General features: G+C 72.6%; 51 protein-coding genes (2 of these 51 only partly in view). 16 read left to right on the top strand and 35 right to left on the bottom strand.

Going from position 1 to position 57073, the window contains the following annotated elements:
* From NOCJ54_RS0109590 to NOCJ54_RS0109580, 3 genes are all read right to left on the bottom strand, one after another.
* Positions 1-163: the 5' portion of a hypothetical protein gene (locus tag NOCJ54_RS0109590; protein WP_028655335.1), read on the bottom strand. It extends 89 nt beyond the left edge of the window; the window shows 163 of its 252 coding nt (coding positions 1-163); it begins with the start codon at positions 161-163; the stop codon falls past the left edge of the window.
* A complete protein-coding gene (locus NOCJ54_RS0109585) occupies positions 163-1719 on the bottom strand; it encodes a long-chain-fatty-acid--CoA ligase (RefSeq protein ID WP_028655334.1) in 1557 nt (518 codons plus the stop codon). Before NOCJ54_RS0109585 ends, NOCJ54_RS0109590 begins: the two co-directional genes overlap by 1 nt.
* 101 nt (positions 1720-1820) lie before the next feature.
* Entirely contained in the window at positions 1821-2726 is a 906-nt protein-coding gene (locus NOCJ54_RS0109580; RefSeq protein ID WP_028655333.1) for a phosphoribosylaminoimidazolesuccinocarboxamide synthase, read from the bottom strand.
* A gap of 125 nt (positions 2727-2851) precedes the next feature.
* Here NOCJ54_RS0109580 and NOCJ54_RS0109575 point away from each other — a divergent pair, with 125 nt between their 5' ends.
* A complete protein-coding gene (locus NOCJ54_RS0109575; protein WP_028655332.1) occupies positions 2852-3286 on the top strand; it encodes a hypothetical protein in 435 nt (144 codons plus the stop codon).
* Between the two features lie 40 nt (positions 3287-3326).
* Positions 3327-3644, top strand: a complete 318-nt coding sequence (locus NOCJ54_RS0109570) for an antibiotic biosynthesis monooxygenase family protein (RefSeq protein WP_028655331.1) — start codon at positions 3327-3329, stop codon at positions 3642-3644.
* 150 nt (positions 3645-3794) lie between these two features.
* Here the strand turns inward: NOCJ54_RS0109570 and NOCJ54_RS29855 are convergent, their stop codons facing one another.
* From NOCJ54_RS29855 to NOCJ54_RS0109505, 13 genes are all read right to left on the bottom strand, one after another.
* The gene (locus tag NOCJ54_RS29855) at positions 3795-5063 is read right to left on the bottom strand and encodes an ABC transporter substrate-binding protein (RefSeq protein ID WP_051485662.1); all 1269 of its coding nucleotides are present in this window, start codon (positions 5061-5063) and stop codon (positions 3795-3797) included.
* Between the two features lie 80 nt (positions 5064-5143).
* The gene (locus NOCJ54_RS0109560) at positions 5144-6283 is read right to left on the bottom strand and encodes a branched-chain amino acid ABC transporter permease (RefSeq protein WP_028655329.1); all 1140 of its coding nucleotides are present in this window, start codon (positions 6281-6283) and stop codon (positions 5144-5146) included.
* Positions 6280-7167: a branched-chain amino acid ABC transporter permease gene (locus tag NOCJ54_RS0109555; protein ID WP_028655328.1), complete on the bottom strand. Its 888-nt coding sequence runs from the start codon at positions 7165-7167 to the stop codon at positions 6280-6282. Before NOCJ54_RS0109555 ends, NOCJ54_RS0109560 begins: the two co-directional genes overlap by 4 nt.
* Positions 7164-9002 (bottom strand): AMP-dependent synthetase/ligase, encoded by a 1839-nt coding sequence (locus NOCJ54_RS0109550; RefSeq protein WP_028655327.1) that lies wholly within the window; start codon positions 9000-9002, stop codon positions 7164-7166. The genes NOCJ54_RS0109555 and NOCJ54_RS0109550 overlap by 4 nt, the downstream gene beginning before the upstream one ends.
* Positions 8999-9922, bottom strand: coding sequence for an ABC transporter ATP-binding protein (locus NOCJ54_RS24845; RefSeq protein ID WP_084255015.1), 924 nt, complete (start codon positions 9920-9922; stop codon positions 8999-9001). The genes NOCJ54_RS0109550 and NOCJ54_RS24845 overlap by 4 nt, the downstream gene beginning before the upstream one ends.
* Positions 9919-10707, bottom strand: a complete 789-nt coding sequence (locus NOCJ54_RS0109540) for an ABC transporter ATP-binding protein (RefSeq protein WP_028655326.1) — start codon at positions 10705-10707, stop codon at positions 9919-9921. Before NOCJ54_RS0109540 ends, NOCJ54_RS24845 begins: the two co-directional genes overlap by 4 nt.
* Positions 10708-10868: 161 nt before the next feature.
* Positions 10869-11279 carry an SRPBCC family protein gene (locus tag NOCJ54_RS0109535; protein WP_028655325.1) on the bottom strand — a complete coding sequence of 137 codons (411 nt, stop codon included), beginning with the start codon at positions 11277-11279 and terminating at the stop codon, positions 10869-10871.
* A 67-nt stretch (positions 11280-11346) separates the two neighbouring features.
* Positions 11347-12777, bottom strand: coding sequence for an adenylosuccinate lyase (purB, locus tag NOCJ54_RS0109530; protein ID WP_028655324.1), 1431 nt, complete (start codon positions 12775-12777; stop codon positions 11347-11349).
* 89 nt (positions 12778-12866) lie between these two features.
* Positions 12867-13427 carry a GNAT family N-acetyltransferase gene (locus NOCJ54_RS0109525; protein ID WP_084255013.1) on the bottom strand — a complete coding sequence of 187 codons (561 nt, stop codon included), beginning with the start codon at positions 13425-13427 and terminating at the stop codon, positions 12867-12869.
* Positions 13420-13917 carry a GNAT family N-acetyltransferase gene (locus tag NOCJ54_RS0109520; protein WP_028655322.1) on the bottom strand — a complete coding sequence of 166 codons (498 nt, stop codon included), beginning with the start codon at positions 13915-13917 and terminating at the stop codon, positions 13420-13422. The genes NOCJ54_RS0109525 and NOCJ54_RS0109520 overlap by 8 nt, the downstream gene beginning before the upstream one ends.
* 2 nt (positions 13918-13919) lie before the next feature.
* Positions 13920-15218, bottom strand: a complete 1299-nt coding sequence (gene purD / locus NOCJ54_RS0109515; protein ID WP_028655321.1) for a phosphoribosylamine--glycine ligase — start codon at positions 15216-15218, stop codon at positions 13920-13922.
* A 75-nt stretch (positions 15219-15293) separates the two neighbouring features.
* A complete protein-coding gene (locus tag NOCJ54_RS0109510) occupies positions 15294-17186 on the bottom strand; it encodes a hybrid sensor histidine kinase/response regulator (protein WP_051485661.1) in 1893 nt (630 codons plus the stop codon).
* A gap of 114 nt (positions 17187-17300) precedes the next feature.
* The gene (locus tag NOCJ54_RS0109505; RefSeq protein WP_028655319.1) at positions 17301-18593 is read right to left on the bottom strand and encodes an adenylosuccinate synthase; all 1293 of its coding nucleotides are present in this window, start codon (positions 18591-18593) and stop codon (positions 17301-17303) included.
* A 224-nt stretch (positions 18594-18817) separates the two neighbouring features.
* Between NOCJ54_RS0109505 and NOCJ54_RS0109500 the strand changes: the two genes are divergently transcribed.
* Positions 18818-19198 carry a nuclear transport factor 2 family protein gene (locus NOCJ54_RS0109500; RefSeq protein WP_028655318.1) on the top strand — a complete coding sequence of 127 codons (381 nt, stop codon included), beginning with the start codon at positions 18818-18820 and terminating at the stop codon, positions 19196-19198.
* Between the two features lie 255 nt (positions 19199-19453).
* Here the strand turns inward: NOCJ54_RS0109500 and NOCJ54_RS0109495 are convergent, their stop codons facing one another.
* Entirely contained in the window at positions 19454-20899 is a 1446-nt protein-coding gene (locus NOCJ54_RS0109495; RefSeq protein ID WP_028655317.1) for a carboxyl transferase domain-containing protein, read from the bottom strand.
* Positions 20900-20977: 78 nt separating this feature from the next.
* On the opposite strand from NOCJ54_RS0109495, the gene NOCJ54_RS0109490 reads away from it, so the two are divergent.
* Positions 20978-21907 (top strand): diacylglycerol/lipid kinase family protein, encoded by a 930-nt coding sequence (locus NOCJ54_RS0109490; RefSeq protein WP_232221735.1) that lies wholly within the window; start codon positions 20978-20980, stop codon positions 21905-21907.
* A 239-nt stretch (positions 21908-22146) separates the two neighbouring features.
* Here the strand turns inward: NOCJ54_RS0109490 and NOCJ54_RS0109485 are convergent, their stop codons facing one another.
* Complete coding sequence (locus NOCJ54_RS0109485; RefSeq protein ID WP_198020172.1) at positions 22147-24933, bottom strand: LuxR family transcriptional regulator; 2787 nt, start codon at positions 24931-24933, stop codon at positions 22147-22149.
* A gap of 130 nt (positions 24934-25063) precedes the next feature.
* Here NOCJ54_RS0109485 and lysS point away from each other — a divergent pair, with 130 nt between their 5' ends.
* Complete coding sequence (gene lysS, locus NOCJ54_RS0109480; RefSeq protein ID WP_198020171.1) at positions 25064-26770, top strand: lysine--tRNA ligase; 1707 nt, start codon at positions 25064-25066, stop codon at positions 26768-26770.
* Between the two features lie 126 nt (positions 26771-26896).
* On the opposite strand, the gene NOCJ54_RS0109475 is transcribed toward lysS, so the two are convergent.
* Entirely contained in the window at positions 26897-28372 is a 1476-nt protein-coding gene (locus NOCJ54_RS0109475; protein ID WP_028655313.1) for a DHA2 family efflux MFS transporter permease subunit, read from the bottom strand.
* Positions 28373-28429: 57 nt separating this feature from the next.
* Between NOCJ54_RS0109475 and NOCJ54_RS0109470 the strand changes: the two genes are divergently transcribed.
* Positions 28430-28852: a DUF3151 domain-containing protein gene (locus NOCJ54_RS0109470; RefSeq protein ID WP_028655312.1), complete on the top strand. Its 423-nt coding sequence runs from the start codon at positions 28430-28432 to the stop codon at positions 28850-28852.
* A 91-nt stretch (positions 28853-28943) separates the two neighbouring features.
* Positions 28944-29237: an ArsR family transcriptional regulator gene (locus NOCJ54_RS0109465; RefSeq protein WP_198020170.1), complete on the top strand. Its 294-nt coding sequence runs from the start codon at positions 28944-28946 to the stop codon at positions 29235-29237.
* 514 nt (positions 29238-29751) lie between these two features.
* Here the strand turns inward: NOCJ54_RS0109465 and ilvA are convergent.
* Together ilvA and fbaA are read right to left on the bottom strand one after the other, a co-directional pair.
* The gene (gene ilvA / locus NOCJ54_RS0109455; RefSeq protein ID WP_028655310.1) at positions 29752-31038 is read right to left on the bottom strand and encodes a threonine ammonia-lyase IlvA; all 1287 of its coding nucleotides are present in this window, start codon (positions 31036-31038) and stop codon (positions 29752-29754) included.
* A 2-nt stretch (positions 31039-31040) separates the two neighbouring features.
* On the bottom strand, positions 31041-32072 hold the full coding sequence (gene fbaA / locus NOCJ54_RS0109450) for a class II fructose-bisphosphate aldolase (protein ID WP_028655309.1): 1032 nt from the start codon (positions 32070-32072) through the stop codon (positions 31041-31043).
* A gap of 133 nt (positions 32073-32205) precedes the next feature.
* Between fbaA and NOCJ54_RS0109445 the strand changes: the two genes are divergently transcribed.
* Both NOCJ54_RS0109445 and NOCJ54_RS0109440 read left to right on the top strand, forming a co-directional pair.
* A complete protein-coding gene (locus NOCJ54_RS0109445; protein WP_028655308.1) occupies positions 32206-33027 on the top strand; it encodes a hypothetical protein in 822 nt (273 codons plus the stop codon).
* Positions 33024-33518, top strand: coding sequence for a SigE family RNA polymerase sigma factor (locus tag NOCJ54_RS0109440; RefSeq protein ID WP_028655307.1), 495 nt, complete (start codon positions 33024-33026; stop codon positions 33516-33518). Before NOCJ54_RS0109445 ends, NOCJ54_RS0109440 begins: the two co-directional genes overlap by 4 nt.
* Positions 33519-33546: 28 nt before the next feature.
* Here NOCJ54_RS0109440 and NOCJ54_RS0109435 read toward each other — a convergent pair whose 3' ends face one another.
* The gene (locus NOCJ54_RS0109435) at positions 33547-34194 is read right to left on the bottom strand and encodes a TrmH family RNA methyltransferase (RefSeq protein WP_028655306.1); all 648 of its coding nucleotides are present in this window, start codon (positions 34192-34194) and stop codon (positions 33547-33549) included.
* An 84-nt stretch (positions 34195-34278) separates the two neighbouring features.
* Here NOCJ54_RS0109435 and NOCJ54_RS0109430 point away from each other — a divergent pair, with 84 nt between their 5' ends.
* Positions 34279-35043, top strand: coding sequence for a DedA family protein (locus tag NOCJ54_RS0109430; RefSeq protein ID WP_232221734.1), 765 nt, complete (start codon positions 34279-34281; stop codon positions 35041-35043).
* Between the two features lie 80 nt (positions 35044-35123).
* Complete coding sequence (locus NOCJ54_RS0109425; RefSeq protein WP_028655304.1) at positions 35124-35552, top strand: VOC family protein; 429 nt, start codon at positions 35124-35126, stop codon at positions 35550-35552.
* 594 nt (positions 35553-36146) lie between these two features.
* Here the strand turns inward: NOCJ54_RS0109425 and pyrE are convergent.
* Positions 36147-36686, bottom strand: coding sequence for an orotate phosphoribosyltransferase (pyrE, locus tag NOCJ54_RS0109420; RefSeq protein ID WP_028655303.1), 540 nt, complete (start codon positions 36684-36686; stop codon positions 36147-36149).
* Positions 36687-36719: 33 nt separating this feature from the next.
* Here pyrE and NOCJ54_RS0109415 point away from each other — a divergent pair, with 33 nt between their 5' ends.
* Positions 36720-37922 carry a pyridoxal phosphate-dependent aminotransferase gene (locus NOCJ54_RS0109415; RefSeq protein ID WP_261376783.1) on the top strand — a complete coding sequence of 401 codons (1203 nt, stop codon included), beginning with the start codon at positions 36720-36722 and terminating at the stop codon, positions 37920-37922.
* A gap of 49 nt (positions 37923-37971) precedes the next feature.
* On the opposite strand, the gene NOCJ54_RS0109410 is transcribed toward NOCJ54_RS0109415, so the two are convergent.
* Positions 37972-39054, bottom strand: a complete 1083-nt coding sequence (locus NOCJ54_RS0109410) for a hypothetical protein (protein ID WP_028655301.1) — start codon at positions 39052-39054, stop codon at positions 37972-37974.
* Between the two features lie 154 nt (positions 39055-39208).
* Positions 39209-41800, bottom strand: a complete 2592-nt coding sequence (gene clpB, locus NOCJ54_RS0109405) for an ATP-dependent chaperone ClpB (RefSeq protein WP_028655300.1) — start codon at positions 41798-41800, stop codon at positions 39209-39211.
* A 205-nt stretch (positions 41801-42005) separates the two neighbouring features.
* Between clpB and NOCJ54_RS24840 the strand changes: the two genes are divergently transcribed.
* Positions 42006-44150: a GMC oxidoreductase gene (locus NOCJ54_RS24840; RefSeq protein WP_198020169.1), complete on the top strand. Its 2145-nt coding sequence runs from the start codon at positions 42006-42008 to the stop codon at positions 44148-44150.
* Positions 44151-44163: 13 nt separating this feature from the next.
* Here the strand turns inward: NOCJ54_RS24840 and NOCJ54_RS29850 are convergent, their stop codons facing one another.
* From NOCJ54_RS29850 to NOCJ54_RS0109350, 9 genes are all read right to left on the bottom strand, one after another.
* A complete protein-coding gene (locus tag NOCJ54_RS29850) occupies positions 44164-45096 on the bottom strand; it encodes an Abi-alpha family protein (protein WP_036517409.1) in 933 nt (310 codons plus the stop codon).
* Positions 45097-45178: 82 nt separating this feature from the next.
* Positions 45179-46513, bottom strand: a complete 1335-nt coding sequence (locus NOCJ54_RS24830; RefSeq protein ID WP_232221733.1) for a hypothetical protein — start codon at positions 46511-46513, stop codon at positions 45179-45181.
* A gap of 590 nt (positions 46514-47103) precedes the next feature.
* Positions 47104-47538 carry a heat shock protein transcriptional repressor HspR gene (locus tag NOCJ54_RS0109385; protein ID WP_028655299.1) on the bottom strand — a complete coding sequence of 145 codons (435 nt, stop codon included), beginning with the start codon at positions 47536-47538 and terminating at the stop codon, positions 47104-47106.
* Positions 47538-48713 (bottom strand): molecular chaperone DnaJ, encoded by a 1176-nt coding sequence (gene dnaJ / locus NOCJ54_RS0109380; RefSeq protein WP_028655298.1) that lies wholly within the window; start codon positions 48711-48713, stop codon positions 47538-47540. The genes NOCJ54_RS0109385 and dnaJ overlap by 1 nt, the downstream gene beginning before the upstream one ends.
* An 82-nt stretch (positions 48714-48795) precedes the next feature.
* Positions 48796-49473, bottom strand: a complete 678-nt coding sequence (grpE, locus tag NOCJ54_RS24825) for a nucleotide exchange factor GrpE (protein ID WP_036517424.1) — start codon at positions 49471-49473, stop codon at positions 48796-48798.
* Positions 49470-51329, bottom strand: coding sequence for a molecular chaperone DnaK (gene dnaK / locus NOCJ54_RS0109370; protein WP_028655297.1), 1860 nt, complete (start codon positions 51327-51329; stop codon positions 49470-49472). The genes grpE and dnaK overlap by 4 nt, the downstream gene beginning before the upstream one ends.
* Positions 51330-52091: 762 nt before the next feature.
* On the bottom strand, positions 52092-52703 hold the full coding sequence (locus NOCJ54_RS0109360; protein ID WP_028655295.1) for a hypothetical protein: 612 nt from the start codon (positions 52701-52703) through the stop codon (positions 52092-52094).
* Between the two features lie 29 nt (positions 52704-52732).
* Positions 52733-53164 carry a nuclear transport factor 2 family protein gene (locus NOCJ54_RS0109355; RefSeq protein ID WP_028655294.1) on the bottom strand — a complete coding sequence of 144 codons (432 nt, stop codon included), beginning with the start codon at positions 53162-53164 and terminating at the stop codon, positions 52733-52735.
* A gap of 30 nt (positions 53165-53194) precedes the next feature.
* The gene (locus tag NOCJ54_RS0109350; protein WP_028655293.1) at positions 53195-53683 is read right to left on the bottom strand and encodes a nitroreductase family deazaflavin-dependent oxidoreductase; all 489 of its coding nucleotides are present in this window, start codon (positions 53681-53683) and stop codon (positions 53195-53197) included.
* Positions 53684-53729: 46 nt separating this feature from the next.
* On the opposite strand from NOCJ54_RS0109350, the gene NOCJ54_RS0109345 reads away from it, so the two are divergent.
* Positions 53730-54620: a TIGR03619 family F420-dependent LLM class oxidoreductase gene (locus NOCJ54_RS0109345; protein WP_028655292.1), complete on the top strand. Its 891-nt coding sequence runs from the start codon at positions 53730-53732 to the stop codon at positions 54618-54620.
* Complete coding sequence (locus tag NOCJ54_RS0109340) at positions 54620-55789, top strand: hypothetical protein (protein ID WP_028655291.1); 1170 nt, start codon at positions 54620-54622, stop codon at positions 55787-55789. Before NOCJ54_RS0109345 ends, NOCJ54_RS0109340 begins: the two co-directional genes overlap by 1 nt.
* Positions 55790-55914: 125 nt before the next feature.
* Here NOCJ54_RS0109340 and NOCJ54_RS0109335 read toward each other — a convergent pair whose 3' ends face one another.
* On the bottom strand, positions 55915-56763 hold the full coding sequence (locus tag NOCJ54_RS0109335) for an aldo/keto reductase (protein WP_028655290.1): 849 nt from the start codon (positions 56761-56763) through the stop codon (positions 55915-55917).
* Positions 56764-56898: 135 nt separating this feature from the next.
* On the opposite strand from NOCJ54_RS0109335, the gene NOCJ54_RS0109330 reads away from it, so the two are divergent.
* Positions 56899-57073, top strand: partial view of an SDR family oxidoreductase gene (locus NOCJ54_RS0109330; RefSeq protein WP_028655289.1) — the beginning only. It continues 620 nt past the right edge of the window; 175 of the gene's 795 nt are visible here — the first part of the coding sequence; it begins with the start codon at positions 56899-56901; its stop codon lies beyond the right edge, outside the window.

Genomic DNA, 57073 nt, shown 5'->3' with positions numbered 1-57073 from the left:
ACGCCTGGCGGCGCAGGCGCTGCGCGTCGTCGTGCCGGCCGGCGGCGTGGAGCTCGAGCGCCAGGAGGGCCAGGGTCGCGACGCTCTCCCACGACCCGGCCTTCAGCCCGCCGGCTGCCTCGAGCGCACGCTCGAGCGGCGGGCGGGCGTCCCCGCGGCCCATCAGCCGAGCTCGCGCTTGAGGATCTTGCCGGTGGCGGTCATCGGCAGGGCCTCGACCACCTCGACGATGCGCGGGTACTTGTACGCCGCCATCTGCTCCTTGCCCCAGGCCACGATCTCGTCGGGGGTCGCGGACGCGCCGGGCTTGAGGATCACGAACGCCTTGATCTCCTCGCCGTGGCTCTCGTGCGGGACGCCGATGACCGCGGCCAGCGAGATCGCCGGGTGGGTGAGCAGCACTTCCTCGATCTCGCGGGGGTACACGTTGTAGCCGCCGCGGATGATCATGTCCTTGGACCGGTCGACGATGTAGTACCAGCCGTCGGCGTCCTTGCGGGCGAGGTCACCGGAGCGGAACCAGCCCTCGTCGTTGATCGCCTCGGCCGTGGCGTCGGGGCGCTTGTAGTAGCCCTTCATCACGTTGTGGCCCTTGATGGCGATCTCGCCGATGCCGTCGGGGTCGGTGACCTCGTCCCAGCCGTCGGGGTCGATCAGCTTCATCTCGACGCCGGGGATCGGGGTGCCGATGGAGCCGACCCGGACCTCCGCGCCGAGGCGGGAGAAGCTCGCGACCGGGGAGGTCTCCGAGAGGCCGTAGCCCTCGAGGATGGTGACGCCGAAGCGCTCCTCGAACTGGTGGTGCACCTCGACCGGGAGCGCGGCGCCGCCGGCCACCGCGACGCGGAGGTTGGCGGCGAGGGTCTTGACGTCGACCGAGTCGTCGAGGGCGTTGAGCAGGCCCCAGTACATCGTCGGGACGCCGGCGAAGAAGCTGACCGACTCCTTGAGCATCAGGCCGATCGCAGGGGCGGCCTCGAAGCGGGGCAGCATCACGATCGTGCCGCCGTAGGCGAGGGCGCCGTTCTGGATGACGGTCTGGCCGAAGGAGTGGAAGAGAGGCAGCACGCACAGGTAGGTGTCCGGGTCGTCCGCGTTCGCACCGAACAGGGCCTCGCTGGCGAGCGCGTTGTCCCGCATGTTGCGGTGCCGCAGCTCGGCGCCCTTGGGCTGGCCGGTGGTGCCGGAGGTGTAGAGGATGACGGCGGTGTCGTCGTCGTCGACCTCGACGGTGTCGAACGTGGGCGCCTGCCCGGCGAGCGCCTGGCCGAGGGTCTCGGTGCCCTCGATCGGCGAGGCCGCAGCGGGGTCGGCGGTGATGACGAAGAAGTGCTCGCAGCCGGCGGCCTCCTGGAAGCCGGCGTGGGCCTCGGCGCCGATCGCCAGCTCCGGCGTGCCCTGGAAGGCGAAGTAGGCCTTCGCGTCGGAGTCGCCGAGGTGGTAGGCGACCTCGCGGCCCTTCAGCAGCACGTTGAGCGGCACGACGGTCGCGCCGGCCTTGAGGATGCCGTAGTAGACGATCGTGAAGTACGGCAGGTTGGGGCAGCTGATGGCCACCTTGTCACCGGGCTGGATGCCCCGCGACACCAGCAGGTTCGCCACCTGGTTGGCGGCGCCGTCGAGCTGCGGGTAGCTCAGCCGGGTGTCGCCGAGGACGATGGCGGTGCGGTCGGGGTAGGCCTGGGCGCTGTTCTCGAGGAAACCGGCGAGGTTCGTCATGGGGGCCAACCTACTGGCGGTCCGTGACTGCGGTCACTGTGCGCGCGAACATCACCTCGCCCGCGCGGGTGTGCACCGGCCCAACCGGACCGACCGGACCGTCAGAACGTCTCGCCCGTGAGCCGCTCGTAGGCCTCGATGTAGCGCGAGCGGGTCCGCTCGACGACCTCGGGGGGCAGCGGCGGCGGGGCCTCACCGGAGGCCTTGTCCCAGCCACTGTCGGCGGAGAGCGCCCAGTTGCGCACGATCTGCTTGTCGTACGACGGCTGCGCGCGGCCGGGCACCCAGTCGTCGGCCGGCCAGTAGCGCGAGGAGTCGGGGGTGAGCACCTCGTCGGCGAGCACGATCGCCCCGTCGGCGACACCGGCACCGACCCCGAACTCGAGCTTGGTGTCGGCCAGGATGATTCCCTGCTCGCGGGCGAGCTCCTCGGCGCGGCCGTAGACCCGCAGCGTCAGGTCGCGCAGCGCCGCGGCGGTCTCCGCGCCGACGGTGCCGACCACGGCGTCGTACGACACGTTCTCGTCGTGGTCGCCGAGCTCGGCCTTGGTCGCCGGGGTGAAGATCGGCTCGGGCAGCCGGCTCCCGTCCTCCAGCCCCGCGGGCAGCGCGATCCCGCAGACCTCGCCGGTGGCCCGGTAGTCGAGCAGGCCGGAGCCGGTCAGGTAGCCGCGCGCGACGCACTCGACGGGGAACATCTCGAGCCGCTCGCAGACCACCGCACGACCACGCACCGCCTCGGGGACGTCGGTCGACACGACGTGGTTCGGCACCAGGTCCGCGAGCTGCTGGAACCACCACAGCGACATCCGGGTGAGGATCTCGCCCTTGTCCGGGATCGTCGTCTCGAGCACGAAGTCGAAGATGGAGAGCCGGTCGCTGGCGACCATCAGCAGCTTGCCGGCGTGCTCGCCCTCGGTGACCTCGTAGAGGTCGCGGACCTTGCCGGAGTGCAGGTGGCGGGCGCCGGGGAGCTCCGGGGCGGGCGGGATGTTCGCGAGCGTCACGGACGACAGCCTATTGACCTCCCGCACCGGGGGTGTCGCCCCGGGGGATCCGGCGGGCGGAGCGGCAGGCCCGACTTCCGGGGGTCGCTGCCCGGCGGACCGGGGGCGGGTGGCACAGTGTCGCCATGACGGAGACCGCTGAGGAAGTCTGGGCGAGGATCGTCGGCGCCAAGCGCGCGGAGATCGGGGCCGAGTGCCCCGAGTGCGCCGGGGTCGCCCCGGAGCGCATCGTCTGGGAGGACGAGAGCTGGATCCTCTCCTACACCGACGGGCCGGCCGAGATGGCGGCGTCGCTGCTGCTGCAGACCCGCGAGCACACCCGGGTCGGCCAGCTCGACGACGAGCTCGCCTCCCAGTTCGGCCGGATCTCGAACCGGCTGACCCGCATCATCGAGAACCTGCCGGAGACGTCGTACGTCGACGTGAGTCGGTACGGCGCGCACCGCGGCCACTTCCACGTGTGGTTCTTCGCGCCGTTCGCGCCCGGCACCCGCGAGCCGGCGGACCTGCACGCGATCGCGACCAAGCTGGCGAACTGGGGCGGTGTGGCCAAGGCCTGATCCCGCGGTCGGGTGCCCGCGGCGCCACTAGGCTCGCCGCATGTCCGTCGTGAAGATCAACGCCATCAAGGTCCCCGAGGGCGCCGGCCCCGAGCTCGAGAAGAGGTTCGCCGCCCGGGCCGACTCGGTCCAGGGCTCCCCCGGGTTCCTCGGGTTCCAGCTGCTGCGCCCCACCGCCGGGGAGGACCGCTACTTCGTGGTGACGCACTGGGCCGACGAGGAGTCGTTCGCCGCGTGGCGCGACGGCCAGGGCCGGGCGGCGCACGCCGAGCAGCCGGGCGAGGCCCCGCGCAAGCCGGTCGCCACCGGTGCGGACCTGCTGGAGTTCGAGGTCGTCCTGGACGTCGCCGGCTCCTGAGCACGGCCACCAGCCGACCGGCCACCAGCTGCCGGCCACCAGGCACGGAGCACGAGAGCGGCCCGCCCATCCTCACGGATCGACGGGCCGCTCTGCTCCTCCCGGGCGCTGCCGGCCCGGTCGGGTCACGCCATCGTCACTTCATCATCGTCACTTCATCAGGTAGCAGGGCTCGGTGAACTCGTAGTTCTCGGCGGTCGGCCCGGTGAACGGGTCGACGGCGAGCGAGATCTTCGAGGAGGCCTTCGGGTCGACCTTGTTGAGCTGGGTGACCCGGACGGCGTCGTCGTTCGGGTCGCCGGCCCAGTTCGCGGTGCCCTCCGGGAGGGTGCCCTCGCTGTCGATGCCGGTCAGGCTGTTGGCGACGTCGACGAGGCCCTCGCGGTCGAGCTTGTCGTCCTCGAGCGCCTTCTCGAGGATCGCCTTCATCACGTAGCCGCTGCTGTAGCCGATCGAGAACCAGTCGTTCGGTGCGGTGTCACCGGCGGCCGCACGCATCTTCTCCATGCCGGGCACGTCCGCCTCCCAGGTCGGGAACGAGCTGGCCTGCATGTAGAGCGCCTGGATCGCCGGTCCGGCCGGCGAGTCGAGGACGGCGGCGTTCCAGCTCGGGATCGAGCCGATGAACTTGCCGGTGAACTTCTGCGCCGCGGTGCCGCCGACGACCGAGGCCATCTCCTTCGGCCCGGTGGCGATGATGACGTAGTCCGGCTTGGCCTTCAGCACCGCGCCGATGGCCGCCGACTGGTCGTCGCCGCCGTCCACGGTGCCGGTCGGGACGTCGGTGAACTTCAGGCCCCGCTCCTCCGCGGCGATCCGGGCGCCGACCATCGCGTCGTCGCCGTAGTCGCCCGGGAAGTGCACGACGGCGATCGACTTGGCGCCCTGGTCAGCGGCGTAGTCGACGGCGTTCATCGCCTCGGTGCAGTAGCTGGAGCCGACCTCGATCGAGATGTCGTCGAAGATCCAGTTGGAGCCGAGGGAGGCCGGGCCGATGAGGATGGACTCGTTGGTCGCGTCCTCGAGGATCGCGTTGGTGTGGGCCGTGCCGAGCGACTGGCTGACCGCGAGGATGTCGTCCTTGATCTCGTTGAAGAGCTCGGCGTGCTTCTCGGGGTCGTAGCCGCTGTCCTTGACGTGCCTGGTCACGTCGACCTCGTAGTCGCCGACGCCGCCGGCCTTGTTGATCTCGTCCCAGAAGGCCTTCTGGCCGGCGGTGAACGGCTCCCCGACGCCCTTGAAGACACCGGTGAGGTCGGTGATGGTCCCGAGGTAGATGCAGCCCTTGCTGTCGTCGACGGCGTTGGGGCACGGGTCGTCGGTCACGCCCGGTCCGGCGCCCCCACTGCCGGAGTCGTCGTCACGACCGCAGCCCGCGAGGGCAAGGGTCACGGTCAGGGCGGTCGCGAGGACCCCCACACTTCTCGACCTACGGTTCACGGTTCCTCCTGGTGTTGTGGTGGTGGTGCGGTCCCCGGCACGGTCGGGCTCGACCGAGGTCAGTAGGAGAAGGGATAGCTCTTCCAGTACGTGCGGACGCGGTGCCAGATCCCGAACAGGCCCCGTGGCTCGAACAGCAGGAACGCGACGATGAGGACGCCGTACATGATCTGCTCGAAGTCGAAGATGTTCGGGTGCTCGCTGGCCGAGGTCGACAGGAACGGCACGAAGGCGGGCAGCTCGCTCGCGATCCGCGGGAGCAGCGCGATCAGCATCGCGCCCATGATGGTGCCGGAGATGGTCGCGACCCCGCCGATGAGCACGATCGCGATGAACTGCACCGAGAGCAGCAGGTTGAAGGACTCCGGCGTGAAGTGGCCGCTCGCGGAGAACATCAGCGCGCCCGCGATCCCCGCGTAGAACGAGGAGATCGTGAACGCGATGATCTTGTAGCGGGTCAGGTTGACGCCCATCACGCCGGCGGCGACGTCGCGGTCGCGGATCGCGGAGAACGCGCGCCCGACGCGGGAGCGGGCGATGTTGCGGGCGACGAGGGCGGCGATCACGAGGACCGCGAGGAACAGCCAGTAGAGCTTCTGCTCCTCGGTCCAGCCGCCCTTGAAGCCGTAGTCGGCCGTGAACTCGATGCCGAGCAGCACCGGCTTCGCGGCGTCGCGGCCGACCTGCGAACCGCCGGTCAGCTCGTCCCACTCGAAGAAGAAGTACTGGCCGATGAAGACCAGGCCGAGCGTGACGATCGCCAGGTAGAGCCCCCGCAGCCGGGTGGCCAGCGGCGCGACCACCGCGCCGCACAGCGCAGCCACCAGGCCGGCGCCGAGCAGCCACAGCGGCATGAAGTCGATGCCGAGGCCGAGGTAGCGCCCGTCCGGGTCACCGGCCATGGCGGCTGCGGTGTAGGCGCCGACGCCGACGAAGAAGGCGTGGCCGAGGGAGACCTGGCCGGCGTACCCGGTGACGAGGTTGAGCCCGATCGCTCCGATCGCGAGCACCAGGCCGCTGGCCAGGATGAGCAGCAGGTTGTCCGAGACCATCAGCGGCATCAGCGCCGCGACGACCAGCACGCCCAGCGCACCCAGCATCTTCGAGCGGGTGTTGAGCAGCGCCATGTCCTGGCGGTAGCTGGTGTAGAGCTCGGGGCGCCCGAGCGGGGCGAGCCGGCGCGTCCGGGTGGCGGTCATACGCGTTCGACCTCCCGCGTTCCGAAGAGCCCGTAGGGCCGGACGAGGAGCACCACCAGCATCACCAGGTAGGGCGTGATCGAGCCGATGTTGGTGTCGAGGCCGGGGAACCAGTCGCGGTGGTAGGTGGTGACGACCTGCTGGGTGATGCCGATGACCAGACCGCCGAGCACCGCGCCGCCGAGCGAGTCGAGGCCGCCGAGGATGATGACCGGAAGCGCGAGCAGCGCGATGTGCCAGTGGTTCTGGTCGACGGTGCGCCCGGCTGCCGCGAAGACTCCGGCGACCGTGGCGAGGGCACCAGCCAGCGCCCAGGACACCGCGAACACGGTGCCGACGTTGACGCCCTGCGCCATCGCGGCCTCCTGGTCCAGGGCCGAGGCCCGCATGGCGAGGCCGATCGGGGTCCAGCGGAAGAACGCGAAGAGCGCGAGGACCAGGACCGTGGTGACGGCGAACGCCGCGAGGTCGCGCTGCTCGACGTAGACGCCGCCGACCTCCCACGCGTCGAGGCCCCACGGGTCGCGGACGGTGCGCTGGTCGGAGCCGACGAACATGCCGGAGACGATCCGGACGATGATGTCGATGCCGATGGTGATGATCGCGATGACGAAGACGGCCTTGCCGACCATCGGCCGGATCGCGACGCGCTCGACGACGAGGGCGACACCCGCGATGGCGACCGAGCCGACGACCAGCGCCGGGAAGAAGCCGATCTCGGGCGACAGGTAGGTCACCAGCACCGTGCCGGCGAGCAGGAACGCGGGCTGGGCGAAGCTGATGACGCCCATCGACTTGTAGATGATCACGAAGCCGAGCGCGAGCAGCGCGTAGATCGAGCCGACGCCGATCCCGCCGGCCACCGCTCCGAGCAGCTGGGTCATCGGGCACCCGCCTCCTGGCCTCGGTACATCGACTCGACCAGGTCGTGGAACATCGCGTCGATCGCGGACCTCTTGACCTTCTGGGTCGCGGTGAGCTCGCCGTCCTCGTGGTCGAGCTCCTTGGGCAGCATCCGGAACGACTTGATCTGCTCGACCGGGTTGTGGCGGGAGTTGACGTCGTCGACGACCTGCTGGACGAGGTCGCGCACCTCCTCCTTCTCGGAGAGGTCGCGGTAGGTCGTGAAGGCGATGCGCCGCTGCTGGGCCCAGGCGCCGACGGTGTCGAGCTCGATGCCGATCAGGGCGGTGAGGTACTTGCGGCCGTCGCCGATGACGACCGCCTCCTTGATGTAGGGCGAGGCCTTCAGCGCGTTCTCGATCTCGGACGGCGCGACGTTCTTGCCGCCGGCGGTGATGATGATGTCCTTCATCCGGTCGGTGATCCGCAGGTGGGTGCCGTCGACCCACTCCCCCACGTCGCCGGTGTGCAGCCAGCCGTCCTCGCTCAGCGTGCGCGCCGTCGCCTCGGGGTCCTGCCAGTAGCCGGCGAAGACCGCTGGGTGGCGGGTGAGGATCTCGCCGGTCTCCTCGTCGATGCGGACCTCGATGCCGTCGTGCGCCTCGCCGACCGTCCCGAGCCTGACCCGGCCCGGCCGGTTGGCGGTGGCCACCGCGGCGTTCTCGGTCATCCCGTAGAGCTCGTGCATCGGCACGCCGATGCCCATGAAGAACTGCAGCACCTCGGGGGCGATCGGTGCCGCGCCGGAGCTCGCGTGCCGCACCCGGCGCAGGCCGAGCCGGTCGCGCAGGGCGCGGTAGAACAACAGCCAGCCGACGGCGTACACCAGGCGGGTGGCGGCGGTGTGCCGACCGCCGTTGGCGGCGAGCTTCTCCCCGAGGCCGTCCGCGCGACGCAGCCAGAAGGCGGCCCACCGGCGCTTGGCCCAGGTCGCGGAGTCGAGCTTGATCCGCGCCGTCGCCAGCAGCTTCTCCCAGATCCGGGGGACGGCGAAGAAGAGGGTCGGCTGCACCTCACGGAGGTTCTGCGGCACGGTCTCGATGGACTCGGCGAAGTTGACCTGGGTGCCGGCGCCGGCGTTGTACCAGGTCGTCAGCACCCGCTCGGCGACGTGGCACAGCGGGAGGTAGGACAGCGTCATGTCCCTGGGGCCCGGCGCCGGCCGCGCGAACGGGCTCCGCTCGAGCACGGTCTCCAGCACGAACTCCGCGTTGCGGACCGTGAGCATCGCGCCCTTCGGCGGGCCGGTGGTGCCGGAGGTGTAGACGAGGGTGATCACGTCGTCGGGCTCCGCCGCGTCGACCAGGGCCTCGACGGCCCCGGGGTGCGCGGCGCGGTGCTCGCGGCCGCGCTCGAGCAGCGCCTCCCACGACATCAGTCGCGGGTCGTCGTACGTGCGCAGGCCGCGGGTCTCGACGTGCACGATCGTGCGCAGCTCCGGCAGGTCGCCGGCCTCCAGCACCTTGTCGACCTGCTCCTGGTCCTCGGCGAGGTGGACGCAGGCGCCGCTGTGCGAGAGGAGGTACGACGTCTCCGCGGTCGGGTTCGTCGGGTAGAGCCCCACCGTGGTCGCCCGGATCGCCACGGCGGCGATGTCCATGAACAGCCACTCGGGGCGGTTCTCGGACTGCACGGCGACCCGGTCACCCGGCTGCACGCCGAGGGAGAGCAGCGCGTGGCCGACGTCGACCACGGTGTCCCAGTAGGTCGCCCAGGTGATCTCGTGCCACACGCCGAGGCGCTTCTCGCGCATGGCGACGCCGTGCGGCGTGGTGGCGGCCCGGTCACGGATCCGGGTCACGAGGCTGCGGGTCATGTCGTGGCTCCCCCTCCTCCCCCTGCCCCCGGGTCGGCGGCGTCCTCGACCGCCCGGACCGCCGCACGGACGTCCTCGTCGATGCCGGGGTTCGCCTCACCGCCGAGGTAGGCGCGGATCACGTCGGGGTTGCGCTGCACCTCGGCGGGGGTGCCGGTCGCGACCGGGGTCCCGAAGTCCACGACGAGCACCCGGTCGGCGACGTCCATCACCAGGCCCATGTCGTGCTCGACCATGATCATCGGGATGCGCAGCTCGTCGCGGATGTCGAGGATGTAGCGCGCCATGTCCTCGGTCTCCTCGAGGTTCATGCCGGCGACGGGCTCGTCGAGGAGCAGCAGCCGCGGCTCCATCGCGAGCGCTCGGCCGAGCTCGACCCGTTTCTGCACGCCGTAGGGCAGCAGGCCGACGGGCATCTTGCGCCACTGCTCGAGTTCGAGGAAGTCGACGATCTCCTCGACCTTGCGGCGGTGCCGCAGCTCCTCGTTGCGGGCCCGGCCCCACCACAGCATCGCCGCGAGGGTGCCGTAGCGCAGGTGCTGGTGGCGCCCGAGCATCAGGTTGTCGAGCACGGTGAGGTTGGCGAAGAGCTCGATGTTCTGGAAGGTGCGGGCGACGCCGAGCCGCGCGATCGCCGGAGGCCGCATGCCGAGGATCGGCTGGCCCTCCAGGACGACCGAGCCGCGTTGCGGCCGGTAGACGCCGGAGAGCACGTTGAAGATGCTCGTCTTCCCTGCGCCGTTGGGGCCGATCACCGCGAACAGCTCGTCCTCGCGCACCTCGAAGCTGACCCCGTTGACGGCCTTGACCGCACCGAAGGACAGGTGCACGTCGTCGAAGGCCAGCACCGGGGCAGGCCCGCCCGGCGTCGTCGTGGTGGCGGTGGCCGGCTCGGGCGCGGGCGTCGCCGGTGCGGTCATGAGGCCCACCTCTTGCGGCGTCGGTAGTGCTTGACGGAGCGGAAGGACCGGGCGGCCTCACCCTCGGCGCCGAGGCCGAGGTAGAACTCGCGGACGTCGGCGTCCTCGCGCAGCTTCTCGGCCGGCCGGTCCATCACCACGCGACCGTTCTCGAGGACGTAGCCGTGGTGGGCGATCGAGAGCGCCATCGAGGCGTTCTGCTCGACGAGGAGGATCCCCGTGCCCTGGCTGTTGATCTCGACGACGATGTCCCGGATCTGGTCGACCACCTTGGGCGCGAGCCCGAGCGACGGCTCGTCGAGCAGCAGGTAGCGCGGGTCGGACATGAGCGCCCGGCCGATCGCGAGCATCTGCTGCTCGCCGCCGGACAGCAGGCCGGCCTGGCCCTCGCGCCGCTCGCGCAGGATCGGGAACAACCCGTAGACCCGCTCCAGGTTGGCCTTGAGGTTGCGCCGGTCGGCGTAGGCGCCGACGCGGAGGTTCTCCTCCGCGGTCAGCTCCTTGAAGACCCGGCGACCCTCGAGCACGTGCTTGATGCCCTTGCGGGCGAGCGCGGACGGCTTGAGGTGGCCGACGGACTCACCGTCGAGCGTGACCGAACCCTTGCGGATCTCGCCGTCGTGGACGTCGAGCAGGCCGGACAGGGAGCGCAGCAGGGTCGACTTGCCGCCGCCGTTCGCGCCCAGCAGCGCCACGATCCTCCCGTCAGGCACCTCCAGGCTCACCCCGCGCAGGGCGAGCACGACGTCGTCGTACACGACCTCGAGGTTCTGAACAGCGAGCACCGCAGCCCCCTCCGTCCTGTGACGCGCATCACAGGTGGCCCGGAATGTAGCGGTCTGGCGAGGGGTCCTCACCTCTCAGGCGAGCAGACCCGCCGAATGTGTCCGAATCGTGACCTTCCCGATGGGTCCCGGTCGGTCCGGTCGGTCCCGGTCGGTCCCGGTCAGGCGAGGGAGGCGGCGCGGCGCAGGTCGGCGGCGATCGCCGGGCGGCTGGCCACGGTGAGCGGCAGCCCGACCGCGAGGCCCCGGACCCGGAACTCGGCGACGACCTGGCACCCGCCGTCGGCGGGCGAGAACCAGAGGTCCAGCCGGGCGCGGAAGAGGCCGCAGCGGCCGTCCTCCTGCCAGTGCACACCGGGCACGGCCTGCGTCGTGCGCATCCGGGGGCGCACGCCGGGCACGACCGTGAGGTCGGTCCAGGTGGTGCCGGCGGCGGTGGCGTCACCGTCCGCGGGGAGGACGTCGGCCACCGCCCGCAGCGAGGACTGCCACGCAGGCCGGTTCCGCGGGTCGGCGAGGAAGGCGAACGCCCGGCCGGCCGACACCGGGAAGGGGACGACGATCCGGGTCACCTCCCCATCATGGCGGGTCGCCCCATGCCGCCGCGGGCGCGCAGCGGGCCGGCGACGCCGGGCGGCGTCAGAGGATGGCGCCCGGCGTGTACGCCGCCGCGGCGGGGTTGGCCTCGACGATCGCGGCGACCTTGCGGCACACCGCCTGCGTCTGCGCGACGGCAGCCCCGGTGAAGGTGATCGGCTCGGCGACCAGCGACTGCAGCTGCTCGGAGGTCAGGCCGAGCCGCTCGTCGGCGGCGAGCTTGGCGAAGACGTCGTTCTCGGCCTGGCCCTGGCGCATCGCGAGCGCGGTGCCGACGGCGGCCTCCTTGATCGCCTCGTGCGCGGCCTCGCGGCCGACGCCGTTGCGCACGGCGGCCATCAGCACCTTGGTGGTGGCGAGGTAGGGCAGGTAGCGGTCGAGCTCGCGCTGGATGACGGCCGGGAACGCGCCGAACTCGTCGAGCACGGTGAGGAAGGTCTGGAAGAGGCCGTCGACGGCGAAGAACGCGTCGGGCAGCGCCACCCGTCGTACGACGGAGCAGGAGACGTCGCCCTCGTTCCACTGGTCGCCGGCGAGCTCGCCGACCATGGAGAGGTAGCCGCGGGTGACGACGGCGAGGCCGTTGACCCGCTCGCAGGAGCGGGTGTTCATCTTGTGCGGCATCGCCGACGAGCCGACCTGGCCCTCCTTGAAGCCCTCGGTCACGATCTCGTTGCCGGCCATCAGCCGGATCGTGGTCGCGAGGTTCGACGGGGCCGCGGTCACCTGGACCAGCGCGGAGAGAACGTCGAAGTCGAGCGAGCGCGGGTAGACCTGGCCGACGCTGGTGAGCACGCGCTCGAAGCCGAGGTGGGCGGCGACCCGCTGCTCGAGGTCCTCGAGCTTCGCCTCGTCGCCGCCGAGCAGGTCGAGCATGTCCTGGGCGGTGCCCATCGGCCCCTTGATGCCGCGCAGCGGGTAGCGGCCGAGCAGGTCGTCGACGCGCTCGACCGCGATCATCAGCTCGTCGGCGGCGGTCGCGAACCGCTTGCCGAGCGTGGTGGCCTGGGCGGCGACGTTGTGCGACCGGCCGGCCATCACGAGCGCGTCGTACTCCCCCGCCAGCCGGCCCAGCCGGGCCAGCGCGGCGATCGCGCGGTCGCGCACCAGCGCGAGCGACTGCTTGACCTGCAGCTGCTCGACGTTCTCGGTCAGGTCGCGTGAGGTCATGCCCTTGTGGATGTGCTCGTGCCCGGCCAGCGCGGCGAACTCCTCGATCCGCGCCTTCACGTCGTGGCGGGTGACCCGCTCGCGGGCGGCGATGCTCGCCAGGTCGACGGCCGCCTCACCCTGCGCGGCGACCTGCTCGTAGGCCTCGACGACCCCGTCCGGCACCTCGACCCCGAGGTCCTTCTGCGCCTTGAGGACGGCGATCCACAGCTGCCGCTCGAGGACGATCTTGTGCTCCGGCGACCAGATCTCGGCGAGGTCGGCGGCGGCGTAGCGGGTGGCGAGGACGTTCGGGACGGTCACGGGGTCTGATTCTCCCATGCCCCTGGCGGCGCGAGGAACGAGCGGCGGTGGGCCGAGACCCGGCGCCGCGGCGGCCCGGGGCCGGCCCGTCAGCGCAGCGGGCGGACCAGGACCAGCTCGCCGTCCTCGGTGGTGCCCCGCAGGACGGTGAACCCGGTCTTCGCGGCGACGCGGAGGCTGGCGGCGTTGTCGGGCGCGATGGACGCGCGGACCCGGACGCCCGCGGCGTCGGCACGGCCGAGCAGGGCGGTGAGCGCCTCGGTGGCCAGGCCGTACCCGTGGGCCGCGGCGACGAGGCCGTAGCCGACCTCGGCCTCCGCGACGCCGTCGGCGGCCGGCTCGGGCGGGCCGAAGAACCCGATGGAGCCGATGACCAGCTGCTGCTTGCGGGACACGATCGACCGCGGCCCCCAGGGGTCGCCCTCGTGCCAGAGCGCGGCGGCGCCGAGGTCGTCCTCGCGGGGGAAGTCGGGATGCCAGTCGGGGCGGCGCTCGCCGGAGCGGATCGCGGCGACCGTGGCCGCGTCCCAGAGGACGAGGACCAGCCGCTCGGTGGGTACGCCGGCGGGGCCGGCCGGCTGGCTGATCGGCTGGCTGATCGGCTGGCTGATCGGCTGGCCGGTCGGCTGGTCAGGCGGCTGGTCAGTCATCGGCGAGCACCTTCTGCCACAGGGCGACGTCGATCCACCGGTCGTGCTTGCGGCCGACCTGCCGGAGCACGCCCTGGCGCTCGAAGCCGCAGGCGCGGTGGAGCGCCTCGCTGGCGTCGTTGGGCAGCGAGACCAGCGCCAGCGCGGTGCGCATGCCGGCGGCCTCGAGGCGGGCCAGCAGGTCGTCGTACAGCAGCCGGCCGAGGCCGCGCCCGGTCGCGGCCGGGTCGAGGTAGACGGTGACCTCGCGCGTGCCGTCGTAGGCGCCCTTGGGCCGGAACTGCGAGGAGTAGGCGAAGCCCAGCACCTGGTCACCGGACGCGGCGACGAGGAAGTGGTCGCCGGGGTGGGGCGAAGCGAGCAGCCCCTCCCACTTGCTGCGCGGCGGTGGCACGGTGTCGAAGGTGGCCGTGCCGTCGTGGACCTCGCGGTCGTAGATCGCCGCGACGGCGTCGAGGTCGGCGTCGGTCGCGACCCGGATGGCCGCCACGCTCAGCCCTCGGCGACCGAGGCGCCCTCGACCACGCCGAGCGGCTCGGCGGCGATGTCGGAGCGGCGCTGCAGGCCGTCGAAGCGGATCAGGTCGGCGGCGGCGTAGGCGCGGGCCCGGGCGTCGGCGACGTCGTAGCCGAGGGCGCGGACCGCGAGCACCCGGCCGCCGGCGGTGACGAGGTGCTGGTGGCCGGGGTCGCCCTCCTCGGGCGCGGCGACGAGCGCGGTGCCGGCGTGGATCACGTCGACGTCGGAGACGCCGTTGGCCGCGCCGACGCCGGTGATCACGTCGCCCTTCGACGACGACTCGGGGTAGCCGGCGGAGGCGAGCACGACGGTGACCGAGGCCGCGTCGCGGAAGACGGGGGCCGGCACCTCGCCGAGGCGACCCTGGGCCGCACCGAGGAGGAGCTCGCCGAGCGGGGACTCGAGCACCGCGAGCACCGGCTGGATGTCGGGGTCACCGAAGCGGCAGTTGAACTCGATGACGCGCGGCCCGGCAGCGGTGAGGGCGAGGCCGACGTAGAGGCAACCGACGAAGGGCGCGCCGCGGCGGGCCATCTCGTCGAGCGTCGGCTGGACGACGGTGTCGATCACGGTCGCCGCGAGGTCCGCGGGCGCCCACGGCAACGGCGAGTAGGAGCCCATGCCGCCGGTGTTCGGGCCGCGGCCGCCGTCGAAGATCCGCTTGAAGTCCTGGGCCGGCTGGAGCGGGTAGGCGGTGGTGCCGTCGCAGACGGCGAACAGCGACACCTCCGGGCCGTCGAGGAACTCCTCGATGACGACGGTGCCGCACGCCGCGGCGTGCGCCTCGGCCTCGGCGCGGTCACGGGTGACCACCACCCCCTTGCCGGCAGCCAGGGCGTCGTCCTTGACCACGTACGGCGCACCGAACTCGTCGAGCGCGGCGGCGACCTCGTGAGCGGTGCGGCAGGTGCGCGAGCCGGCGGTCGGCACGCCGGCGGCGGCCATGACCTCCTTGGAGAAGGCCTTGGAGCCCTCGAGGCGCGCGGCCGCGCCAGACGGGCCGAAGACCGGGACGCCGGCAGCGCGGACCGCGTCCGCGACGCCCGCGACGAGCGGGGCCTCCGGGCCGACCACGACGAGGTCGGCGCCGACCTGCGTCGCGAGCGCGGCGACCGCCGTACCGTCCATCGGGTCGACGTCGTGCAGGGTCGCGAAGGCAGCGATCCCGGGGTTGCCGGGGGCGGCGTGCACCTCGCTCACCGACGGGTCGCGGGACAGGGCGAGGGCGAGGGCGTGCTCGCGGCCACCGGTGCCGATCACGAGGGTCTTCACGGGGGTCGATCCTATGCGCGGGAGGTACGACGACCGGCCCCGCGTCCGGGTCTGGTCACCGACCCCGCGCGCGGCTCACAGCCGCGGCAGCGTCGGCTGGCTGGGCAGGTCGATGACGAAGGTCGTCATCCGGTCCTGGCCCGGCGGGAGGTAGGTCGCCTCGCCTCCGTGGCTGCGGGCGATCTCGCGGACCAGGTCGAGGCCGATGCCGCTGCCGGCGTTGGGGCCGGCGTGGGCGTAGCGCTGGAACAGCCGCGGCTCGAGGCGCTGGTCGACCCCGTGCCCGCTGTCGGCGACCGAGATCCGCACGCCGGACTCGGTGCGCTCACCGGTGACGACGACCGGGGCGCGGCCGTGGTTCACGGCGTTGGACAGCAGGTTGTCGAGGGCCTGGCCGACACGGGCGGGGTCGGCGGTGAACTCGACGTCCTGATCGACGTGGACGGCGACCCCGTCGTGCGGGTGCATGGCGCGGGCGCGGTCGACCGCGGCCAGCAGCGTGCCCCGCAGCCACATCCGCTCGGGCTGGAGGGTGAGCGCGTCGACGTGCATGTCGGAGGCGGCCTTGAGGTCGGAGGCGAGGCGCTGGAGCCGGCGGGCGCTGCTGACCATCGCCTCGAGCAGCTGGAGCCGCTCGGCGGGGTCCATCTCGTCGTGGCGCCGCAGCATGGCCGCTGCTCCCTCCACGACGGCGGCGGGGGTGCGCAGCTCGTGGGCGGTGACCGCCAGCAGGCCGGCCTGCTGCTCGATCGCCTGGCGGCGCTGCTCCTCGCGGACCCGCTCCTCGCTCTGGTCGCGGGTGAGCTTGGCGAAGCCGCGCAGCTGGCCGGCGTCGTCGTGGATCGGGTTGATCATGACGTTGGCCCAGAAGCGGGTGCCGTCGCGTCGTACCCGCCACGCCTCGGCGGTGTAGGAGCCCTCCTCGAGCGCGATCTCGAGGTTGCGCTCCGGCTTGCCCAGCGCGCGCTCCTCCTCGGGGTAGAAGACCCGGTAGTGCTGGCCGAGGATCTCCTCGGACGTGTAGCCCTTGATCCGCTGCGCGCCGGCGTTCCAGCTCGCGACGCGGCCGGTGGTGTCGAGCATGTAGATCGCGTAGTCGCTGACCGTCGTGACCAGCAGCCGAAACATCTCCTCGCTGCGGCGCAGCTCGACCTCGGCGGTGATGTCCAGCACCTGGGCGAAGACGTAGAGCGGTGCGCCGTGGGAGTCGCGGATCGGGGTGAGGCTGACCCGCAGCGCGGTCGACGTGCCGTCCTCGTAGACCAGCGGGTGCTCGAAGGTCGCGAGGCCCTCCCCCTGCTCGATGATCCGCACCAGCGCGTCGTCGAGCTGGTCGCCGTGCTGGCGGGTGAGCACGCCGTAGTCGAGGCCGACGAGGTCCTCGGGCGTGCGGCCGACCATCGCTGCGAGCTCGGGGTTGGCCCGGACGATGCTGCCGTTGAGGGTCAGCGTCGCCATGCCGATCGCGGCTTGGTTGAACACCTCGCGGTAGCGCTCCAGGTGCTCGTCCAGGGCGGCCTGGTCGCGCATCGTGCGCTCGTCGTCGCCGCCGGCGATCCGCAGCCCGCCGCCACGCGGCACCGGACGGGGCACCGAGTCCGCCACGTGCTTCCACAGCAGGTCGGGCAGCTGGTCGATCGGCGTGGACTTCTCGATGAAGTCGGCGGCGCCGAGCTCGTACGCGCGACCGGCGAGGCCGCGGCTCTCGAAACCGGTGAACACCACCACCTTGGTGTCCGGCGAGACCGCCAGCACGAGCGGGAGCGCCTCGAGGCCGTCGAGCACGGGCATCGAGGTGTCGAGCAGCATCAGGTCGGGCTGGTGCTCGTGGGCGAGGACCATCGCCTCGCCGCCGTCGCCACCCTCGCCGACCACCTCGAACAGGCCGGACGACCGGAGCCGGGCGCCGACGAGCGCCCTGAGCTCCGGTGCGTCGTCGATGACCACGACTGTCGGCCGGTCGGCCACACGCACGCTCCTCGCAAGATGTCCCCGGGCATGTATCCATGCGGCAATGCCCAGACCGGAGGATCGCATACCCGTCGGATCTGCGGGAGGTATCGGCCGGGTCCGCCGCGCTGGTCAGCGCAGCGGGTGGCGCACCACGGCTTGCTCGCGCTCGGGACCGACACCGACCACCGAGATGCGGGCGCCGGAGCGCTCCTCGACGAAGGTGACGTAGTCCTGCGCGGCCTTCGGCAGGTCCTCGAACGAGCGGCACCCCGAGATGTCCTCGGTCCAGCCGGGGAGGTTCTCGTAGACCGGGACCGCGTGGTGGAAGTCGGTCTGGTTGACCGGCATCTCCTCGTGGCGGACCCCGTCCACGTCGTACGCGACGCACACGGGGAGCTCCTCGAGCCCGGTCAGGGTGTCGAGCTTGGTGAGCACGAAGTCGGTGACGCCGTTGACCCGCGCGGCGTAGCGGGTGATCACGGTGTCGAGCCAGCCGCAGCGGCGCGGGCGGCCGGTGGTGGTGCCGTACTCCCAGCCCGCCTTGCGCAGGAACTCGCCCTTGCCGTCAGGGCCGTCGAGCAGCTCGGTCGGGAACGGGCCCTCGCCGACGCGGGTCGTGTAGGCCTTGGCGATCGCGATGACCTGGTCGATCCGGGTCGGCGGGATGCCCGTGCCGGTGCACGCGCCCGCGGCGACCGCGCTGCTGGAGGTCACGAACGGGTAGGTGCCGTGGTCCACGTCGAGCAGGGTCGCCTGGCCGGCCTCCATCAGCACGACCTCGTCACGGTCGAGGGCCTGGTTGAGCAGCAGCCCGGTGTCGCAGACGTACGGCGCCAGCCGCTCCGCGTGGCCGAGCAGCTCCTCGACGGTCTGCTCGACCGAGGGCGCACGGCGGTTGTAGATCTTGGTGAGGATCTGGCCCTTGAGCTCGAGCGCGCCCTCGACCTTGGCGGTGAGGATCTTCTCGTCGAAGAGGTCCTGGACCCGGATGCCGATCCGGTTCATCTTGTCGGCGTAGGTGGGGCCGATCCCGCGGCCCGTCGTACCGATCTTGCGGGAGCCGAGGAAGCGCTCGGTCACCTTGTCGATCGTGCGGTTGTAGTCGGCGATGACGTGCGCGTTGGCGCTGACCTTGAGCGCGGAGGTGTCGACGCCGCGGGCCTCGAGGCCGTCGATCTCGTGGAAGAGCACGTCGATGTCGACGACGACACCGTTGCCGATGACCGGCGTGCAGCCCGGCGTGAGGATGCCGCTGGGGAGCAGGTGGAGGGCGTACTTCTCGTCGCCGACGACGACGGTGTGCCCGGCGTTGTTGCCGCCGTTGAACTTCACGACGTAGTCGACCTGGCTGCCCAGGTGGTCGGTCGCCTTGCCCTTGCCCTCGTCGCCCCACTGGGCTCCGACGATCACGATTGCAGGCATCTCGGTTGCTCCTCGCCACGGACGGAGTCCCTCCGCCCCGCCTGTCCGGAACGGCTGCTCAACGCACCACTAGTTGTTGGTGTCTGCCAAGCAAGAAGCCCCGGCAAGACCGGGGCTCTTGCGGCGCAACGTTACCAAACCGCGACCGACCGGCTAGATTCGGCGAAACGAGAACACGTTCTAGTTCACGTTCCAGCTCACCGACCCTCGACCAGGAGCACGCCATGGGCGCCAGCCGCGAGACCATCCTCGAGACCATCCAGCAGTACGTCGACCTCGTGGCGAACGGCTCCTCCGCCGACGTCGTCGCCCTGTACGCCGACGGCGCCACCGTCGAGGACCCGGTCGGCTCGGAGGTGCGCACCACCCGCGAGTCGATCGCCGAGTTCTACGGCGCCCTCGACGGCCTCGAGCAGACCGCCCGCCTGCTGCACGCCCGCGTCGCCGGCAACGAGGCCGCCTTCGCCTTCGAGCTGGTCACCAAGGCCGGCGACCAGACCTACACCCTCGCCCCGATCGACGTGATGACCTTCGACGACGAGGGCCGCATCACCAGCATGCGCGCCTTCTGGTCCGGCGACGACATGGTCGTCGCCGACGCCTGACCCGCCCGCCCCACCTTGACCCACCTGTCTCGCCGGGACGGTCGAGACGTCACTTCTGGCTTGTCGACCCGTCAGATCCGGCCTGTCGAGGCGTCAGTTGCGGCGCGTCGAGTCGTCACGTCGTACGACGCCCGGAAGTGACGCCTGAACAGGCATTTGCTGACGTCTCGACCCGCCGGAACCGACGTCTCAACCCGCCGGAAGTGACGTCTCGACAGGCCACAGGTGACGTCTCGACGGGCGACGAGTGACGGTTCAGTCGGCGGTGGCGGCGGCGAGCTGGTGGGCGACCTCGGCGACGATGGCGCGGGCGAGGGACGGGGCGTCGTCCTCGACGAGCTCGGGGACGACGACGTGGACGTTGCCGTCGGCGAGCAGGCTCAGCGCGCCGACCTCCTGGTCGGCGGCCATCTCGGCGGCGCGGGAGGTGTCGCCGTGTCGGATCACGCTGGCGCCCTCGGGCGGCAGCGGGGAGAGCCAGCCGCGCTGGGTGGCCACGACGGTGCGTGCGGGCAGCAGCGCGAGCGCACCGCCGCCGCAGCCCTGGCCGAGGATCACCGACACGGTGGGCACGGTCATCGAGACGAGGGTGGCGATGCAGCGGGCGATCTCGCCGGCCATCGCGCCCTCCTCGGCCTGGGGCGAGAGCTCGGCGCCGGGGGTGTCGACGACCGTCACCAGCGGCAGTCGCAGCGACTCGGCGAGGTGCATCGCCCGGCGGGCCTCGCGCAGCGCGCCGGGACCCATCGGGCTGTCCGGGGTCTGGCGGGTGCGGTCCTGGCCGACCAGCACGCAGGGCTGGCCGTCGAGCCGGGTCAGCGCGATGAGGACGGTGTCGTCGCGCTCGCCCTCGTCGGTGCCGCGGAGCCGGATCGTGGCCGGCGAGGCGCCGTGCTTGAGCAGGTCGCGGACGCCGGCGCGGTCGCGGTCGCGGGTGTGCTCGATGTCCTCCCACACGTGGTGGTCCGACACGGTGCCCGGCGCGACCGGCTCACGCCGCTCGAGGGCCGGCGCGGACGCCGGGTCGACGACCACCCCGAGGGCGGCGTCGACGAGCGCGGGCAGCTCCTCGGCGGGTACGACGGCGTCGATGACCCCCTTCGCCGCGAGGTTCTCGGCGACCTGGACCCCCGGCGGGAACGGCTCGCCGTTGAGCGCCTCGTAGACCTTCGGGCCGAGGAAGCCGACCAGGGCGCCCGGCTCGGCGACGGTGACGTGGCCGAGGGAGCCCCACGAGGCGTAGACGCCGCCGGTCGTCGGGTGCCGCAGGTGCACGAGGTAAGGCAGGCCGGCGGCGCGGTGCTCCATCAGGGCACGGGAGATCTCGACCATCTGCACGAAGGCGCGGGTGCCTTCCTGCATCCGGGTGCCGCCGGACGAGGTGCTGGCCAGCACCGGCAGCCCCTCGGCTGTCGCGCGACGCACCGCGGAGGCGATCCGGGACGCGGCGGCGACGCCGATGGAGCCGGCGAGGAAGCCGAACTCGTTGACCACGAAGGCGACCGGGCGCCCGCGGACGGTGCCGCGCCCGGTGAGCACGGACTCGTCGGTGCCGGCCTTCTCGGCGGCCCGGGCGAGCTCGGCGCGGTACTCCTCCGGGTGCCCGGAGGTGTCGATCGGCGTGTCCCACGACTCGTAGGAGCCCTCGTCGAGCACCAGGTCGATCAGCTCACGGGCGGTCCAGCGGCGAGAGGTCCCCATGGGCCCGAACTCTAGGCGGGGCCGTCCGGTCCTCAGGTCCCGCGCACGACAGGCGGGACCGGTCCCTACGCTGGGGTCGTGCCCAGCGCCCGATCGATGCTCGTCATCACCAACGCCGACGCCGGTACGGCGGACCAGGAGGCCCTCGACGAGGCGCTCGCCGTCCTGCGGCAGCACGCCGAGGTCGAGGTCGCCGCGACCTCCTCCCCCGACGAGCTCGACGCCGCCCTCGCCGGCCTCGGCGACCGCACGGTCGTGGTGGTCGGCGGCGACGGAAGCATCCACGCGGTCGTCGCCGCGCTGCACCGCCGCGGCTCCCTGTCCGGTACGACGATCGGGCTGGTCCCGCTCGGCACCGGCAACGACTTCGCCCGCACCCTGCGGCTGCCCCTCGAGCCGGCCGCGGCCGCCGAGGTCGTGGTCACCGGCCACCCGCGACCGACCGACCTCGTGGTCGACGACCATGACGAGGTCACCGTCAACAGCGTGCACCTCGGCGCCGGCGCGGAGGCGGGCGCGAAGGGCGCACGCTGGAAGGAGCGGCTCGGCTCGGTCGGGGTCGGCAAGGTCAACCTCGGCCGGCTCGGCTACCCGATCGGCGCCGTGCAGACCGCGATGAATCCCCCGACGCTGCGGGTCCGGGTCGAGGTCGACGGCGAGGTCGTGGTCGACCTCGACGAGAAGGTGCTGATGGTGGCCCTCGGCAACGGTGCCTCGGTCGGCGGCGGCACGCAGCTCACGCCCGACGCCGACCCCGGCGACGGCCTGGTCGACGTGCTGGTCGCGAGCCCGGTGGGTCGGTGGGCCCGGCTCGGGTACGCGTTGCGCCTGCCGTTCGCCCGGCACGAGGACCACGCCGACGTCCGCATCGTGCGGGGCACGGAGGTGAGGGTCAGCGGCACGCCGTTCGACTGCAACAGCGACGGCGAGATCGACGGCCCGTTCCGCGAGCGCGCGTGGCGGGTGGTCCCGTCGGCGTACGCGATGGTGGTCCCGGGTCCGTCCTGAGCCGCCGGCCGGGGCGGCGGACCGGGACGACCGTCCAGAGGCAGTGACGACGGCCGTCCCGGGTCGACCGCCCCACCGGGACGGGTCCCCCGTGCCCGGAGCCCCCACAGCCTCCGAGCACCACGGAACAAGCATGGGGGCACTACCGGTGCCGGACGGCCGATCTCGACCCCAGAGTCACGACTCTGGGGTACCCCCTGGGGTGGCCCGGGGCCGCCGCGGGGAGGCTGCCCCACCGCTCAGCGGTCGGTGGCCAGGACCGCCGCGAGCTCGCGGCGCGAGCTGACGCCCAGCTTCTTGTAGGCGCGGCTGAGGTGCCACTCCACGGTCTTGACGATGACGAAGAGCCGCTCCGCGATCTCCCGGTTCGTCAGGCCCGCGGCGGCGAGCTCGGCCACCCGGTACTCGGCCGTGGTCAGCACCGACTCCGGCGGCAGCAGGGGCCCGGCCGCGTCGTCACCACCCCAGTCCCGGATCCGCTCGCGGATCCGGGCGGAGACGGGGGCAGCGCCGATCCGCTCGGCGAGCTCCAGGCAGCGTCGGGCGTCCTCGAGCGCAGCCCGGGTGTCGCTCCGGCCGGCGCGCAGCTCGGCGCGGTCACGGTGGGCCAGGGCGAGCTCGAACCACGAGGTGCTCCCGCGCAGCAGCCGGACCGCCTCGTCGAGGTGGGCGGCCCGCTCGGCGGGCTCGAGCGCCTCGCTGACCGAGCGCAGGGTGACGCCCAGCAGGCGGGGGGCGCCGTAGTGGCGGGCACGGTCGACCGCCTCGACCGCCATGGTGCGGGCCAGCTCGGACCGTCCGGCCCGCGCGGCCGCCTGCACGGCGTACCGGACGAACCAGCCGACCGACGGGCCGGTGAACTCGGCGCTGAGGTCGCGGGCCACCAGCAGGTCGGCCAGCGCCGCCTCGGGGTCGTCGACGTCGAGCGCCGCCATGCCACGGACCACCCGGGCCATCGCCGCGTGGAGCGGGCCGCGGGGCGAGTCCACGTCGACCTCGCGCACCACGGCCCCGGCCTCCTCGCGCCGCCCCTGGGCCAGCAGCGCCCACACGGCCATGAACTGGGCCGCCTCGAGGTAGAGCGTCCAGCCGTCCTCGCGCAGGTCCAGGGCGGCCATCGCCTCGGCCTCGCAGCGGCGCAGCTCTCCGCGGTTGTGGTGGATCGCGGCACGGGTGTAGGCCAGCGTCGCGTACGACGTGATCGAGCCCCGCCGCCGGGCCAGGGCCTGGGCGGCGTCGATCACGTCGAGGGCCAGGTCGTCCTGCTCGGTCGCGTTGAGCGCCCCGGTCAGCAGCGACACCACTCCCCCGTGGACGCCGTCCTGCTCGACGACGCGGAGGTCGCCCGCCGCGCGGGCGGCCAGGCGCCCGGCGGTCGCCGCGTCCTCGCCGACGATCGTCATGCCGAGGGCGGCCATCGCGAGGAGCGCCCGGTCGCCGTACGTGTCCCGCTCCTCGGGCTGGGCGAGGATCGCCGCCAGCTCGGCCTGGCTCATCTCGCCGACCCTCCCCGAGAGCGACGCGACCCCGGCCAGCCGGGCGATCAGCCCACGGCGCTCGCTGCTCGTCAGCTCAGGAGTGGGTCCGGACAGCAGATCGAGGGCACGCCCGTAGGCAGCGTTCGCCTCGGCCACCGCTCCCGCACCGAGCCAGGTGTCGCCGAGGTCGGCGTGGCGCACCGCCAGCTCCGCGGGCGGGGCGAGCTCGAGCGCATCCGTCAGCGCGCGGGCAGCGTCGTCGATCCGCCCGAGGGAGGCCAGGGCCCGGCCCCGGGCCGTCGCCACGCGGAGCGGCCCGTCGTCGGGGAGGCCGCCCTCGATGCCGGCGCGGTCCAGGAGCTCGAGGCACTCCTCGCCACCGCCACCGGCGACGAGGTCCTCGGCGGCCTGCAGGAGGATCGCGGCACCGGCGGGCACGGTGCCGGGCCGGGTGCGCAGCACCAGCGTCGCCAGCCGGTACGGCCGCACCGCCCGGGTGCGGAGCAGGGCGACGACCCGGGCGGCGATCGGAGCCGGGTCGGCGACCTCGAGGCCCACCTCGGCGATGGTGGGGTGCGTCGCCTGCCACGCGCCGCCGACCGGCTGGACCAGGTCGGCCTCCGCCAGGGCGGCGAGCCGGTCGCGGGCCTCGGCCACCTCGAGGCCGAGGACCTCCGCGACCGCGTCGAGGTCGGCGTGCTCGTCGAGCAGGGTCAGGGCAGCCAGCACGTCGGCCGCGCCGGGCTGCGCCGCGACCCGCCGCGCCGCGACGCCGCGGGTGGCCGCCGCGTCCACCGCCGTCCGGGGGTGGACCCCGGACATCGGGTCGGCCAGGACGTGGCGCACCAGCAGCGGCAGGCCGCCGGTCACGGCGAGCACCTCGCGCAGGGCCTGCGGGTCCGGCGTACGGCCCACCTCGCACAGCCACTCGTCGACGGCGTCGGCGTCGAGCGCCCCGAGGGTGGTCGCCACGGCGTGCGGTCGTGCGAGGAGCGGCTCGAGGGCCCCCGGCCGCTCGTCGGCACGGTGCACGAAGACGAAGACGATGCGCTCGTCGGTGATGACCGCGGCGGCACCCGCGGCCCGGCCGACCGAGGCGGTGTTGACCCAGTGCGCGTCGTCGAGCACCACCAGCAGCGGGCCCTCCTCGGCGAGGCTGCGCAGCGCCCAGGTGATGGACCGGACCAGGTCGGCGCTCTCGATGCCGGCGCGCCCCTCGGTGAGCGCGCGGCGGACCAGCACGCCCGGCCCGTCGAACGGCGCCCGGCCGGGCTCGCGCTCCACGAGCAGCTGGTCGAACCAGTCGGCGCAGACGCTGAGCGTGTCCATGTCGTGGGCGAGCGGGTTGCCGACCGCCGAGAGCACCCGCCAGCCGCGGGACCGGGCGTCCGCCCGCACGCGGTCGAGCAGTGCGGTCTTGCCGACACCGGGCGCTCCGTCGACCACCCAGGCCGACGCCGCGCCGGCCTCGGCGCCGGCCGCGAGGCGCTGCCACGTGGCGAGCTCGGCGTCGCGGCCCACGAACGCGACGTCGGCCCTGCGACCCATCGACACCCCCACGGAGACCTCGGGCCCTCGCGGGCCCCGGGGCCGCGCGCGGCGGCCCGATTGCAGACCCCTCATCGTAATGAGCGCCCGAATCGGCACCCGCCCCGGTGCCCGCCTAGGCTTGGGCGTCGTGGCACGAGGACAGCGCGACCAGCAGCAGGCCCCCAGCGACTGGGTGACCCGGACCGCCGACATGGCGCTCCGGCACGCCGAGCAGGTCAACGGCGGCACCCTTCCCGACCTGGTGACGTGCGCGTCCGGCATCAGCCCGTCCGGCCCGATCCACCTCGGCAACCTGCGCGAGTTCCTCACCGTGCACTTCGTCGTCGAGGAGATCCGCCGCCGCGGCATCAACGTGCGCCACCTGCACAGCTGGGACGACTACGACCGCTTCCGCAAGGTGCCCGCCGGCGTCGACCCGGCGTTCAACGAGCACATCGGCCGCCCGCTGTCGGCCGTGCCCGACCCGACCGGCGAGTTCGAGAGCTGGGCGGAGCGCTTCAAGGCGCCGCTACGTGCCGCGCTCGCCGACCTGGGCTGCGACATGGTCGAGGTCGACCAGACCGAGATGTACCGCGCCGGCACCTACCGCGAGCAGGTGCTCACCGCGATCCGCGAGCGCCACGAGATCGAGACCGTGATGGCGCGCTTCCGCACCAAGAAGGTCGCCGACGCGGTTGACGCCGCCGAGGAGGCCGAGGGCGGCGCCACCGCCGAGGTCGACGAGGCCGGCCACGGCGCCAGCGAGGACCTGGCCCGCTTTCCCTACAAGCCCTACTGCCGCGGCTGCGGCCGCGACACGGTCACCCTGACGTCGTACGACGACGAGACGACCGACCTCGCCTACACCTGCGACGTGTGCGGCGACTCCTACGTCACCAACGTCGCCACCCAGGACGAGGGCAAGCTGGTCTGGAAGGTCGACTGGCCGATGCGCTGGACCTTCGAGGGCGTGCACTTCGAGCCCGGCGGCGTCGACCACGCGACCCCCGGGTCGTCGTACACGGTCGGCAAGGAGATCGTCGGCCCGGTCTTCGGCGGCACCGCCCCGAGCTTCGTCGGCTACTCGTTCGTCGGCGTCGCCGGCATGCCGAAGATGTCGTCGTCCAAGGGCGGCGTGCCGACCGCGGCGGAGGCGCTGCGGATCCTCGAGGCGCCGATCCTGCGCTGGCTCTACGTGCGCCGGCAGCCGAAGCAGGCGTTCAACGTCGACTTCGGCCAGGAGGTGCTGCGCCTGTACGACGAGTGGGACGCGCTCACGAAGAAGGCTGCGATCCCGGAGAAGCGCGACGCGGCCGTCCTCGCGTGGGAGCGGGCCTCCGCGACGTCGAGCGCCGGCACCCTGCCGACCCCGAACGTCGTCGTCCCCTTCCGGATGCTGTCCTCGGTCGCCGACGTGACGGCCGGCTCGCGCGAGATCACCGCCCGCACCGTCGGGGCCAGCGAGGCCGACCTCGAGCCGCGGCTGACGAAGGCCGCCACCTGGATCACCTCCTACGTCGACCCCGAGGACCGCACCACCGTGCGCGAGGAGCGCGACACCGAGCGGCTCGCGAGCCTGACCGCGGACGAGCAGCGGTGGCTGGCCCAGCTGCTGGACCGGCTGCCGGACTCCTTCGCCGACGCCGACGAGCTGACCGCGCTGATCTACGGCGTGCCGAAGCTCGCCCGTGGCCTGGCCCTCGAGGACGCCCCCACCGACGAGGTGAAGGCGGACCAGAAGGCGTTCTTCCGGCTGCTCTACCAGCTGCTGGTCTCCGCCGAGCGCGGACCGCGGCTGCCCACGCTGTTCGCCGCGCTGGGCCCCGAGCGGGTCCGGGCGCTGCTCACGCCCTGACCTGCCTCGACGGCCGCCGGGACCTGGCGGCCGTTTCCCGGACCTGGTGGCCGTTTCCCGGACCTGGTGGCTGCTGCAGCGGCCAACAAGTCCGGGAATCACCGCCCAGGCGGTGATTCCCGGGCCTCAGCGCTGCCCGAACCCCTCGTGCTTCGGCGGCTCGTAGAACATCACCGCGACCAGCCCCACGGCGTACACCACGGCCGGCAGCCACAGCGAGTCCTGCATCGCGTCGCTGAACCGGGCAGCGGCGGCCGGGTCGGGGATCCGCTCCGCGCCGGCCTCACCCTGCGCGACCGCGCCGGGGAGGTAGTGGGCCAGGCGGCTGTCCATGAGCACCGCGATCGCGGCGGCGCCGAGCACGGAGCCGACCTGGCGGGTCGCGTTGTAGACGCCGGCGCCCGCACCGGCCAGGCTCATCGGCAGGTTGCGGTTGGCGGTCGCGGCGGTCGGCGACCAGATGAACGCGTTGCCGATGCCGACCAGCCCCATCGCCACGCAGACCTCCCACACCGCAGCCTCCGGCTGGAGCGTCCAGATCAGGACCAGGAAGCCGACGAGGCTGGCACCGAAGCCGAAGCCGGTGACCAGCCGCGGGTGGAGGCGGTCGGTCAGCCGCCCGACCGGCTGGGCGAGGACGATCGACATGACCGCCATCGGCAGCAGGAGCAGCGCCGACTGGGTCGGCGAGTAGCCGCGCACGGCCTGGGCCCACAGCATCAGCGGGAACCCGAAGGCCGCGGCCGTGGCCCCCATGCAGGCGATCGCGGCGTTGGACACCGAGAAGTTGCGGTCCCGGAAGAGGCTGAGCGGCACCAGCGGCTCGGCGCGGTTGAGCCGCTGCCAGACCAGGAACACGACGAGGAGCACGGCGCCGCCGGCGATCATCGCGATGATCCAGCCGGCCCAGTCCTTCTGGTGGCCCTCCTGGATGCCGAAGCAGAGCAGGAACATCGCCGCGCCGGACAGCGCGACGCCGAGCCAGTCGAAGCTGTGCGCGTGCGTGGGCAGCGCGGGCACGAGTCGCCACGCCATGACGAAGGCGAACACCCCGAACGGGATGTTGATGAAGAAGATCCACTCCCAGCCCAGGCCGTCGGTCAGCACGCCGCCGAGGATCGGGCCGACGACCATGGCGACGCCCGCGGTCGCACCCCACAGCGCCATCGCCCGGCCGCGCTGGGCAGCGGGGAAGATGCGGGTGATGATCGCCATCGTCTGCGGCGTCATCATCGAGGCGCCGAAGCCCTGCACGACGCGGGCCAGGATCAGCGCCTCGACGGTGTCGGTGAGGCCGCACCACAGGGAGGCGAGGGTGAAGACGGTCAGGCCCACCAGGTAGAGCCGCTTCGCCCCGAAGCGGTCACCCAGGCGTCCGGTGATCAGGACCGGGACCGCGTAGGCGAGCATGTAGGCACTGGTCACCCAGACGACGTCGTTGACCGACGCCTCGAGGTCCTCGATGATCGTCGGCGTCGCGACCGTGACGATGGTCAGGTCGACCAGGATCATGAAGAACCCGATCACCAGCGCCCACAGCGCCGGCCAGGGGTTCGCCACCTCGGTCGTGCTGCCGGTCTGCGGGGTCGCGCTCTGGGTCACGGAGGGAGTCAACACCCGCCCACCGACAGCCTGTTCCCGGGGGGACACAATGAGGGCATGAGCATCACGCCCGGCACCGACCTGATGGCCGGTCCCCCGCCCACCCACCTGCCCGTCGACCCGGCCGCCGAGCTGCTCGCGGCGGGTGAGACCCCGGCCGCCGTCGTACGCCGCCTGCCCGCGTCGCCGCTGGCCTGGGCGACCCTCGCCGAGCAGGCCCGCGACGGCGGCGCCGACGACGTGACGGTCTACGCCTACGCGCGCGTCGGCTACCACCGCTCGCTGGACATGCTGCGCCGCAACGGCTGGAAGGGCCACGGCCCGGTGCCGTGGGAGCACGAGCCGAACCGCGGCTTCCTGCGCGCGCTCGCCCTCCTCGCGATCGCGGCCCGCGCCATCGGCGAGACCGACGAGTGGGAGCGCTGCTCGACCTTCCTGCGCGACTCCAGCCAGACGGCGTACGACGAGCTGCTGGCCTGACCGCCCGCCCTGACGTCCCGCTCCTGACGTCCCGCTCCTGATGGACCCGCTCCCGCGCCTAGGCCCGCGGGTCTGGTGGGTCTACCTCGCCGTGGACACGCCGAAGACCGTCGCGCAGCTGGCGGAGGAGGCGGGGATCGTCGAGGAGTCGATCCGCAGGCACCTGCGCCGCCTCGAGCGCGAGGGGCTGGTCCGCGCGACCCGGGAGCCGGGCGCCCCGACGATGTGGGTGCAGGCGCGCGGGCTCGACCCGGCCACCCGCTACCGGGTCGTGGGCCGGGTGCAGCGCGGACGGCTCCAGGAGCCGCCCGACCTGGTTGCGCCCGAGCACGGGCGCAGGCCGCGACGCTGGTGGTGGCGCTGGGGGTGGCCGTTCCGCCGCTGACGAGTGGTCAGCGGCTGGTCAGCGGCTGGTCAGGGGCTCAGCGGCGCGTGGCAGCGCGTCGTACGGAGTCGACCAGGAAGGTGTCCACGACAGCAGCGAGCGAGGCGATCCAGAGGCGCACGGTCAATCCCTTGCCTTCGGTTGGGCGGTGAGGATGGACAGGAGGATCGCCCGCACGCCGGCCATGGGCGGGGTCGCGGGCCGCCCAGCCCGGTGGGCACCGCTGACGGCGGGACGCTCGGTCTGGGGGACCGGCTCCGTCGCGCGGTGCTTGTGGGTCTGGCGGCTGATCCGCATGCGTTCTCCTTCGTCCGAAGCGTGCACCTGACCAGACGGCACCGGACCGCGAACATCACGCGATTCCCGGAAGATTGTCCTCTTCCGCCGGTGCCGCCCGCCGGAGCACGGGCCGGCGCACCCCGGGTGGGGTGCGAGCAGCAGGTGCCCAGCGGTGACAGGTGCAACCGGTCACACTTCGGGACCGGTGCTTCCACCACGCGGTCGCCCGGGCGGATCAGTCCAGGACGAAGCCGAACAGCGGGCTGTCCGGCGGCACCTTCTCGACGCGCAGCCGCGAGGCCTCCATCCGCTCCAGCAGTGGGGCCAGGTCGTCGCGGTGCTGCATCTCGATGCCGACCAGCGCGGGACCGAACTCGCGGTTGTTGCGCTTGGTGTACTCGAAGAGGGTGATGTCGTCGTCCGGGCCGAGCACGTCGTCGAGGAAGCGGCGCAGCGCACCGGGCTCCTGCGGGAACTCGACCAGGAAGTAGTGCTTGAGGCCCTCGTGGACCAGGGCCCGCTCGACGATGTCGGCGTAGCGCGAGACGTCGTTGTTGCCGCCGGAGACGACCACGACGACCTTGCTGCCCGGCGCCAGCCCCGCGGTGGTCTCGTCGAGGCGGAGCGCGGACGCGGCGAGGGCGCCGGCGGGCTCGGCGATGATGCCGTCGACCTGGTAGAGGTCGAGCATCTCGACGCAGATCAGTCCCTCGGGCACGGCGGCCAGGGAGAGGTCGACGGACTCCCGGGCGCCGGCCACGGCCCGGTAGGTCAGGTCACCGACCCGGCGAACGGCGGCGCCGTCGACGAACGGGTCGACGGACTCGAGCTCGACGGGTCCGCCGGCCTCGAGGGCGGCGGCGAGCGACGCGGCACCGGACGGCTCGGCAGCGACCACCCTGACGCCGGGGACCCGCTCGGCCAGCACCGTCAGGCAGCCCGCGATCAGGCCGGCGCCGCCGACCGGCAGGACGAGCGCGTCGGGCTGCCAGCCGAGCTCGGCGGCCTGCGCGAGGATCTCGGCGGCGACGGTGCCCTGCCCGGCGATGATGCCGGGGTGGTCGAAGGCCGGGATGACGGTGGCCCCGGAGGCGGCGGCGAACTCAGCGGCGGCGACCGCGGCGTCGTCGTACCCCTCCCCCGCGATGACGACCTCCACCTGCTCGCCGCCCAGCGCGGCGACCCGGTCGCGCTTCTGCCGCGGCGTCGTGCGCGGCAGGAAGATCGTGGCGTGCACGCCGGCGCGGGCGCAGGCGAAGGCGACGCCCTGGGCGTGGTTGCCGGCGCTGGCGCAGGTCACCCCGCGGGCCCGCTCCTCGTCGGTCAGCCCGGCGAGCACCGTGTAGGCGCCGCGGGCCTTGTACGAGCGGACCGGGGTCAGGTCCTCACGCTTGAGCCAGACGTCGAGGCCGGTCAGCGCCGAGAGCCGGTCGGCGCGCTGGAGCGGGGTCGGCGGGACGACCGAGGCCAGCAGCCCGGCCGCCCGCTCGACGTCGGCAGTAGTGGGCAGGGACGTGGTCACCGTCAGCCGACGGTCTTGCCGGCGGAGCGCAGGTGCTCGCAGGCCTCGACGACGCGCGCGGCCATCCCGGCCTCGGCGGCCTTGCCCCACGAGCGCGGGTCGTAGCTCTTCTTGTCGCCGACCTCGCCGTCGACCTTCAGCACGCCGTCGTACTTCGTGAACATGTGCGTCGCCACGGGGCGGGTGAAGGCGTACTGGGTGTCGGTGTCGATGTTCATCTTGACGACGCCGTAGTCGACGGCCGCGCCGATCTCCTCGGCGGTCGAGCCGGAGCCGCCGTGGAAGACCAGGTCGAAGGGCTTCGAGCCCTCGGCCAGGCCGAGCTCCTTCACGACGGCGTCCTGGGCCGTGCGGAGGATCTCCGGGCGCAGCTTGACGTTGCCCGGCTTGTAGACGCCGTGCACGTTGCCGAAGGTGAGCGCCGTCAGGTAGCGGCCCTTCTCGCCGACGCCGAGGGCGCGCACGGTGGCGAGGGCGTCCTCGGGGGTGGTGTAGAGCTTCTCGTCGATGGCACCGACGATGCCGTCCTCCTCGCCGCCGACGACGCCGACCTCGATCTCGAGGATGATCCGCGCCGCGGCCGCCTTCGCGAGCAGCTCCTCGGCGATCTGGAGGTTCTCCTCCAGCGGCACGGCGGAGCCGTCCCACATGTGCGACTGGAACAGCGGCGCCTCACCGCGGGCGACGCGCTCGGCGGAGATGTCGAGGAGCGGGCGGACGAAGCCGTCCAGCTTGTCCTTGGGGCAGTGGTCGGTGTGCAGCGCGATGTTGACCGGGTAGTTCTTCGCGACCTCGGCGGCGTACGCCGCGAAGGCGACCGAGCCGGTGACCATGTCCTTCACGCCCGGGCCGGAGAGGTACTCCGCGCCACCGGTCGAGATCTGGATGATGCCGTCCGAGCCGGCGTCGGCGAAGCCCTTGAGGGCCGCGTTGAGCGTCTGCGAGGAGGAGACGTTGATCGCGGGGAACGCGAACGAGCCGCCCTTGGCGGCATCGAGCATCTCGGCGTACTTCTCGGGGGTGGCGATGGGCATGCTGGGGCTCCTGCGGCGGTGCGGGTGCGGTTGCGGTCGACGCCGATCAACCTACCGCGACAACCGATCGGCGGTGACCGGCGTATCCCCCCATGACGGACCATGGACACCCCATCCCCCGGAGGACACCCCGATGCAGGACCTCACCGACCGGCTGGACGCCGAGCTGGGCCGCGCGCCCGAGCCGACCTTCGACATCGCGGACACCCTGGCCGCCGGCCACCGGGCGGTACGCCGGCGCCGGGCCGCGCTGGGTGCCGCGGGGCTCGCGGCGGCGCTGGTCGTCGGCGCGCTCGTGACGACGGCGACGGGCGGACTGGCACGCGACGTGCAGGACGCCGCTCCGACCTGGGCCGACCAGCCGAGGGAGGTGACGTGGCCGGTCGAGGACGCCGCCTTCCCGGTACGCCACCGCGACGGCCAGTGGGAGGTGAACCCGGAGGCGACCGTCCTCCACGAGGACCGGCGATCCGGCGCCGTGCTGTGGGAGCTCGAGGTTCACGGCCAGCACGTCTACGTGCGCGGCGACCGCACGGGGTCGTGGACCCTGGCACCGGTCGGCGTGGCCAGTCCACCGCTCCGTGCGTGGGCCACCGACCCCGCCATGATGCCGCCGGCCGCGCCGCGGGTGCCGGTCGTGCCCGGCTGGGACGACCGCGACGAGCCGCTGCTGGTCGTCGACGGCAGGCTGCGCATCCACCCCGACGCCGAGGTGGTGCGCAACAGCACCTTCACCGCCTCCAACGGTGCGCAGGGGCGTCTGGTGCACCTCGAGGTCGGCAATGAGTGCCACCGCGGCAGCTGTGCGGGGATGCAGGGGTGGTACGTCCTCGTCGACGCCGAGCTCAACGTCACCCTGCAGGCGCTGCCGTTCAACGGCGTGACCGCCGAGGAGTGGGCTGAGTACGTGCTGACCCTCCCCTACGACGTCGAGCGCGCGGACGGCGCCCGGTGAGGCGGGCGGAGCGCGACGCGTCGTACGTCGAGTTCGCGACCAGCCGGCGCGACCAGCTGCGCCGGATCGCCTACGGCATGTGCGGCGACTGGCACCGTGCCGACGACCTCGTCCAGACCGCCCTCGTCCGCCTCTACGTCGCGTGGCCGCGGGTCGCCCGGCACGGCACCGAGGACGCCTACGTCCGCAAGATCCTGCTCAACGCCGCCATCGACGAGTCCCGCCGCCCGGCCCGCCGCGAGCGGCCGACGGCTGAGCTCCCCGAGGTCGCCGCGGCGCCCGGGGTCGCGGTCGAGGACCGGGACTCGCTGGTCGCGGCGCTGCAGCAGCTGCCGGCCCAGCAGCGGGCCGCCGTGCTGCTGCGCCACTGGCTCGGCCTGTCGGTGGCCGAGACGGCGGCCGAGCTCGGGGTCACGGAGGGCACGGTGAAGAGCCACACCTCCCGCGGGCTGGCCGCGCTGCGCGGCACGCTGGCCCCGGTCGACTCCTGAGGCACCCCGGGGAACGGGGGGAGGGCCGTCAGCCCCGCCAGGCCTCGTCGCTGGACAGGTCGGCGTGCTGGCGCACCCAGGTGTGCATCGCGATCGCCGCGGCGGCCGAGGCGTTGATCGACCGGGTCGAGCCGAACTGGGCGATCGAGAAGGTGCCGTCGCACGCCTCCCGGGCCGCCTCGGAGAGCCCCGGCCCCTCCTGGCCGAAGAGGAAGCACACCCGCTCGGGGATCTCCATGGTCTCCAGGTGGGCGGAGCCGGGGAGGTTGTCGATGCCCAGCAGCGGGACGTCGCGCTCGGCGAGGTAGGCGTGCAGCTCGGCGACGGTCGGGTGGTGGCGCACGTGCTGGTAGCGGTCGGTCACCATCGCCCCGCGCCGGTTCCACCGCCGGTTTCCGACGATGTGCACCTCGGCGGCGAGGAAGGCGTTGGCGGAGCGGACGATGGTCCCGATGTTGAAGTCGTGCTGCCAGTTCTCGATGGCGACGTGGAAGCCGTGCCGCCGCTTGTCGAGGTCGGCGACGATCGCCTCCACCGTCCAGTAGCGGTAGCGGTCGACGACGTTGCGCCGGTCGCCCTCGCGGAGCAGCTCCTCGTCGTACACCTCGCTGCCGGGGCCCTCCGGCCAGGGACCGGGCCACGGACCGACGCCGACCTCGGGCTGGCCGTGCGGCATCGGGTCGTACGGCGCCCGCTGCTCCCCATCCACGAATCGACCCTATCGGTCCCGCGGCTGGGGGCCGGAGGGTAGCGTTGCCCCGTGAACTCGCTGGTCGCCACACCGATCCTCGTGCCGATGCTGTTCGGCATCAAGTGGCTCGAGCCGGAGTGGTTGCTCGGCGAATTCGGCGGCACCTTCATCTGGATCGCCATCGCGATCGTCTTCGTCGAGTGCGGCCTGTTCTTCCCGTTCCTGCCAGGTGACACGCTGCTGTTCGCGCTGGGCCTGTTCATCGCGGGCAGCAACTCGAGCCCGTTCAGCATCATGGGCATCTCGAACGAGCCCCTGCAGCTGCTCATCGCGATGACCCTGCTCGTCATCGCCGGCTTCGCCGGCAACGTCGCGGGTTACGAGATCGGGCGCAAGATCGGTCCGCCGCTCTACCAGCGCGACGGCAAGGTCCTGAAGCGCAAGTACCTCGACCAGACCAGCGCGTTCTTCGACAAGCACGGCAACAAGGCCCTGGTCATCGGCCGCTTCGTGCCCTTCGTGCGCACCTACATCACCGTGGTCGCCGGCGTGACCCTCATGGAGCGGCGCCGCTTCTTCGTGTGGAGCGCCGTCGGCGCCGTGCTGTGGGTCGTGTCGATCACCCTGCTGGGCTACTTCCTCGGCGCGGCCATCCCGGCGCTCGGCGAGAACATCGACTACGTCACCCTCGCGATCCTGGCCTTCACCCTGGTTCCGATCGTCTGGGAGTGGTGGCGCCACCGTCGTACCGCGGGCCCCGAGGCCGACGACAACGACGGCGACGGCATCCCCGACCGCGACATCGTCGGCATGGACACCACCGTCCACGACTGATCCGCCTCACGGCGATGAGTCCCGGTGTCGGCGCTGGTCGGTCTTCACGACCGCCGACCCAGCACCCGGAGGAGCCTGCCGTGACCATCAACCTCAACCCGTACGTCAACTGGCGCGGCCAGGCCCGCGAGGCGATGGAGTTCTACCGCTCCGTCCTCGGCGGCGAGCTGTCCGTGACGACCTTCGCCGAGATGGGCGGCGCCGAGATGGGCGTGGCCGAGGACGAGGTCGACTGGGTGATGCACTCCTCGCTCACCGTCTCCGACACCGTCCTGCTGATGGGCGCCGACCACCCGCACAGCGTCCCCGGCGAGCCGCAGACCCAGCAGGTGAGCCTCAGCGGCCCCCACGAGGACGCCGACACCCTCCGCGCCTGGTGGGACGGCCTGTCCGAGGGCGCCACCATCCACGAGCCGCTCGCCCCGGCCCCGTGGGGCGACACCTTCGGCATGCTCCGCGACCGCTACGGCGTCGACTGGCTCGTCAACATCGCCGGCCCGCAGGCCTGAGGGAGCGTCTGCCGCCCGTCGGCAGCCCACCGCCGCTGGTCGGGTGCGAGGCGCGCCAGCGCCGAGCCTCGAAACCAGGGGCCCCGGTCCGCCCGACTGCGCCCACCACAGCCCGCCCGAAAGGCCCGGAGGTTTCGAGGCTCCTCGCTGGCGCTCGTCGCACCTCAACCACCGGGAGGAGGGCGCCCCCGAGGCGCGTGCCGCCAGGTGGACCGGCGGCAGCTCACCGCCGGCGGTCGAGCTTCAAGGCGCCCCACTGCCGGTGGTTGAGGTGCGAGGCGCCCCAGCGCCGAGCCTCGAAACCAGCGGCCCCGGTCCACCCGACCGCGCCCACCACAGCCCGCCCGAAAGGCCCGGAGGTTTCGAGGCTCGGCCGCGGGCGGCCTCGCACCTCAACCACCGGGAGCAGGGCGCAGCGAACCCGAGGCTTGCCGCCAGGCGGACTCAGCCATCTACCGGAGCCAACTGCGCGCGCGGCAGCGTGGCGCCCGCGCCGGAGGCGCGTCGAGGGCAAGTGCGGGCCGAGGTTGCGAGGCCTGCGCGCCGCCCTCGACAGGCGACACGCTCGCGCCGACGAGAGCAGCGCTCGCGCAGTTACGCGCGTGCCCGGGCGGCGTCGAGCTCGGCCTTGGTCAGCACGGCGCGGACCTCGAGCTGGACGTCGGCGAGGGGGTTCTCGCCCTCGGGGCTGCGGTCGATCGCGCAGACGACGGTGTCGACGACGGCGCCGCCGGCGCGCAGGGCGTTCGTGGCGTCCCGGACCGCGCCGCCGGTGGTGATGACGTCCTCGATGAGCACGACCTTCCTGCCGTCGAAGGACGGGCCCTCGGCGAGCTTGGCGGTGCCGTACTCCTTGGCCTTCTTGCGCACGAACACGACGGGGATGCCCACGAGCTGGCTGACGGCGGTGGCGATCGGGATGCCGCCCATCTCCAGGCCGCCGAGGAGCTCGGCGTCGCCGGGGAGCAGCTGCGCGACCTCGCGGGCGACCCGGGCGAGCAGCTGCGGGTCGGCCTCGAAGAGGTACTTGTCGAAGTACTCGTTGCTCACCTGGCCCGAGCGGAGCGTGAACTCGCCGGTGAGGCGGCAGGTGGCGTCGATGTCGGCAGCGAGGGCGGTGTCCGTGGTCGTCACCCGGGAAGGTTATCGCCGGGTAGGTTCGGGTCCGTGGAGTCCTCCGCCCGCCGAACCGGCCGCCCTGCCCGCAACGCCGCCCGGGTCTCCGGGATGGGCGAGACGATCTTCGCCGAGATGTCGGCGCTCGCGGTCCGCACGGGCTCGGTGAACCTGGGCCAGGGCTTCCCGGACACCGACGGGCCCGCGTCGCTGCTGGACGCCGCGGGCGCGGCGTTGCGGGGCGGCGCCAACCAGTACGCACCGGGCGTCGGCGTGCCGGCGCTGCGGCAGGCGATCGCCCGGCACCAGCAGCGGCACTACGGCATCGACCTCGACCCCGACCGCGAGGTCGTGGTGACCACCGGCTGCACGGAGGCGATCGCCGGCGCGCTGCTGGGCCTGGTCGACCCGGGCGACGAGGTGGTCGTGCTCGAGCCCTACTACGACTCCTACACCGCGATGATCGACTTCGCCGGCGGCGTACGACGGCCGGTGACCCTGCGGGCGCCCGACTTCCGGCTCGACCCGGCCGAGCTCGAGGCCGCGGTGGGGCCGCGGACGAAGCTGATCCTGCTCAACACCCCGCACAACCCGACGGGCCGGGTCCTCGACGCCGACGAGCTGGCAGCGGTCGCCCGGATGGCGCAGCAGCACGACCTGCTGGTGGTGACCGACGAGGTCTACGAGCACCTCACGTTCGACGACCACCGGCACGTCCCGATCGCGACGCTGCCCGGGATGGCCGGGCGCACGCTGACGCTCTCGAGCGCCGGCAAGTCGTGGTCGGTGACCGGCTGGAAGGTCGGCTGGGCGACCGGCCCCGCCGACCTGGTGGCTGCGGTGATGGCGGCGAAGCAGTGGCTGACCTTCACCTCCGGGGCTCCGCTGCAGCCGGCGGTGGCGCACGCGCTCGACCACGAGGACGGGTTCCCGCGCCGGCTGGCGGCCGAACTGCGGGAGCGGCGCGACGAGCTGGTCGCGGGGCTGGAGGCGGCCGGCCTGACGACGTACCCGCCGGAGGGGACCTACTTCGCCACCACCGACGTCAGCGCCCTCGGCTGGAGCAGCGGCAGCGACTTCTGCCGCGCGCTGCCGGAGCGGGCCGGGGTCGTGGCGATCCCGTCGGAGGTGTTCTACGACGACCCGGACGCGCCGGGCGCGGGCCGTCACCTGGTGCGCTGGGCGTTCTGCAAGCGGCCCGAGGTGATCGCCGAGGCCGTGGCCCGGCTCGGCCGGGCCGACCTGCACGCCTGAGCCTGCCCGGCGGCGCGTCAGGCCGCCCGGGGGTGCTCGGGGTGCTCGGTCAGCGACGCCGGACGGTGGCGAACCACGCGGCGACCTCGGGGCGCAGCAGCAACCACGTCCCGACGCCGAGGGCGATGGCGGGCACCAGCAGCGGCGGGCCGCTGATCGCCATGACCAGGGTGAGCAGGGCGGCGCAGACGCCGGACACGGCGAGGGTGATCCGCGCCCAGCCGCGGCCGACGAAGGCGAGCACCGCCAACACGAGCGCCGCGGCGCTCCAGAGCACGAGGCCGATCGCGACCACGAGGAAGGTGGCGACGAACTGTTGCTCGGTCATCCCGCTGGACTGCACCAGGTCCGGCTCCTGCTCGCGGAACTGGTCGAACACCTCGCCACCCTGGGTCGCGACGAGCACCGCGGTGAGGGTGGTCAGCACCAGGGTCATCCCGGACAGCACCCAGGTGAGGATGCAGGCGGCCACGAGGGCCCCCGGGCGTCGTACCTGCGGGCGGTGGGGCGGCAGCCGGTGGCCCGGCGGGGGCGGCGGGTAGGCGTGGCCGGGCTGCTGCCCCGGCGGGGGCGCGGGGTGGCCGGCGTGGTCGTGACCGGGACCGGGCTGGTCGGCGCGGCCGGGCTGCCCCGGCAGGTCCGGCAGCGTCGGCGCCCCCGGGCGGGGCGCCCCGAACCGGGCGGCGCGGCGCTCGAGGTGGGCCTGCAGCCAGGGGCGTCCGGCGTACCAGTCCCGGGTGGGCTGGGCCCACAACAGGCCGATGCCGAAGACCGCCATCACGGCGATGAACAGGTCGCTGGCGACGGCGCCGACGAAGAGCAGCGGTGCCAGCACGGCGAGCACGATCCGTGCAGTGGTCGAGCGCTTGAAGACCTGGAAGCCGAGGATCATCGACGCCGCCGCGGCGCCGGCGCCGACGATGCAGAGCACCCGCAGCGCGCTGAGCATGCCGTCGACGGTGATGCCCTCGAGGTTGTTGGTCGACAGCCACGTCTCGACGTCGCGCTGCGCGTCGAGCGTGTGGAGGGTCGAGATCCGCTGCCAGGCGGCGAGGATCAGCAGCACGGACCCGCCGATGATCAACACCCCGGCGAAGGTCGCCTGGGGCGGTCGGGGCTGCTGCTTGGTCATGGGCCCCATTCCACCAGACCGCCCCACGGCCCCACCGCACGGCCACATGTCGACGTTCTCTTGCGGTTGTCGGCCGTTGCAAACGTCAACAGGCGCAGGAATCCCCGGTCAGCCGGGGATTCCTGCACCCGTCGAGCCCGTGATCAGCCCGTGATCAGGTGGTCAGCACCAGCCCGTCCTCGCCCCGGTCGACCTTCACCGCGCCACCGTCGGTGACCTCGCCGCCGATCAGCATCCGCGCGAGCGGGTCGCCGATCGAGGTCTGGATCAGCCGGCGCAGCGGGCGGGCGCCGTAGGCGGGGTCGTAGCCGACCTCGGCCAGCCAGGCGCGGGCCTCGTCGGAGACGGTCAGCGAGATCCGCCGGGCCGACAGCCGCGCCTCGAGCGCCCGCAGCTGCAGGTCGACGATGTGCGAGAGGTCGTCCATCGTGAGCGCGTCGAAGGTGACGATCTCGTCGAGGCGGTTGAGGAACTCCGGCTTGAACGACTGCCGCACCACACCCATGACCGACTCGCGCTGCGCCTCCGGCGACAGGGTGAGGTCGACGAGGAACTGCGAGCCGAGGTTCGAGGTGAGGATCAGGATCGTGTTGCGGAAGTCGACCGTGCGGCCCTGGCCGTCGGTGAGCCGACCGTCGTCGAGCACCTGGAGCAGGATGTCGAAGACCTCCGGGTGCGCCTTCTCGACCTCGTCGAGGAGGACGACGGAGTACGGGCGCCGGCGGACCGCCTCGGTGAGCTGGCCGCCCTCGTCGTACCCGACGTAGCCCGGGGGCGCGCCGACCAGCCGCGCGACGGAGTGCTTCTCGGCGTACTCGCTCATGTCGATGCGGACGATCGCCCGCTCGTCGTCGAAGAGGAAGTCCGCGAGCGACTTCGCCAGCTCGGTCTTGCCGACGCCGGTGGGGCCGAGGAACAGGAACGAGCCGGTGGGCCGGTTCGGGTCGGAGATGCCGGCCCGGGCGCGGCGGACCGCGTCGCTGACGGCGCGGACGGCGTCGTGCTGCCCGATCAGCCGGGCGCCGATGACCTGCTCCATCTCGAGCAGCTTCGCCGACTCGCCCTGCAGCAGCCGGCCGGTGGGGATGCCGGTCCAGGCCTCGACGACCTCGGCGATCTGGGTGGCGCCGACCTCCTCGCCGACGAGCTTCTCGCCCGGCACCTCGGCCTCGCCGGCGGCCTCGACGGCCTTGATCTGCTGCTCCAGGGCGGGGATCTGGCCGTAGAGGATCTCGCTGGCACCGGCGAGGTTGCCCTCGCGGGTCAGCTTGTCGGCCTCGATGCGCAGCTGGTCGAGCTGGCGGCGCAGCGCGCCCTCGCCCTCGAGCTCGGACTTCTCCCGCTCCCAGCGGGCCTCGAGCGCGCGCAGCTCCTCCTCCTTGTCGGCGAGGTCGGCGCGCAGCGCGTCGAGCCGCTCCCGGGAGGCGTCGTCGCTCTCCTTCGCGAGCGCGAACTCCTCCATCTTGAGCCGGTCGACCTGGCGGCGGAGCTGGTCGATCTCCTCCGGCGAGGACTCGATCTCCATCCGCAGCCGCGACGCCGCCTCGTCGACGAGGTCGATGGCCTTGTCAGGCAGCTGGCGACCGGAGATGTAGCGGTCGGACAGGGTCGCGGCGGCGACCAGCGCGGCGTCGGTGATCCGGACGCCGTGGTGCGCCTCGTACTTCTCCTGGATGCCGCGCAGGATCTGGATGGTGTCCTCCACCGAGGGCTCACCGACGAAGACCTGCTGGAAGCGGCGCTCCAGGGCGGGGTCCTTCTCGATCGACTCGCGGTACTCGTCGAGGGTGGTGGCGCCGATCATGTGCAGCTCGCCGCGCGCCAGCATCGGCTTGAGCATGTTGCCGGCGTCCATCTGCGAGTCGCCGCCGGCGCCCGCACCGACGACGGTGTGCAGCTCGTCGATGAAGGTGATGACCTGGCCCTCGGCCTGCTTGATCTCGTCGAGCACGGCCTTGAGCCGCTCCTCGAACTCGCCGCGGTACTTCGCGCCGGCGACCATGCCCATCAGGTCGAGGCTGAGCACCCGCTTGTTCTTGAGGCTGTCGGGGACGTCGCCCGCGACGACGCGCTGGGCGAGGCCCTCCACGACCGCGGTCTTGCCGACGCCGGGCTCGCCGATGAGGACCGGGTTGTTCTTGGTGCGGCGGGACAGGACCTGGACGACCCGGCGGATCTCGGCGTCGCGTCCGATGACCGGGTCGAGCTTGCCCTCGGCCGCGGCGGCGGTGAGGTCGACGGAGTACTTCTCCAGCGCCTCGTACGTCGACTCGGCGTCCTGCGAGGTCACCCGGCGGTTGCCACGGACGGCCGTGACCGCCTCGCGCAGCACGTCGGCGGTGAGCCCGGCCTCGGTGAGGACCTGCTGGGCGGTGGACTCCACGGTGGCGAGCGCAACCAGCAGGTGCTCGGTCGCGACGTAGTCGTCCTTCATCGAGCGGGCGAGGTCGAGCGCGGCGGCGAGCACGCGGGTCAGCGCCGCCGACCCGGCGGGCTGCTTGACCGTGGCACCGCTGGCCTTGGGCAGCGCGTCGCGGGCGGCAGCCGCGGCGTGCACGACCCCGGAGACGTCGACGCCGGCCTTCGCGACCAGGTTGGCGGCGGTGCCGTCCTGCTGCAGGAGCAGCGCGACGAGGAGGTGGACCGGCTCAACGGTCGAGTTGCCCGCGGTGGTCGCGGCGAGCTGGGCAGCCTCGATCGCCTCGCGGCTGCGGGTCGTGAAGGTGTCGGCCCCGAACTGGCTCATGGGTGGTGTGCTCCCTCGCTGCTGTGGTTCTTCATCGTCGCGGATCGCCCCGGGTCTGGCGAGGCGCCCTCGTTGATGGGAACAACATACAAAAAGTTGAGTCCATTCCACTCAACTCTGCACATTTCTGGCCGCTCGCCGCCGGCACCGACCCGCGCCAAGGGTCGGGCACTTACGGTCCGGTCGGACGGTTTAGCATGCGGGGGTGGAGACCAGCGCGGGCAGCACGCAGGGGTGGGACGCCGACGTCGTCGTGGTCGGCAGCGGCTTCGGCGGGGCGGTGAGCGCGCTGCGCCTGACCGAGGCCGGGCACCGGGTGCTGGTCCTGGAGAAGGGACCGCGCTTCAGCGACGCCGACCTGCTCCGTGCCCGGCGCGACCCCCGCGCGTACCTGTGGCAGCCCTCGCTCGGCCTGCACGGCTTCTTCTGGCAGCGGGTGTTCCGCCACGTCGGCATCATCGGCGGCACCGGCGTCGGCGGCGGCTCGATCGTGTGGGCCGGCGTGCTGCTCGAGCCGCGCGAGGACTTCTACGACGCGACCGCGATGACCCGCCTGGGCATCGACTGGCGCAGCGAGCTGCGCCCCCACCTGGACCGGGCCGCCGGGATGCTCGGCCGGGTCACCAGCCCGCACCTCGGCGCGATGGACGAGCACCTGCGCGCCGCCGCCCGCGCGGTCGGCGCGGAGGACACCTTCGGCCCGGTGCCGCTGGCCATCCACTTCGGCCGCGAGGGGGTCACCGAGCCGGACCCCTTCTTCGGTGGCGAGGGCCCCGAGCGCACCGGCTGCCGGCTGTGCGGCGAGTGCCTGCTCGGCTGCCCCTACGGCGCCAAGAACCAGCTGACCCGCAACTACCTCCACCTCGCCGAGCGGTACGGCGCCCGGGTGGTCCCCGAGCAGGAGGTGACCGCCGTCGTCCCGCTCCCCGGTGGCGGCTACGAGCTGCGCACCCGCCACCCGTGGCGCAGCGGCGAGCACGCGACGTGGCGGGCGCCGCGGGTGGTGCTGGCCGCCGGCGCGCTCGGCACGATCGAGCTGCTCGCCCGCTGCCGCGACGAGCTCGGGACGCTGCCGCACGTCTCCCCCGTCCTGGGCCGGCACGTGCGCACCAACAGCGAGGCGATCACTGCGGTGCTCCAGCCGCCCGGCGAGGACCTGTCGCGCGGCCCGACGATCTCCAGCGACTTCCACCCCGACCCGCGCACCCACGTCACCCAGAACCGCTACCTGGGCGGCTGGCACATGCGGCTGCAGGTCGGGCCGCTCGTCTACGACGACCGTCCGCGCCGCCGGGCGCTGCGCACGCTGCTGCGGCTGCTGGCCCGGCCGGACCGGCAGGCGCGCACCACCTTCGCCCGCCGCTTCCTGCGCCGGCTCACCGTGCTGACGGTGATGCAGGACCACGACAGCGAGCTCGCGATGGAGCTGCGTCGCTCGCCGGTGCGGCCGTGGCGCCGCGTGCTGCGCTCCAGGCTGGTCGGCGACAGCGCGCCGCCGAGCTTCCTGCCCGTCGCCAACGAGGTGACCCGGGCGCTCGCCGCGGCCTCCGGCGGGCGCCCGCTGAACCTGCTCGGCGAGTCGGTCGGCGGGCTCTCGGTGACCGCGCACGTCCTCGGCGGCGCGGTCATGGGCACCAGCCCGCGCGGCGGCGTCGTCGACAGCGACCACGAGGTGTTCGGCCACCCCGGCCTCTACGTCGCCGACGCCAGCGTGGTGCCGGCCAACCTGGGCGTGAACCCGTCGCTGACCATCACCGCGCTGGCCGAGCGGTTCGCGGCGCGGTTCCCGGCGCCGGCGGGAGACCGCCCCCGTCGTACGCCCATCGAGGCGGAGCCGGCCCGGGCCGTCGCCCCTGCCTCCCCCGCACCGGCCGCGGGGCCCGCGGGCCCGGCACCGCTGCCGCAGACCGTGCCCGGCCTGCTCCGCGCGTGGTCCGGGCTGCGCCCGCTCGCCCCCGAGGAGGTGCTGGGCGACCACGAGGCGTCCTTCGTCCGGCCGCTGCGCCAGGTCGCGCCGCGCGGGCTCGGCCTGGTCGGGCTGCCGCGCTGGTTCGGCAAGCGGTTCCGGCTGGAGGACGGCGTGGTGCGCGGGGTCAACCTGCTGCGCGATGCTGCCGGCGGCCCCGGGCTCACCGAGACGCTGCCGATGACGGTGTCGGTGCAGCCCTCGCTGGCGGACGGCCGGCCGGCGCTGGTGGTCGGCTACCCCGCCGACGCGCCCCGGCCGTGGCGGTGGGTGCGCGACGAGCTGCGCGAGGCGCCGGACGGCACGGTCGTCGGGATGACCTTCGTCGACCGGCCCGGGCTGCGCCGCCCGGGCACGCCGTTCGTGCTGCGGCGGGTCGGCTGAGCCGGGCCTCGGCTCAGGCGTCGAGGTCCGGCGGCGCCTCGTGCTCGGGCAGGTCCGTGCTCGACGCGGTCTCCTCGTCGACGAGCGCGAGCTTGCAGAACTCCTCACCAAACGGCGTGAGGTGGATGCTGCGGCGCACGACCTTGGCGAACTTCACCGAGTGCATCGCGGCGAGCACGTCCGGCTGCGCCTCGAGCACCTGGTACTCGAGGTGGTCCTGCACCGGCTCGCGGGGGAACCAGACCAGCCCGAGGCGGAACAGGTTGTTGAGGTACGACGGCACCTGCTCCAGGTAGCGCAGGCCGGCCCGCGGGCCGATCATGTTCAGCCCCGGCGCGATCAGCTGGCTGCTGACCATGCCGACCGGGCCGCCGGTGCGCACGTCGACGCTGGGCTGCGGGCCGTTGCGCAGCAGCATGACCAGGATCCGCGCCTCGTCCGGGGCGAGCTCGTCGAGGATCCGGTCGTAGGCCGGGTGCCGGTCCTCCGTGCTCCACACGTCGCGGGAGCGCTCGAGCAGCTCGTTGCCGCGCTCGCGCAGGCTCGGCTGGCGGTGGTGGCTGACGACGTGGCCGTCGACGACCGGCGGAGCGGACGGGGCCGGCCGGGACGACGTACCGCCGAGGGACTCGCCCGCACGGGTCAGCGCGGTGGCGACGGGGACGCCGTCGGAGACCTGGCGGGCGACCTCACCGACCGCGTTGACGTAGGCACCGACCTCGCGCACGAGGGAGGTGGCCTCCTCGCGGTTGGTCACCGCCTTGCCGACGCGCATCCAGCCGCGGGTGGTGGCCCGCAGGCCCCAGCCGGCGGTGTGCACGACCGCCGACCCGGCGATCCGGGCCAGGCCGGGCAGCGACTCCGCGACGGCGGGCGCGATGGTCGCGGGCAGGCGGGGCAGGCCGTCGGCGTCGAGGCCGTCGTCGGCGAAGTTGTCCTTGACCACGCTCACATCCTCCCCCAACGACGGCTGCAGCCGGTCGCTCCGTGTCTCGCTCGTCACACGTGCCTCCACCAGGTGCGCATCGTCAGTGGGTCGGCAGGCCCGGGATCCAGCCCCACACGAACAGCCCGACGTGCAGGAAGCCGCCGGCAGCGCCCATGACCGCGCCGTGGAGGTAGAGCATCCACTCGTCCTCCTTGATGGCCGAGCGCATCATCTCGACGAAGTCCCGGGGCGGCAGCTCCTTGGTGCGGCGCGCGATGAGGACCCGGATCTTCTCGGCCTGCTGCTTGCTGAAGCCGGGGTCGCGGAAGGGCGTGATGGTGCGTCCGACCGCCTCGAGGGCGAACGACTCCTTGATGCTGTCGTAGCGCCGCCCGCCCATCGCGACATTGACGGCGCCGCGCAGCGGGCCGGCGGCCCGGTCGATCGCCGGGCGCATCGCGGTGGCGATCATCTGCCGGGTGCGGTCACCGCGCGGGCCGTCCATGAGGAAGTCGCCGATCCGCTCGAGGGTGATCACGTCGTCGGCGATGATCCGCGCGTACACCTCGGCGCACTCGTCCTGGCGGCGCAGGAACAGGCCCTGCACCTTGATGCCGAGGATCCGCTTCTCCTCCGGCGGGTCGAAGATCAGCCACATGCCGAGCAGGTTGGTGATCCACCCGACCACGACGCCGAGGATCGGCAGCAGCCACCAGATCTGGAAGGTGACGTCGACGATCGCCACGGGGATGCCCAGCAGGAAGCCGAAGATGAACCCGAAGGCGACCATCAGGTTGAGCTCGCGCTGGCCGACGTCCTTGAAGACCCGCACGACGAGGTCGCGGTTGTTGCGGAAGTGGTCGATGACCATGATCTTCGGGTCGAGCAGCTGGTCGATGTGCACGCCGATCTCGTCGGTGATCGTGCGCACCACCGCCGGCAGCTGCGCCTGCACCCGGTCGACGACCGCCTGCCGCACCGGCCGCGGCAGGTCGCGCCACAGCCGCGGGTGCTCGCGCATCATGACGTCGTGGACCAGGTCGGGCAGGTCCGGGCGGAACACGTTGACGATGTGCTCGGCGATCTGGTCGGGCTCGAGCTGGGCGTAGAACTCCGCCGGGGTGCCGAGCTTCGCGATGACCTTGTCGACCGCGATGCTGCCCATCTTCGCCGCCCGCGCCGGCACGATGCCCTGCCAGCCGATGCCGCCCTCCATCAGCCCGGGGATCTCCTGGACCTTGCGCGGCATGACGCCCGCCAGCTCCTTGAGCCCCGGCACCCGGATGCCGTGGAAGCTGAGCGGCTTGAACAGCATCCACAGGCCGGACCAGTTGATCAGCCAGCCGATGACGCCGGTGAAGATCGGGATCGAGACGAAGTAGACCCAGTTCACGTGGGCAGCCCAGTCGGCGAGCCAGTCCAGCACCGTCTCCACGTGCACCCCTCGTCCTTGAGTCCCGCTGCGCGCCCCATGCCTCCAACGGTCCCGTGGGCCCGAGGTTAGTGCCTGCGCTCCCGGATGCGACAGGGATCTCAGGACACCCTGTCGCACACACCCGCCCCCACCTCGCCTCCCACTCCTCCCCACCGCCCCGACGTGTGCGGCTTCGTACCGCGAAGTGCGGGTCGTGGCGGCGCGAGGTGCGGGTTGTGGTGGCACGACGTGCGGGTCGTGGTCGTACGACGTGCGCGTCCCGGCGGCGCGAGGGCGAGGTACGCCGCCGCCGTACCGCCACAAGGCACACCTCGCACGACCTCGGGCCACCACGAGGCGCACCTCGCGCAGCCACAAGGCACACCTCGCGGCGCGAACCCTCACACCTCGCGGCGCGAACCCTCACACCTCGCGGCGACAGAGGCGAACGAGCGCCCTCCCAGGCTTGCCGCCAGGCCGGGGGCAGGACCTACGAAAGCCAGCTGCGGCGCGGCAGCGTGGCGCCTGCGCCGCAGGCGCGTCGAGGTCACGTGCGGGCCGAGCCTGCGAGCGCCTGCGCGCAGCCCTCGACAGGCGACGCGCTCGCGCCATCAACGCGGGCGGCGCCAGACGACGACGGCCTGGCTGCTCGACGGCTGCTGCCGGAGCGCAGGGAGGCGGTCGGGGGTGGTGGGGCGGGCGGCGAGGGCCTGGCGGAGGGCCTCGCGGGTGGCCTCGAGCTCGGCGACGAGCTCGGTGTTGCGAGCACGGAGGGCGTCGACGGCGTTCTCGAGGTCGAGGATGCGCTTGACGCCCTCGATGCCGATGCCGGCGGCGGTGAGCTCGGCGATGGCACGCAGGCGCTCGACGTCGCGGTAGGAGTAGCGACGGCCGCCGCCGCCCGTGCGGCCCGGGGTGATCAGGCCGACCCGCTCGTAGGTGCGCAGGGTCTGCGGGTGCAGGCCGCTGAGCTGCGCGGCGACGCTGATCACGAAGACCGCGTCGTCGGGCGCGGGCGGGGTGGGCTGGGGGCGGCGGCCGGCCATCAGGTCGCGTCCTCGAACAGGCCCGCGCGCAGCGAGCTGTTGGCCGTGGCGGCGGCGTACGCCTCGAGGGCGGCCTTCGCCTCGGCGTCGAGCGTGGCGGGCACCTGGACCTCGACGGTGGCGAGCAGGTCGCCGCGGGTGCCGTCGGGGCGGGCAGCGCCCTTGCCGCGCACCCGAAAGGTGCGCCCGTTGGGGGTGCCGGGCGGGATCCGCAGGGTGACCGCGGACCCGCCCATGGTCGGCACCTTCACCTCCGCGCCGAGCGCGAGCTCGGGGAAGGAGACGGGTACGTCGACGGTGAGGTTGTCGCCCTTGCGGCCGAAGACCCGGTGCTGGGTGACCTTCACGGTGACGTAGAGGTCGCCGGCGGGGCCGCCGTTGGCGCCGGGGGCGCCCTTGCCGCGCAGCCGGATCCGCTGGCCGTCCTTCACCCCGGCGGGGATCTTCGCCTGGATGGTGCGGGTGGCCTGGCCGGTGCCGGTGCCGCGGCACGAGGGGCAGGGGTCGTCGTAGACGAGCTGGCGGCCGCCGCAGGACGGGCAGGTCTCGTTCATCGAGAACGCGCCGCCGACCGAGGCGGTGACGAACCCGGTGCCCTCGCACACCGGGCAGGCGTGCGGGCGGGTGCCGGGCTTGCCGCCGGTGCCGTTGCAGGTGGAGCAGGCGCCCTCGGAGCTGATCCGCAGGGCCACCGTGACGCCCTCGAGCGCCTCGGTGAACCCGATCGTCGCGGTCGTCTCGAGGTCGCCGCCGCGGGCGGGCCGGTTGGCCCGCCGCCCGGCGGAGAAGCCGCCGCCGAAGAGGTCGCCGAACAGGTCGCCGAAGCCGCCCCCGCCGCCGGCGCGGTCGCGGAGTAGGTCCTCGACGTTCACGCCGCCGCCGAACCCGCCGCCGCCGAAGCCACCGCCGGCCGGGAACCCGCCGCGGCTGAACAGCTCGCGGGCCTGGTCGTACTTCTTGCGCTTCTCCGGGTCGCCGACGACGTCGTAGGCCTCCGCCACCGCCTTGAACTTCTCGTGCTTGGCAGTGTCACCGGGGTGCGAGTCGGGGTGGTTGGCACGCGCGAGCTTGCGGTAGGCCTTCTTGATCTCGTCCTGCGACGCGGTCTTCGCGACGCCGAGCTCCTTGTAGAAGTCCTTGGTGGCCCAGTCGGACCGGATGCCGTCGTCACTCATCGCGCACCTCCCCTCTCCTCTGGTCCGTCAGTGTCCACGAGCGTGCGTACGTCGGTGGGCGGCGCCACGCCGGGCAGCGGGCTCAGCCCTCGGCCGGGTCGACGACGAGGACCTGCGCGGCGCGCACGACCCGGTCGCCGATCTTGTAGCCGGCCTTGGCGATGACCTTGCACGTGGTGACCTCGACCTCGGGGTCGGTGCCGATGTGCGAGAGCGCCTCGTGCAGCTCTGGGTCGAACGGGTCGCCGACCTCGCCGAACTTGGCCAGGCCCAGGCCCGACACGACGCGCTCGAGCTGCTCGGCCGTCGCCTTGAAGCCGCCCTCGAGGGGCTCGTGCTCGCGGGCGCGGTCGATCGTGTCGAGGACGTCGATGATCGGGGTGAGCGCGGCGTAGGTCGCGTTCTCCTTGATCAGCTCGCGGTCCCGCTCGACGCGGCGCTTGTAGTTGAGGAACTCGGCCTGCAGGCGCTGCAGGTCCAGGGTCCGCTCCTCGAGCGCCATCTTCGTCACGGTGAGCTCGTCCTCCTCGGGCGTCGGCTCGGCGGCCTCGCCCTCGGCCGGCGCGCCCTCGGTGGCCGCCGCGTCGTCCGCGGCGGTGTCGGGGCCGTCGACCTGGCCGTCGGCAGCCGCGTCAGGCTGCTGGTCGGGCTGCTGATCGGGCTGCTGGTCGGCAGCGGTGTCCGGGGCAGGGTCGCCCCCGGGCGAGGGAGCCGCAGCCTCCTGCGGCTCCCCCTCCGGGGTGAGGTGGTCCTCGGTCACTTGGCGTCGCCCTCGGTGTCCTCGTCGATGATCTCGGCCTCGACGACGTCGTCGTCGGACTCGCCGGTCGCACCGGTCGAGCCGCCGGCGGCGGCGGAGTCGGCCTCGGCCGCGGCGTACATGGCCGCACCCATCTTCTGGCTGGACTCGCCCAGCTTGCTGATGGCGGCCTTGAGCGTGTCGCCGTCGGCCTCGGCGTTCTCGAGCGCGGACTTGAGCGCCTCGACGTCGGCGGTGACCTCGGTCTTCACGTCGTCCGGGATCTTGTCGCCGTTGTCGGCGAGGAACTTCTCGGTCGTGTAGACGAGCTGGTCGCCCTGATTGCGGAGCTCGACGGCCTCGCGACGCTTGGCGTCCTCCTCGGCGTACTGCTCGGCCTCCTTGACCATCCGGTCGATGTCGTCCTTCGACAGCGCGCTGCCGCCGGAGATGGTCATCGACTGCTCGCGGCCGGACGCCTGGTCCTTGGCGGAGACGTGCACGATGCCGTTGGCGTCGATGTCGAAGGTGACCTCGATCTTCGGCACGCCGCGCGGGGCCGGCGGGAGGCCGGTCAGCTCGAAGTTGCCGAGCGGCTGGTTCTGCGACCAGATCGCGCGCTCACCCTGGGCGACCTTGATCTCGACCGACGGCTGGTTGTCGTCGGCGGTCGTGAAGATCTCCGAACGCTTGGTCGGGATCGTGGTGTTGCGCTCGATGAGGGTGGTGAACACACCGCCCTTGGTCTCGATGCCGAGGCTGAGCGGGGTGACGTCGAGGAGCAGCACGTCCTTGACCTCACCGGCGAGGACACCGGCCTGCAGGGCCGCACCGACCGCGACGACCTCGTCGGGGTTGACGCCCTTGTTGGGCTCCTTGCCGCCCAGCATCTCCTTGACCAGCTCGGTCACCGCGGGCATGCGGGTCGAGCCACCGACGAGGACCACGTGGTCGATCTCGGAGAGGCTGACGCCGGCGTCCTTGAGGACGTTCTGGAAAGGCGCCTTGGTGCGCTCGAGCAGGTCGGCGGTGAGCCGCTGGAACTCGGCGCGGGTGAGCCGCTCCTCGAAGTGCAGCGGGCCGTTCTCGCCGTGGGTGATGTAGGGCAGGTGGATCGTGGTGTCGCTGGACGACGACAGCTCGATCTTCGCCTTCTCCGCGGCCTCCTGGAGGCGCTGCGCGGCGATCTTGTCGGCCGCGAGGTCGACGCCGTTGGCGTCCTTGAACTTCTTGACCATCCACTGGACGATCGCGTTGTCCCAGTCGTCACCACCGAGGTGGTTGTCACCGCTGGTGGCCTTGACCTCGACGACACCCTCGCCGATCTCGAGCAGGGACACGTCGAACGTGCCGCCGCCGAGGTCGTAGACGAGGATCGTCTGGTCGTCGCCCTTGTCGAGGCCGTAGGCCAGCGCGGCCGCGGTGGGCTCGTTGACGATGCGGTCGACCTTGAGGCCCGCGATCTCGCCGGCCTCCTTGGTGGCCTGGCGCTGCGCGTCGGAGAAGTACGCCGGGACCGTGATCACCGCGTTGGTGACGGTCTCGCCGAGGTAGGCCTCCGCGTCCCGCTTGAGCTTCTGCAGGATGAACGCCGAGATCTGCTGCGGGGTGAAGTCCTTGTCGACCGGCTCACCGATGCGCTGGGTCCAGTCGGTGCCCATGTGGCGCTTGACCGACCGGATGGTGCGGTCGACGTTCGTGACCGCCTGGCGCTTGGCGACCTCGCCGACGAGCACCTCACCGCTCTTGGCGAAGGCGACGACGGACGGCGTGGTCCGGGCTCCCTCCGCGTTCGCGATGACCGTGGGCTCGCCGCCCTCCAGGACCGCGACGACGCTGTTCGTCGTACCGAGGTCGATGCCGACAGCTCGTGCCATGTGTTGTGCCCTCCGTCTGTGTGCTGGTCTGCAGCTCGTGGTTTAAAGATACTTGAGCCGGATCGACTCAAGTCTGACACAGGGCACAACGGGGGCCGGCGGCGGGTTTGTTCCCGGGCGCAACGATTTTCTGCGTGGTCCCTCGGTGGTTCCTCCGTGGAACCCGCCACGGGTCCGCCCAGTGGGTCGGGAAGCGGTCCGGGCAGCGTCCCGGCAGCGGTTCCGACAAGGCGGGAATCCCCCATTCTGACCATGGGCGGCACCACCCGCCCGGCCTACGATCGAGGGGCCGGGGGTGCCACCTGACCCCGGCGCGACATGGGGGACGGCCGATGAGTAGCCCTGTGTCAACGTCAGGCCGCTTCGACACCGCTGAGCAGTGCCTGGAGGGCGCCGTGCTGGTGAGGGTCGTAGGCGGTCTGGTTCTGCCAGCATCGCCAGATCACGCCGAGCCAGGCGCGGGCCAGGATCCTCAGCCACAGGTCGAGCTCGAGGTCGACCCCTGCACCGGCCCCTGCATGTTCCCCGGGCGCCACCGACCCGGCCCCCCCCCACTTCCCCCATGCCCCATGGTCACGCCGCCCGCCGCCCCTGCCAACCACAGGATGGGGTAGGTCGGGCGGTGCCGAGGGGACACCTTCCGGGGCACGGAAGGGCGGTAGTCCCTGACGAAAAGCACCGGGACACGCCGTACGACGGTGCTTTTCGTCAGGGACTACCGCTTTGCCGTGACAGGACGTCTCAGGTAAAGGAGAGGCGCGGTCAGCCGACGCGGACGCGGATCTCGTTGCTGACGGTGCCGTCGTCGCGGTCGATCACGCGGAACCGGTTGAGGCCGCTGACGCCGGTGAAGATGTAGCTGGAGAAGGTGCCGTTGGTGACGCCGACACTGGCGGGGAAGTCGGCCCACGAGCCGTCCTGCCAGCGCTGGACCCACAGGATCGCACCCTCGCCGCCGGGGTAGACGCCGCTGAAGTAGATGCGCTCGCCGGAGCTGACGTTGGTCTTGGCGGCCTGGAGCGAGATCTCGCCGGGCTTCGGAGACTCCGACTCCGGAGACTCGGTCTCCTCCGGCTCCTCGCTCTCCTCGGCGTCGGAGCTCTCGGTCTCGACGGCGTTCGGGTCCTCGGTGTGCAGCGTGATGAGCGGGCCGCTGGACCCGGTGGTCTCGACGGGGCTGGGCAGATACATCGACTCGCGGGCGGTCGAGCCGCCCGCGGCGGAGCCGCCGCCGTCGCCGTCCAGCCCGAGGACCTTGGTGCCCACGAGGGCCACCAGGGCCAGGACGAGGCCGACCCCGAGGCCGACGGCGACCAGCGCCACCAGCCCGTTGAGCACGGGGCGGTCGTACTGGGGATCGTTCTGGTCGCTCACCCGACCATTGTCCGGGTCGCCCGAAGAAATCAGAAACCTCGGGTCCACGCCACGCGCTCGTGCAGCCGGCGCGAGCGCCAGCCGTCCGGGGTGCGCACGAAGGAGTGGTGGTAGGTGCCGCCGACCTCGACGACCCGCTCGCCGCCCTTGCCGTCGGAGATCCGCATCGGGTTGTGGAAGTACGCCGTCACCTCGGCCGCCTCGTTGGCGTCGTCGAGCTCGATGGCGACCTGTCCGAGCATGTGGACGCGGTGGGCGGAGAACGCCGGCAGCGCCTCGGCCAGCCACGCCTTCACCACGGGGTAGCTATCGGAGACGCCGCCGCTCTCGGTGTAGTCGATGTGGGCGTCGGGGGTGAAGACCGTGTCGAGGCGGTCGAAGTCGCCCTCGTCGATGGCGAGGGTGTAGCGGGTGATGGCGTCGGTGATCTCGGCGCGGTCGATCAGGTCCTGCAGGTCCACGGGGGCTCCTCGGCGGTCGGGCGGCTCGGGTCAGCGGGGCTCGAGGACGACGACCGGGATCTCGCGGTCGGTCCAGGCCTGGTAGCTGTCGAAGTCGGCGTAGAGGTCGACCAGGCGCGGCCACAGCGCCGCCCGCTCCTCGGGGCCGGCGACCCGGGCGCGCACCGGCCGGTGGCGCTCGCCGGGGACGGCGACGGCGGTGTCCGGGTTGGCCACGAGGTTGTGGAACCACTGGGGGTGCCGGGGCAGCCCGCCCTGGGAGGCGACGACGACCAGGTTCGGTGCGTCGTCGAGGTAGAGCAGCGGGGTGGTGAAGGTGCGGCCGCTCCTGCGCCCGACGTGGTCGAGCAGCAGCACGGGCACCGGCTTCCTCCAGCCTGCGCCGATGCGCCACTTCGCGCCGACCCGGCCGTTGGTGAGCCGGTAGAGGAAGACGTTCGCCCGGGCGCCGTACTTGATGATCTTCGCGACGACCGGCTTGTCCAGCCCGTCCGGACGCTCCTTGGGCAGTGCAGGCATGGGCGACACTCTGGCACAAATGTAGAACGCGTTCTACTGTGACCGCATGCGCTTCTCCTTCGCCGAGGGCATGACCCACGCGTCGTACTACGCCCCGCTCGCCCAGGCCTGCGAGGCGGCGGGCTACACCTCGATGACCATCGCGGACAGCCTGATCTACCCGCAGGAGTCGGACTCGAAGTACCCCTACACCGACACCGGGGACCGCGAGTTCCTGCTCGGCAAGGAGTTCATCGAGACCTTCGTCCTCTGCGCGCACCTGTTCGCGGTCACCTCGACGCTGCGGCTGACGCCCTTCGTGCTCAAGCTGCCGATCCGCCCGCCGGTGCTCGTCGCCAAGCAGGCCTCGTCGCTGGCGTTCCTCTCCGGCAACCGGCTCGGGCTCGGCGTCGGCCTGTCGCCGTGGCCGGAGGACTTCGCCGCGATGGGCGTGCCGTGGGAGCGGCGCGGCAAGCGGATGGACGAGTGCATCGACATCCTGCGCGGGCTGACCCAGCCCGGCGACGAGCCGACCTTCTTCGGCTACCAGGGCGAGTTCCACTCCTTCGAGCCGCTGCAGCAGTGCCCGGCGCCGACCGAGCGGATCCCGATCCTCGTCGGCGGCCACTCCGACGCCGCACTGCGCCGTGCGGTGCGCAAGGGCGACGGCTGGATGCACGCCGGCGGCGACGGCGAGGAGCTCGACCGCCTCCTGGCCCGGCTCGCAGAGATCCGCAAGGAGGAGGGCGACACCCGCGAGGACTTCGAGGTCCACGTCATCTCCTACGACGCCTACACCCCCGACGGCGTGAAGCGACTGGAGGAGAAGGGCGTCACCGACTGCATCGTCGGCTTCCGCATCCCCTACATCAAGGGGCCGGACACCGAGCCGCTCGAGACCAAGGTCAAGCACCTCGAGCAGTACGCCGAGAACGTGATCGCGAAGGTGAACGGCTGATGAGCGCCGCACTCGGCCTGACCGAGCCGCTGCAGGCCGCGATCGCGGAGGCCGAGGAGCTGATCGCGAACGCCCCCTTCATCCGCACCGAGGCCGACCGGCTCGAGGGCTACGACTACCTCTCCGGGCGGATCCGGATGGCGCTGCAGACCGCGTTCGACTACGACCTCGAGCAACCCCTGTTCATCAACCCCACCCACCAGTTCTCGCGCCAGGGGCTCGACAACCCCGACGCGGTCTACTTCCACGCCTACCTGCGCGAGGGGGTCGAGTACGTCGTACGCGGGCAGCGGGGGACGTCGGCGGACCTGTCCTTCCAGGTGATGGGCGGCAGCTACAGCGCCGACTCGACGGCGACCTCGCTGATGGCGTTCGACGACCGGGAGCTGACGATCGCGGCCGACGGGACGTTCGAGTTCACCTACGTCGCCGAGCCGGGGGCGAAGACGATGATCGTGCGCGAGGTGTTCAACGACTGGGACACCGAGGAGCGCGGAACGCTGACCATCGAGCGCACCGACACCATCGGCCACCCGCGTCGCGCGCTGACCGAGGCCGTGCTGCGCAAGAAGTACGAGGTGGCCGCGCGCTCGCTCACCGGCTCGATCCAGACGTGGTTCGCCTTCCCCCACTTCTTCCAGTACAAGGAGCCGGTCAACACGCTGACCGTGCCCTCCCGCACCCCCGGCGGCCTGTCCTCGCAGTTCTCCTCGATCGGTCACTACGAGCTGGCCGAGGACGAGGCGATGATCGTCTCCGTGCCGCGCTGCGACGACTGCACCTACCAGGCGATCCAGATCGGCTCGGACTGGTACGCCTCCACCGACTACGAGACGCACCAGACCTCGTTGACCAAGGCCCAGGCGCACTGCGACGACGACGGCGTCATGCGCTTCGTCGTCTCCGAGCGCCCGCCAGCCCTGCTCGACGGCTCCCCCGCCCCGGCCGCGAACTGGCTCGAGACCACCGGGCACCGCACCGGGCCGGTCATGCTGCGCTGGCAGCGACTCACCCGCGACCTCACCGCCGAGGACGGGCCCAGCGTCGAGGTGGTGCCGGTCGACCAGGTGGCCAAGCGACTGCCCGGCCTGGTCGGCCTGTCGCCCGAGCAGTACGCCCGCCGGATCGCCGCGCGGCAGCGGGCGGTGGCGCGGCGGATGCTCTCCTAGGCCCCGCCGGGTAGCACGAGCAACAGCACGAGCAACAGCAGGACAGCAGCACGAGCAGCAGCGCCCGCCGGCGACCGTGGGTCACCGGCGGGCGCTGTGCTGCCGGTGCTGGGATCAGGTCTGGATCAGGCGGGGATCCAGTCGAAGGTGTCGGGGTTCGGGCCCTGACGACCCGCCTCGCCCTTGTCGAGCGCGGCGATCGCCGCGACCTCGTCCGCGCCGAGCGCGAAGTCGAGGACGTCGAAGTTCTCGGCCAGGCGCGCCTTGCTCATCGACTTCGGGAAGACGACGTCGCCGCGGTCGAGGGCCCACCGCAGCAGCACCTGCGCGGGGGTCTTGCCGTGGCGCTCGGCCACGGCGAGGACGGCCGGGTCCTCGAGCTCGCCGCCACCCTGGCCCAGCGGCGACCAGGCCTCGACGACGGCGCCGTGGCGGGTCGTGGCGGCGCGGACGGCCTCGTTGGCGAAGTAGGGGTGGACCTCGACCTGGTTGACCGCCGGGACGACGCCGGTCGCCTCGACGACCCGGTCGAGGTGGGCGGGCTGGAAGTTCGAGACGCCGACAGAAGTGGCCAGGCCCTCCTCGCGCAGCTCGAGCAGGGCCTCCCAGGTGGAGACGAATTCGCCGTCGTACTGCGTCGGCAGGGGCCAGTGGATGAGCAGGAGGTCGACGCGGTCGAGCCCGAGCTTCTCGAGCGAGACCCGGGCGGAGTCCTTCGCGTCGGCGGGGCGGTGCCGGTTGTTGTTGACCTTGGTGGTCACGTAGAGCTCGTCGCGCGCGAGGCCGGAGGCGGCGATGGCGGCGCCGACGCCCTCCTCGTTGCCGTACATCTGCGCGGTGTCGACGTGGCGGTAGCCGATCTCGAAGGCATCGGTCACGACGCGCTCGGTCTCGTCAGCCGGCACCTGCCACACGCCGAGGCCGAGCTGGGGGATGGACGTCTGGTCGTTGAGTTCGATCCGGGGAGTGCTCACCCCAGGCTCAACCGGCGAAGGGCAGGACTATTCCGGGACAGCCCGTGAGACCGCGGGCCGGCCGACGGGACCGTGCGGCAGGCGGAATCCCGCAAGCCCTTCCCGAAAACTGAAACACGTTCTACTGTGTCCGCCATGGTGGACCTGCTGACCGACAAGGTCGTCGTGCTCTCCGGTGTCGGACCCGGCCTGGGCCGGGCCCTCGGCGAGGAGGCGGCGCGGATGGGGGCGGACCTCGTCCTCGCCTCCCGCACGCCCAGGCGGCTGGAGAAGATGGCCGAGGCCGTGCGGGCCCACGGTCGCCGCGCCC

It is taken from the genome of Nocardioides sp. J54, assembly GCF_000519005.1.
Lineage (GTDB): Bacteria > Actinomycetota > Actinomycetes > Propionibacteriales > Nocardioidaceae > Nocardioides.
Note: the sequence above shows the minus strand (reverse complement) of the source record. Positions and strands in the feature narration are given on the sequence as shown.

What these genes read in the sequence shown, in the direction of transcription:
- NOCJ54_RS0109570 (WP_028655331.1), top strand. Translation starts at nt 3,327, where the DNA reads ATGTCCGTCGTGAAGATCAACGCCATCAAGGTCCCCGAGGGCGCCGGC.
- NOCJ54_RS0109560 (WP_028655329.1), bottom strand. Translation starts at nt 6,283, where the DNA reads ATGACCGCCACCCGGACGCGCCGGCTCGCCCCGCTCGGGCGCCCCGAG.
- NOCJ54_RS0109345 (WP_028655292.1), top strand. Translation starts at nt 53,730, where the DNA reads ATGCGCTTCTCCTTCGCCGAGGGCATGACCCACGCGTCGTACTACGCC.
- NOCJ54_RS0109385 (WP_028655299.1), bottom strand. Translation starts at nt 47,538, where the DNA reads ATGGCCGGCCGCCGCCCCCAGCCCACCCCGCCCGCGCCCGACGACGCG.
- NOCJ54_RS0109525 (WP_084255013.1), bottom strand. Translation starts at nt 13,427, where the DNA reads ATGACTGACCAGCCGCCTGACCAGCCGACCGGCCAGCCGATCAGCCAG.
- clpB (WP_028655300.1), bottom strand. Translation starts at nt 41,800, where the DNA reads ATGAGCCAGTTCGGGGCCGACACCTTCACGACCCGCAGCCGCGAGGCG.
- NOCJ54_RS0109485 (WP_198020172.1), bottom strand. Translation starts at nt 24,933, where the DNA reads ATGGGTCGCAGGGCCGACGTCGCGTTCGTGGGCCGCGACGCCGAGCTC.
- NOCJ54_RS0109470 (WP_028655312.1), top strand. Translation starts at nt 28,430, where the DNA reads ATGAGCATCACGCCCGGCACCGACCTGATGGCCGGTCCCCCGCCCACC.
- NOCJ54_RS0109500 (WP_028655318.1), top strand. Translation starts at nt 18,818, where the DNA reads ATGGGCGCCAGCCGCGAGACCATCCTCGAGACCATCCAGCAGTACGTC.
- NOCJ54_RS0109505 (WP_028655319.1), bottom strand. Translation starts at nt 18,593, where the DNA reads ATGCCTGCAATCGTGATCGTCGGAGCCCAGTGGGGCGACGAGGGCAAG.
- dnaK (WP_028655297.1), bottom strand. Translation starts at nt 51,329, where the DNA reads ATGGCACGAGCTGTCGGCATCGACCTCGGTACGACGAACAGCGTCGTC.
- NOCJ54_RS0109350 (WP_028655293.1), bottom strand. Translation starts at nt 53,683, where the DNA reads ATGCCTGCACTGCCCAAGGAGCGTCCGGACGGGCTGGACAAGCCGGTC.
- NOCJ54_RS0109340 (WP_028655291.1), top strand. Translation starts at nt 54,620, where the DNA reads ATGAGCGCCGCACTCGGCCTGACCGAGCCGCTGCAGGCCGCGATCGCG.
- NOCJ54_RS0109435 (WP_028655306.1), bottom strand. Translation starts at nt 34,194, where the DNA reads ATGCCGCACGGCCAGCCCGAGGTCGGCGTCGGTCCGTGGCCCGGTCCC.
- NOCJ54_RS0109585 (WP_028655334.1), bottom strand. Translation starts at nt 1,719, where the DNA reads ATGACGAACCTCGCCGGTTTCCTCGAGAACAGCGCCCAGGCCTACCCC.
- NOCJ54_RS0109575 (WP_028655332.1), top strand. Translation starts at nt 2,852, where the DNA reads ATGACGGAGACCGCTGAGGAAGTCTGGGCGAGGATCGTCGGCGCCAAG.
- NOCJ54_RS0109555 (WP_028655328.1), bottom strand. Translation starts at nt 7,167, where the DNA reads ATGACCCAGCTGCTCGGAGCGGTGGCCGGCGGGATCGGCGTCGGCTCG.
- NOCJ54_RS0109410 (WP_028655301.1), bottom strand. Translation starts at nt 39,054, where the DNA reads ATGACCAAGCAGCAGCCCCGACCGCCCCAGGCGACCTTCGCCGGGGTG.
- NOCJ54_RS0109445 (WP_028655308.1), top strand. Translation starts at nt 32,206, where the DNA reads ATGCAGGACCTCACCGACCGGCTGGACGCCGAGCTGGGCCGCGCGCCC.
- fbaA (WP_028655309.1), bottom strand. Translation starts at nt 32,072, where the DNA reads ATGCCCATCGCCACCCCCGAGAAGTACGCCGAGATGCTCGATGCCGCC.
- NOCJ54_RS24845 (WP_084255015.1), bottom strand. Translation starts at nt 9,922, where the DNA reads ATGACCGCACCGGCGACGCCCGCGCCCGAGCCGGCCACCGCCACCACG.
- NOCJ54_RS0109495 (WP_028655317.1), bottom strand. Translation starts at nt 20,899, where the DNA reads ATGGGGACCTCTCGCCGCTGGACCGCCCGTGAGCTGATCGACCTGGTG.
- dnaJ (WP_028655298.1), bottom strand. Translation starts at nt 48,713, where the DNA reads ATGAGTGACGACGGCATCCGGTCCGACTGGGCCACCAAGGACTTCTAC.
- NOCJ54_RS0109550 (WP_028655327.1), bottom strand. Translation starts at nt 9,002, where the DNA reads ATGACCCGCAGCCTCGTGACCCGGATCCGTGACCGGGCCGCCACCACG.